54 protein-coding genes and 2 pseudogenes (1 of these 56 running past the window's edge) are annotated in these 56,246 nt (G+C 67.4%); 31 read left to right on the forward strand and 25 right to left on the reverse strand.

The window, feature by feature from the left end; genetic code table 11:
- Positions 1-19: 19 nt before the first annotated feature.
- Positions 20-367, forward strand: coding sequence for a type II toxin-antitoxin system VapC family toxin (locus B1A74_RS01725; RefSeq protein WP_244269151.1), 348 nt, complete (start codon positions 20-22; stop codon positions 365-367).
- 6 nt (positions 368-373) lie between these two features.
- Here B1A74_RS01725 and bioF read toward each other — a convergent pair whose 3' ends face one another.
- The 3 genes from bioF to B1A74_RS01740 all read right to left on the reverse strand — a co-directional run bounded on the left by bioF (position 374) and on the right by B1A74_RS01740 (position 3,076).
- Positions 374-1,558 carry an 8-amino-7-oxononanoate synthase gene (bioF, locus tag B1A74_RS01730; RefSeq protein ID WP_077243590.1) on the reverse strand — a complete coding sequence of 395 codons (1,185 nt, stop codon included), beginning with the start codon at positions 1,556-1,558 and terminating at the stop codon, positions 374-376.
- A gap of 64 nt (positions 1,559-1,622) precedes the next feature.
- Entirely contained in the window at positions 1,623-2,621 is a 999-nt protein-coding gene (gene bioB, locus B1A74_RS01735; RefSeq protein WP_077243591.1) for a biotin synthase BioB, read from the reverse strand.
- Positions 2,618-3,076, reverse strand: coding sequence for a hypothetical protein (locus tag B1A74_RS01740; protein ID WP_018946665.1), 459 nt, complete (start codon positions 3,074-3,076; stop codon positions 2,618-2,620). Before B1A74_RS01740 ends, bioB begins: the two co-directional genes overlap by 4 nt.
- A 76-nt stretch (positions 3,077-3,152) precedes the next feature.
- On the opposite strand from B1A74_RS01740, the gene B1A74_RS01745 reads away from it, so the two are divergent.
- Positions 3,153-3,863, forward strand: a complete 711-nt coding sequence (locus tag B1A74_RS01745) for a ComF family protein (RefSeq protein WP_077243592.1) — start codon at positions 3,153-3,155, stop codon at positions 3,861-3,863.
- A gap of 31 nt (positions 3,864-3,894) precedes the next feature.
- On the opposite strand, the gene ubiA is transcribed toward B1A74_RS01745, so the two are convergent.
- The 9 genes and pseudogenes from ubiA to B1A74_RS01790 form a co-directional block, all read right to left on the reverse strand.
- Positions 3,895-4,770 (reverse strand): 4-hydroxybenzoate octaprenyltransferase, encoded by an 876-nt coding sequence (gene ubiA, locus B1A74_RS01750; RefSeq protein WP_077243593.1) that lies wholly within the window; start codon positions 4,768-4,770, stop codon positions 3,895-3,897.
- Positions 4,771-4,782: 12 nt separating this feature from the next.
- Positions 4,783-5,625 carry a shikimate dehydrogenase gene (gene aroE, locus B1A74_RS01755; protein ID WP_077243594.1) on the reverse strand — a complete coding sequence of 281 codons (843 nt, stop codon included), beginning with the start codon at positions 5,623-5,625 and terminating at the stop codon, positions 4,783-4,785.
- Positions 5,622-6,638: a porphobilinogen synthase gene (gene hemB, locus B1A74_RS01760; protein ID WP_077243595.1), complete on the reverse strand. Its 1,017-nt coding sequence runs from the start codon at positions 6,636-6,638 to the stop codon at positions 5,622-5,624. Before hemB ends, aroE begins: the two co-directional genes overlap by 4 nt.
- A 26-nt stretch (positions 6,639-6,664) precedes the next feature.
- On the reverse strand, positions 6,665-7,594 hold the full coding sequence (gene hemF / locus B1A74_RS01765) for an oxygen-dependent coproporphyrinogen oxidase (RefSeq protein WP_077243596.1): 930 nt from the start codon (positions 7,592-7,594) through the stop codon (positions 6,665-6,667).
- 11 nt (positions 7,595-7,605) lie between these two features.
- Positions 7,606-8,175, reverse strand: a complete 570-nt coding sequence (gene tsaC / locus B1A74_RS01770; RefSeq protein WP_077243640.1) for an L-threonylcarbamoyladenylate synthase type 1 TsaC — start codon at positions 8,173-8,175, stop codon at positions 7,606-7,608.
- Positions 8,176-8,206: 31 nt separating this feature from the next.
- Positions 8,207-10,870, reverse strand: a complete 2,664-nt coding sequence (locus B1A74_RS01775; RefSeq protein WP_077243597.1) for a DNA topoisomerase I — start codon at positions 10,868-10,870, stop codon at positions 8,207-8,209.
- A gap of 57 nt (positions 10,871-10,927) precedes the next feature.
- Positions 10,928-11,413: a Smg family protein gene (locus B1A74_RS01780; RefSeq protein WP_077243598.1), complete on the reverse strand. Its 486-nt coding sequence runs from the start codon at positions 11,411-11,413 to the stop codon at positions 10,928-10,930.
- A complete protein-coding gene (gene dprA, locus B1A74_RS01785; RefSeq protein ID WP_077243599.1) occupies positions 11,410-12,558 on the reverse strand; it encodes a DNA-processing protein DprA in 1,149 nt (382 codons plus the stop codon). Before dprA ends, B1A74_RS01780 begins: the two co-directional genes overlap by 4 nt.
- A gap of 27 nt (positions 12,559-12,585) precedes the next feature.
- Positions 12,586-13,557, reverse strand: a pseudogene (locus tag B1A74_RS01790) (LysM peptidoglycan-binding domain-containing protein); the annotation flags it as partial.
- A gap of 333 nt (positions 13,558-13,890) precedes the next feature.
- Between B1A74_RS01790 and def the strand changes: the two are divergent.
- From def to msrA, 12 genes and pseudogenes are all read left to right on the forward strand, one after another.
- Positions 13,891-14,424, forward strand: coding sequence for a peptide deformylase (gene def / locus B1A74_RS01795; protein ID WP_077243600.1), 534 nt, complete (start codon positions 13,891-13,893; stop codon positions 14,422-14,424).
- A pseudogene (gene fmt / locus B1A74_RS01800) lies at positions 14,424-15,448 on the forward strand (methionyl-tRNA formyltransferase). Before def ends, fmt begins: the two are co-directional and overlap by 1 nt.
- On the forward strand, positions 15,448-16,773 hold the full coding sequence (rsmB, locus tag B1A74_RS01805) for a 16S rRNA (cytosine(967)-C(5))-methyltransferase RsmB (protein WP_077243601.1): 1,326 nt from the start codon (positions 15,448-15,450) through the stop codon (positions 16,771-16,773). The pseudogene fmt and the gene rsmB overlap by 1 nt, the downstream one beginning before the upstream one ends.
- The gene (locus B1A74_RS01810; RefSeq protein WP_018946678.1) at positions 16,773-17,318 is read left to right on the forward strand and encodes a DUF4390 domain-containing protein; all 546 of its coding nucleotides are present in this window, start codon (positions 16,773-16,775) and stop codon (positions 17,316-17,318) included. Before rsmB ends, B1A74_RS01810 begins: the two co-directional genes overlap by 1 nt.
- Complete coding sequence (locus tag B1A74_RS01815; RefSeq protein ID WP_018946679.1) at positions 17,303-19,531, forward strand: sensor histidine kinase; 2,229 nt, start codon at positions 17,303-17,305, stop codon at positions 19,529-19,531. Before B1A74_RS01810 ends, B1A74_RS01815 begins: the two co-directional genes overlap by 16 nt.
- Complete coding sequence (locus B1A74_RS01820) at positions 19,528-20,910, forward strand: sigma-54-dependent transcriptional regulator (protein ID WP_077243602.1); 1,383 nt, start codon at positions 19,528-19,530, stop codon at positions 20,908-20,910. Before B1A74_RS01815 ends, B1A74_RS01820 begins: the two co-directional genes overlap by 4 nt.
- A 3-nt stretch (positions 20,911-20,913) precedes the next feature.
- Positions 20,914-22,293, forward strand: coding sequence for a Trk system potassium transporter TrkA (trkA, locus tag B1A74_RS01825; protein WP_077243603.1), 1,380 nt, complete (start codon positions 20,914-20,916; stop codon positions 22,291-22,293).
- A 10-nt stretch (positions 22,294-22,303) separates the two neighbouring features.
- The gene (locus B1A74_RS01830; RefSeq protein WP_018946682.1) at positions 22,304-23,758 is read left to right on the forward strand and encodes a TrkH family potassium uptake protein; all 1,455 of its coding nucleotides are present in this window, start codon (positions 22,304-22,306) and stop codon (positions 23,756-23,758) included.
- A 34-nt stretch (positions 23,759-23,792) separates the two neighbouring features.
- Positions 23,793-24,137, forward strand: a complete 345-nt coding sequence (locus B1A74_RS01835; RefSeq protein WP_018869187.1) for a tetratricopeptide repeat protein — start codon at positions 23,793-23,795, stop codon at positions 24,135-24,137.
- Positions 24,134-25,093, forward strand: coding sequence for an LpxL/LpxP family acyltransferase (locus B1A74_RS01840; protein WP_077243604.1), 960 nt, complete (start codon positions 24,134-24,136; stop codon positions 25,091-25,093). The genes B1A74_RS01835 and B1A74_RS01840 overlap by 4 nt, the downstream gene beginning before the upstream one ends.
- Positions 25,094-25,284: 191 nt before the next feature.
- Positions 25,285-26,457 (forward strand): PQQ-dependent sugar dehydrogenase, encoded by a 1,173-nt coding sequence (locus B1A74_RS01845; protein WP_026288938.1) that lies wholly within the window; start codon positions 25,285-25,287, stop codon positions 26,455-26,457.
- A 13-nt stretch (positions 26,458-26,470) separates the two neighbouring features.
- Complete coding sequence (gene msrA, locus B1A74_RS01850) at positions 26,471-27,112, forward strand: peptide-methionine (S)-S-oxide reductase MsrA (protein WP_018946686.1); 642 nt, start codon at positions 26,471-26,473, stop codon at positions 27,110-27,112.
- Here the strand turns inward: msrA and B1A74_RS01855 are convergent.
- The 4 genes from B1A74_RS01855 to B1A74_RS01870 form a co-directional block, all read right to left on the reverse strand.
- A complete protein-coding gene (locus tag B1A74_RS01855; protein WP_077243605.1) occupies positions 27,094-29,970 on the reverse strand; it encodes a chemotaxis protein CheB in 2,877 nt (958 codons plus the stop codon). The two genes, msrA and B1A74_RS01855, sit on opposite strands and share 19 nt — an antisense overlap.
- A complete protein-coding gene (locus B1A74_RS01860) occupies positions 29,967-32,231 on the reverse strand; it encodes a GGDEF and EAL domain-containing protein (protein ID WP_077243606.1) in 2,265 nt (754 codons plus the stop codon). The genes B1A74_RS01855 and B1A74_RS01860 overlap by 4 nt, the downstream gene beginning before the upstream one ends.
- A gap of 196 nt (positions 32,232-32,427) precedes the next feature.
- Positions 32,428-33,207 (reverse strand): gamma-glutamyl-gamma-aminobutyrate hydrolase family protein, encoded by a 780-nt coding sequence (locus tag B1A74_RS01865; protein ID WP_244269154.1) that lies wholly within the window; start codon positions 33,205-33,207, stop codon positions 32,428-32,430.
- Between the two features lie 16 nt (positions 33,208-33,223).
- Entirely contained in the window at positions 33,224-34,219 is a 996-nt protein-coding gene (locus B1A74_RS01870) for an amidoligase family protein (protein ID WP_077243608.1), read from the reverse strand.
- Positions 34,220-34,363: 144 nt separating this feature from the next.
- On the opposite strand from B1A74_RS01870, the gene folB reads away from it, so the two are divergent.
- The 6 genes from folB (at position 34,364) to B1A74_RS01900 (ending at position 40,081) form a co-directional block, all read left to right on the forward strand.
- Positions 34,364-34,726: a dihydroneopterin aldolase gene (folB, locus tag B1A74_RS01875; protein WP_018869194.1), complete on the forward strand. Its 363-nt coding sequence runs from the start codon at positions 34,364-34,366 to the stop codon at positions 34,724-34,726.
- A gap of 310 nt (positions 34,727-35,036) precedes the next feature.
- On the forward strand, positions 35,037-35,750 hold the full coding sequence (locus B1A74_RS01880; RefSeq protein WP_077243609.1) for a TorF family putative porin: 714 nt from the start codon (positions 35,037-35,039) through the stop codon (positions 35,748-35,750).
- 65 nt (positions 35,751-35,815) lie between these two features.
- Positions 35,816-36,154, forward strand: coding sequence for a P-II family nitrogen regulator (gene glnK, locus B1A74_RS01885; protein ID WP_018869196.1), 339 nt, complete (start codon positions 35,816-35,818; stop codon positions 36,152-36,154).
- Between the two features lie 39 nt (positions 36,155-36,193).
- Positions 36,194-37,444 (forward strand): ammonium transporter, encoded by a 1,251-nt coding sequence (locus B1A74_RS01890; RefSeq protein ID WP_077243610.1) that lies wholly within the window; start codon positions 36,194-36,196, stop codon positions 37,442-37,444.
- A gap of 323 nt (positions 37,445-37,767) precedes the next feature.
- A complete protein-coding gene (locus B1A74_RS01895) occupies positions 37,768-39,432 on the forward strand; it encodes a histidine kinase (RefSeq protein ID WP_077243611.1) in 1,665 nt (554 codons plus the stop codon).
- A complete protein-coding gene (locus tag B1A74_RS01900; protein ID WP_077243612.1) occupies positions 39,404-40,081 on the forward strand; it encodes a response regulator in 678 nt (225 codons plus the stop codon). Before B1A74_RS01895 ends, B1A74_RS01900 begins: the two co-directional genes overlap by 29 nt.
- Before the next feature lie 12 nt (positions 40,082-40,093).
- On the opposite strand, the gene B1A74_RS01905 is transcribed toward B1A74_RS01900, so the two are convergent.
- From B1A74_RS01905 to B1A74_RS01920, 4 genes are read right to left on the reverse strand one after another with little or no spacing between them, the layout of a single operon-like run.
- Positions 40,094-40,450 (reverse strand): S24 family peptidase, encoded by a 357-nt coding sequence (locus B1A74_RS01905; RefSeq protein ID WP_028491525.1) that lies wholly within the window; start codon positions 40,448-40,450, stop codon positions 40,094-40,096.
- Positions 40,451-40,491: 41 nt separating this feature from the next.
- The gene (gene cysG / locus B1A74_RS01910) at positions 40,492-41,964 is read right to left on the reverse strand and encodes a siroheme synthase CysG (RefSeq protein WP_077243613.1); all 1,473 of its coding nucleotides are present in this window, start codon (positions 41,962-41,964) and stop codon (positions 40,492-40,494) included.
- A gap of 20 nt (positions 41,965-41,984) precedes the next feature.
- The gene (locus B1A74_RS01915) at positions 41,985-42,260 is read right to left on the reverse strand and encodes a glutaredoxin domain-containing protein (protein ID WP_244269152.1); all 276 of its coding nucleotides are present in this window, start codon (positions 42,258-42,260) and stop codon (positions 41,985-41,987) included.
- Between the two features lie 43 nt (positions 42,261-42,303).
- Entirely contained in the window at positions 42,304-42,768 is a 465-nt protein-coding gene (locus B1A74_RS01920) for a tetratricopeptide repeat protein (protein ID WP_077243614.1), read from the reverse strand.
- Between the two features lie 206 nt (positions 42,769-42,974).
- On the opposite strand from B1A74_RS01920, the gene B1A74_RS01925 reads away from it, so the two are divergent.
- Together B1A74_RS01925 and B1A74_RS01930 are read left to right on the forward strand one after the other, a co-directional pair.
- Positions 42,975-44,096 (forward strand): anthranilate phosphoribosyltransferase, encoded by a 1,122-nt coding sequence (locus B1A74_RS01925; protein WP_077243615.1) that lies wholly within the window; start codon positions 42,975-42,977, stop codon positions 44,094-44,096.
- A gap of 63 nt (positions 44,097-44,159) precedes the next feature.
- Positions 44,160-44,360 (forward strand): Alvin_2107 family globule sulfur oxidation protein, encoded by a 201-nt coding sequence (locus B1A74_RS01930; RefSeq protein WP_028491520.1) that lies wholly within the window; start codon positions 44,160-44,162, stop codon positions 44,358-44,360.
- Positions 44,361-44,420: 60 nt separating this feature from the next.
- Here B1A74_RS01930 and B1A74_RS01935 read toward each other — a convergent pair whose 3' ends face one another.
- The 5 genes from B1A74_RS01935 to B1A74_RS01955 all read right to left on the reverse strand — a co-directional run bounded on the left by B1A74_RS01935 (position 44,421) and on the right by B1A74_RS01955 (position 47,843).
- Positions 44,421-45,026: a hypothetical protein gene (locus tag B1A74_RS01935; protein WP_077243616.1), complete on the reverse strand. Its 606-nt coding sequence runs from the start codon at positions 45,024-45,026 to the stop codon at positions 44,421-44,423.
- Positions 45,023-45,829 carry a DUF3050 domain-containing protein gene (locus tag B1A74_RS01940; RefSeq protein ID WP_051246022.1) on the reverse strand — a complete coding sequence of 269 codons (807 nt, stop codon included), beginning with the start codon at positions 45,827-45,829 and terminating at the stop codon, positions 45,023-45,025. Before B1A74_RS01940 ends, B1A74_RS01935 begins: the two co-directional genes overlap by 4 nt.
- Positions 45,830-45,896: 67 nt before the next feature.
- A complete protein-coding gene (locus B1A74_RS01945; protein ID WP_028491517.1) occupies positions 45,897-46,100 on the reverse strand; it encodes a hypothetical protein in 204 nt (67 codons plus the stop codon).
- Positions 46,101-46,221: 121 nt separating this feature from the next.
- Entirely contained in the window at positions 46,222-46,899 is a 678-nt protein-coding gene (gene cas6 / locus B1A74_RS01950; protein ID WP_077243617.1) for a type I-MYXAN CRISPR-associated protein Cas6/Cmx6, read from the reverse strand.
- Between the two features lie 26 nt (positions 46,900-46,925).
- Positions 46,926-47,843 (reverse strand): TauD/TfdA family dioxygenase, encoded by a 918-nt coding sequence (locus tag B1A74_RS01955; RefSeq protein ID WP_077243618.1) that lies wholly within the window; start codon positions 47,841-47,843, stop codon positions 46,926-46,928.
- Between the two features lie 441 nt (positions 47,844-48,284).
- Between B1A74_RS01955 and dsrA the strand changes: the two genes are divergently transcribed.
- From dsrA to B1A74_RS02000, 9 genes are all read left to right on the forward strand, one after another.
- A complete protein-coding gene (gene dsrA, locus B1A74_RS01960) occupies positions 48,285-49,556 on the forward strand; it encodes a dissimilatory-type sulfite reductase subunit alpha (protein ID WP_077243619.1) in 1,272 nt (423 codons plus the stop codon).
- Between the two features lie 54 nt (positions 49,557-49,610).
- Positions 49,611-50,690, forward strand: coding sequence for a dissimilatory-type sulfite reductase subunit beta (gene dsrB / locus B1A74_RS01965; protein WP_077243620.1), 1,080 nt, complete (start codon positions 49,611-49,613; stop codon positions 50,688-50,690).
- Between the two features lie 45 nt (positions 50,691-50,735).
- Positions 50,736-51,128, forward strand: coding sequence for a sulfurtransferase complex subunit TusD (tusD, locus tag B1A74_RS01970; protein ID WP_028491512.1), 393 nt, complete (start codon positions 50,736-50,738; stop codon positions 51,126-51,128).
- A 68-nt stretch (positions 51,129-51,196) separates the two neighbouring features.
- Complete coding sequence (gene tusC / locus B1A74_RS01975; protein WP_077243621.1) at positions 51,197-51,589, forward strand: sulfurtransferase complex subunit TusC; 393 nt, start codon at positions 51,197-51,199, stop codon at positions 51,587-51,589.
- A 13-nt stretch (positions 51,590-51,602) separates the two neighbouring features.
- A complete protein-coding gene (tusB, locus tag B1A74_RS01980; RefSeq protein ID WP_042805686.1) occupies positions 51,603-51,905 on the forward strand; it encodes a sulfurtransferase complex subunit TusB in 303 nt (100 codons plus the stop codon).
- A gap of 49 nt (positions 51,906-51,954) precedes the next feature.
- Positions 51,955-52,287 (forward strand): TusE/DsrC/DsvC family sulfur relay protein, encoded by a 333-nt coding sequence (locus B1A74_RS01985; RefSeq protein WP_077243622.1) that lies wholly within the window; start codon positions 51,955-51,957, stop codon positions 52,285-52,287.
- 209 nt (positions 52,288-52,496) lie between these two features.
- Positions 52,497-53,282, forward strand: a complete 786-nt coding sequence (locus tag B1A74_RS01990) for a respiratory nitrate reductase subunit gamma (protein ID WP_077243623.1) — start codon at positions 52,497-52,499, stop codon at positions 53,280-53,282.
- Between the two features lie 4 nt (positions 53,283-53,286).
- The gene (gene dsrK / locus B1A74_RS01995; protein ID WP_077243624.1) at positions 53,287-54,777 is read left to right on the forward strand and encodes a sulfate reduction electron transfer complex DsrMKJOP subunit DsrK; all 1,491 of its coding nucleotides are present in this window, start codon (positions 53,287-53,289) and stop codon (positions 54,775-54,777) included.
- A 49-nt stretch (positions 54,778-54,826) separates the two neighbouring features.
- Positions 54,827-56,246: the 5' portion of an NAD(P)-binding protein gene (locus B1A74_RS02000; RefSeq protein WP_077243625.1), read on the forward strand. The gene runs 527 nt beyond the window's last position; 1,420 of the gene's 1,947 nt are visible here — the first part of the coding sequence; its start codon is at positions 54,827-54,829; the stop codon falls past the right edge of the window.

Raw genomic sequence — 56,246 nt, forward strand, 5'->3', positions numbered from 1 at the left:
ACATTGATCAGTGTTTCCCTTGGTATGGATCGATCATCTGCGCGAGGGGGAGCCGGAACTGGAGGTTCTGCTCCATGAATCGCGGGTGCTGGTGCATGTCTTCGTGATCGGCGAGCTCGCATGCGGAAATCTGCGCAACCGGGGCGAGATCCTGCGGCTGCTGGGCGACCTTCCGCACGCGACCCGGGCAACGGACGAGGAGGTGCTCGCGTGCATCGAGGCCCGCGAATTGATGGGTCGCGGTATCGGGTATGCCGATGCCCATCTGCTTGCTTCCGGCTTGCTGACGCCGGGCACGCGTCTGTGGACCCGGGATCGACGGCTGCATTGCGCGGCCGCCGACCTGGGGGTTGCCCGCGGCGCCTGACGAGGCTCAACCTCCGGGGCTGGCGTGGAGGGCGCGCTCGAGTGCGTTCAGCAGGGCGTTGACCTGAGCTTCGCTGTGGACGGCGGACAGGGTGATGCGCAGACGGGCCTGGCCCTCGGGGACCGTGGGCGGGCGGATGGCGGGAACCAGGAAGCCGGCCTGCCGCAGGCGCTCGGCGATGGCCGTGGCGCGCGCCGCATCGCCCAGGATCACCGGCTGGATGGGCGTGTCCGGTGGCGGGTGAGGCAGGCCCAGGGCATCCAGCCCGGCGCCCAGACGCCGGATCAGGGCGCGCAGGTGATCACGGCGGTCGCCGGCCGCCTCGGCGATGCGAACGGACGCCAGGGTGGCGGCGGCCAGCGCGGCGGGCATCGCCGTGGTGTAGATATACGGGCGGGCGGTCTGGATCAGGGTCTCGATCAGCGCTTCACTGCCGGCGACGAAGGCCCCGGCGGTGCCGAAGCCCTTGCCCAGGGTGCCCATCAGGATCGGTACGTCGCCGGCATCCAGGCCGAAATGCTGGCAGCTGCCGCCCCCGGTCTCGCCCAGCACCGTGAAACCGTGGGCGTCGTCCACCATCAGCCAGGCGTCGAACTCGCGGGCCAGCGCGGCCAGCTGTGGCAGCGGCGCGATGTCGCCGTCCATGGAGAAGACCCCGTCGGTGACGATCAGCCGGTGGCCGTTGGCGGGCGCGCGCTCCAGACGCTGGCGCAGATGTTCGGGGTCGGCGTGGCGGTAGCGCTGGCTGCGCGCGCCGGACAGGCGCACGGCGTCGATCAGCGAGGCGTGGTTCCAGCGGTCCTCGAACACCGTGTCGTGGCGCCCGACCAGCGTCTGCACCAGCGCCAGGTTGGCCATGTAGCCGGTGGAGAAGACCAGTGCCCGCTCGCGCCCGGTGAAACGCGCCAGCGCCTGTTCCAGCTCGGCATGGGCCCGGGTGTGGCCGTTGATCAGGTGGGCGGCCCCGGCGCCGGTGGCGTATGCGTCCAGGGCCTCGCGGGCGGCCGCGCTGACCGCCGGATCGGCGGCCAGGCCGAGATAGTCGTTGGAGCAGAAGGCGACGACGCGCTGTCCGTCGATGATCTGCTCCGGCTTTTGTGGCCCGTCCAGCGTGCGCAGGCGGCGCCACAGTCCGGCCTCGCGGACGGTCTCGAGGCGCTTATGGAGGAAGCGTTGCAGGGAGTCGCTCATGCCCGGCCGGGGATGGTGGCAGGCGGGAGGCGTCCGCCCCGGGGTGCCGGGCGGACGCCTGGCCTCACGCGCTGCGCGCGGCGGGTTCGGCGGCGTCCTCGCCGGTGTGCCCGTCGGCGGTTTCCGGCTGCAGGCCCAGGCGCTCGAACAGCGCGAGGTCGTGGTTCTCGCCGGGGTTCGGCGTGGTCAGCAGGGTGTCGCCATAGAACAGCGAGTTGGCTCCGGCGAGAAAGCACAGGGCCTGCATCTCGTCGGACATCTCGGTGCGCCCGGCGGACAGGCGCACGTAGGAGGCGGGCATCACGATGCGCGCGACCGCGATGCTGCGCACGAACTCCAGCGGATCGATGTTCTCCACGTCCTGCAGCGGGGTGCCCTCGACCTGGATCAGCTGGTTGATCGGCACCGACTCCGGGTGCTTCGGCAGGTTGCCCATCTGCTGCAGCATGCGCGCGCGGTCACGGCGCGACTCGCCCATGCCGAGGATGCCGCCGCAGCAGACGTTCATGCCGGCCTCGCGCACGTGCTCCAGGGTCTCCAGCCGGTCCTGGTAGGTGCGGGTGGAGATGATGTGGCCGTAGAACTCCGGCGAGGTGTCGAGATTGTGGTTGTAGTAGTCCAGCCCCGCTTCGGACAGGCGCCGGGCCTGCTCCGCCTTCAGCATGCCGAGGGTCATGCAGGTCTCCAGTCCCTCGTCCTTGACCGCGCGCACCATCTCGATCACGCGCTCGAGATTCTTGTCGGTGGGGTTGCGCCAGGCCGCGCCCATGCAGAAGCGGGTGGCGCCCTGGGCACGGGCGTTGCGCGCCGCCGCGACGACTTCGTCGACCGGAAGCAGGCGTTCGCGCTCGAGTTCGACTTCGTGGTGGGCGCTCTGCGGGCAGTAGGCGCAATCCTCGGGGCAGGCCCCGGTCTTGATCGACAGCAGCGTGCTGACCTGCACCGCGTTGGGGTCGAAATGTTCCCGATGGGCGGTCTGCGCGCGGAAGATCAGGTCGTTCAGCGGCAGATCCAGCAGGGTTTCGACTTCCTCGGTGGTCCAGTCGTGGCGCAGCTCGCTCATAGGTGGTGCTCCTGGTCGGCCTCGGCCGGGACATCGATGTCCGACCACGGCTCGCGATAGATGGTGTAGAGGGCATACAGCGACCACGGCAGCAGGATCACCGCGGCCACGGCCCAGTAGGCGCGATAGTAGTCGATGTCGGGCGGGAAGAAGGTTGCCACCACGATCAGCGCGCCCATCAGGCCGTAAAGCCGGTAGGCGGCCCACTGGGTGTGGTGCCCCACCCGCGGGTCGGGGTGATGCTTGTTCAGGGCATAGACGACCATGGAGCCCCCGAACCAGAGGATCAGCGGGACGATCCCCACGATCGCCGCGATGATGAAGCCTACGCCGACCCCGTCGCCGCCGACGAGGAACAGGGGGATACCGGCCACGCTGATGACGATGACGTTCCCGATGTCGAACAGCGATGCCGCCCGCCGCGATCGGCGTCCGGAGATGGTCTTCGTTTCCATGAGCTATCCTGCCGGTAAAAGGTCGGAGTTTAGCATCATGGCACGCGGCCCTTCATGGATGACGGGGAGAGCGGGAATGCGGGTACGGCGCTGGCTGGAGGGGCCGTTTCCGTCGGCCTGCGGGCTTTGCGGGACCGGCGTCGGCCCGGGTGAAGCCCTGTGCGCGGGCTGTCTGGCGGAACTGGAACGGGTGGTGGCCCCCTGTCCGCGCTGTGGCGAGCCGGACACCGTGGCGGGTCCGTGTCCGCGGTGCCGGGATCGCGAGCCGCGGCTGGCGGCACTGCATGCCCCGTGGCGCTATACCTGGCCGCTGGATCGCCTGATCCTCGCGCGCAAGCATGCCGATGACGCCACCGCGGCACGCGTGCTCCGGGAGCTGGCCCGGCGCGCGGCGGTCGAGCTGGCGGATGCGCGGCGCGCCGTGGAGCAGGGGCCGGATTGCGTGGTCCCGGTGCCGCTGCATCCCGAGCGTTACCGCGAGCGTGGCTTCAATCAGGCGCTGGAACTGGCGCGCGAAGCGGCGCGGGTGCTGGAGGCGCCGCTGGCGGCGCGGCTGGTGGTCCGGGTGCGCGCGACCGAGTCGCAGCAGGGGCTGGGGCGGCGCGAACGCCGTCGCAACGTCGCACGTGCCTTTGCCCTGAGACCCGGTGCGGAATTCCCGGAGGCTGCCCGGGTGCTGCTGGTGGATGACGTGGCGACCACCGGGGCCACGCTGGATGCGCTGGCGGAGGTCCTGTATGCGGCGGGGGCGGCGCGGGTGGAGGCGCTGACGCTCGCGCGGGCCTGAGGTGCGTCGTTCGCAGGGCGCGGTTTGCGGCTCAGGCGGCCGCTCGCCACAGGTGGTCGCCGATCATCGCCAGCATCACCACCGCGCCGAGATAATGATTGTTCCTGAACGCCCGCAGGCAGTCGGCCGGCTCGCGTTCGGCGATCAGGAACTGCTGGTAGAACATCAGCGCGGCGACCACCGCCAGCCCGGCCATGTAGACCCCGCCGAACTCCAGATTGCGTCCCAGCAGGAACAGGCCGATCCAGACCATCACCTGGAGCGCCCCGGTGATGGCGCGGTCCAGCTCGCCGAAGGCGATGGCGGTGGATTTCACCCCGATCTTCAGGTCGTCCTCGCGGTCGACCATGCCGTAGAAGGTGTCGTAGACCGTGGTCCATGCGAGGGTGATCACGAACAGCAGCCAGGCCTCCGGCGGCGGCAGTTCGTTGTTGACCGCGGTAAAGGCCATGGGCACCGCCCAGGCGAACGCCGCGCCCAGATGCACCTGCGGGAAATGGTGGAAACGCTTGGAGAACGGATAGGTGCCCGCGAGCAGCACCGCCACCACCGAGAACGCGATGGTCAGCGGGTTGGTGAACAGCACCTGCACGAAGGCCGCCAGGCACAGCGCCGCGAACACCGCCAGGGCCTCGCGCGGGGTGATGCTGCCGATCGCCAGCGGGCGGTCGCGGGTGCGCGTGACATGGGCGTCGAAATGGCGGTCGGCATAGTCGTTGATCGCGCAGCCGGCCGAGCGCATCAGGGTGACCCCGGCGACGAAGATGAACAGCAGATGCCAGGGCGGCAGGCCGTCGGCGGCGATCCACAACGCCCACAGCGTCGGCCACAGCAGCAGGTAGATGCCCACCGGGCGGTCCAGCCGGGTCAGGCGGGCGTACTCGTACAGGCGCTCGCGCGGGGTCATGGCCGGGGCGGGTCAGTCGGCGGCTTCGTGGCGCAGGGTCGCCAGTACCGGTCCGGTTTCGGGGTGTACCCCGCGCCAGATGGCGAAGGCCTCGGCGGCCTGTTCCACCAGCATGCCCAGACCGTCGCTGCTGAGCGCGCAGCCGGCCGCCTCGGCCCAGTCGAGAAAGCGCAGGGCGGCCGGGCCGTAGACCAGGTCGTAGGCCGTGGTCCGCGGACCGACCAGACCGGCGGGCAGCTCCAGGGCATCCTCGGACAGCCCGGCGGCGGTGGCGTTGAGGATCAGATCGAACGGGCCATCCGGCAGGGCGTCCAGGGCGCAGGCCTGCAGACGGGTGTCGCCGGCGAGATCGGCGAAGTCGCGGGCGAGGCCCTCGGCCCGGGCCGGGGTGCGGTTGGCGACGATCAGCTCGGCGGGCGTGCGTTCCAGCAGCGGCAGCAGGATGCCGCGGGTGGCGCCGCCGGCCCCCAGGATCAGGATGCGGCGGCCGTTCAGGTCGCAGCCGAGGCGGTCTTCCAGATCGCGCAGCAGGCCGACGCCGTCGGTGTTGTCGCCATGGATGCGGCCGTCGTCGCCGGTCCACAGGGTGTTGGCGGCCCCGGCGCGGCGGGCCCGGTCGGAGAGCACGGCCGCGAGCTGGCAGGCATCCTCCTTGAACGGCACGGTCACGTTCACGCCACGCAGCTCCCCGGCCAGCCAGCCGCCGACCTCTTCGGCGAACTGCCCCGGGGTGCCGCGGCGTGCCTCGTAGGTCATCGCCTGCCCGGTCTGCTCGGCGAACAGGGTGTGGATGCGCGGCGACAGGGAATGGTGGATCGGGTTGCCCACCACCGCGTAGCGATCGGGACGGCTCATGATGTGGCGTCCTCCGCCAGCCATTCGGCCGCCGCCCGGGCGTAATAGGTGAGGATGCCGTCCGCCCCGGCGCGCTTCATGCCGGTCAGGGCCTCCAGCACGCAGGCGCGCTCGTCCAGCCAGCCGCGTTCGGCGGCGGCCTTGAGCATCGCGTATTCGCCGGACACGTGGTAGACGAAGGTCGGGCGCTGAAAGCGCTCGCGGAGGCGGTGGACCACGTCGAGATACGGCATGCCCGGCTTGACCATTACCATGTCGGCGCCCTCCGCCAGGTCGGCGGCCACCTCGTGGATCGCCTCCTCGCCGTTGGCCGGATCCATCTGGTAGGTCTCCTTGCTGCCGCGGCCGAGGTTGCCGGCCGAGCCCACCGCGTCGCGGAACGGGCCGTAGAACGCCGAGGCGTACTTCGCCGAGTAGGCGAGGATGCGCGTGTGGACCCGGCCGTCGTCTTCCAGCGCGCTACGGATGGCGCCGATGCGGCCGTCCATCATGTCCGAGGGCGCGACCACGTCGGCGCCGGCCGCGGCATGCGAACGTGCCTGACGCACCAGGGCCTCCACGGTGATGTCGTTCACCACATAGCCGTCGTCATCGATGATGCCGTCCTGGCCGTGGGTGGTGAACGGGTCCAGCGCGACGTCGGTGATCACGCCCAGATCCGGAAGCTCGGCCTTCAGCGCGCGCACCGCGCGCTGGGCGAGGCCCTCCGGGTTCCATGCCTCGGCGGCGTCCAGGCTCTTCTTTTGCACCGGGACCACCGGGAACAGGGCCAGGGCCGGGATGCCCAGGCGGTGGCCGGCGGCCGCGTCGACCAGCAGCTGGTCAATGGAGACCCGCTCCACGCCGGGCATCGAGGGCACCGGTTCGCGCACCCCTTCGCCTTCGGTCACGAACACCGGCAGGATCAGGTCGTCGGCGCTCAGGCGATGCTCGCGCATCAGCCGCCGGGAGAAGGCATCCCGGCGCATGCGGCGTGGACGGCTGGCAGGATAGGGGGCGATGGGGGCGGTCATATGTGCGCGTCCTCGATCGGGTTTTCTCAGTCAGCCTCGGCCAGCCAGTCGCGGGGCACCAGGTAGCGCTCGTAGAGTTCGGCCTCGGGGGTGCCGGCTTCCGGCCGGTAGTTGTATTCCCAGCGCACCAGCGGGGGCAGCGACATCAGGATCGATTCGGTGCGCCCGCCGGACTGCAGGCCGAACAGGGTACCCCGGTCGTAGACCAGATTGAACTCCACGTAGCGCCCGCGGCGGTAGAGCTGGAACTGGCGTTCACGCTCGCCCCATTCGAGATCGCGGCGGCGGCGCACGATGGGGGCATAGGCCTCGAGGTAGGCGTCCCCCACGCTCTTCATGTAGCCGAAGGCGTGTTCGAAGCCGCCCTCGTTGAAGTCGTCGAAGAACAGCCCGCCGATGCCGCGCGGTTCCCCGCGGTGCTTGAGGAAGAAGTAGTCGTCGCACCACTTCTTGTGCTCGGGGTAGAGGTGCTCGCCGAACGGCCGGCAGGCGGCCTCGGCGGTGCGGTGCCAGTGGATGCAGTCCTCGTCGAAGCCGTAGTAGGGCGTCAGGTCGAAGCCGCCGCCGAACCACCACACCGGATCCTCGCCCGGTTTCTCCGCGACGAAGATCCGCACGTTGGCGTGCGAGGTGGGCACATAGGGGTTGTGCGGGTGGATCACCAGCGAGACCCCGGCGGCCTGGAACGAGCGCCCGGCGAGTTCCGGGCGGTGGGCGGTGGCCGAGGCCGGCAGGGTGTCGCCCATCACGTGCGAGAAGTTGACCCCGGCCTGCTCGAAGGTCGCGCCGCCGGACAGCACCCGGGTGCGCCCGCCGCCGCCGGCCGGGCGGTCCCAGGCGTCCTCGTGGAAACCGGCCTCGCCGTCGAGTTCCTCGATGCCGGCACAGATGCGGTCCTGCAGCCCCTGCAGGTATTCGGTTACGCGATCGATGGAGACGTCGTCTTCGCGGGCCATGTCGGCTCCTCTCAATGGTCCGGTTCGGGTTCGGGGTCGGCGCCGCCGCGCAGCCAGGCGCCGGTACGCGCGTCGCGGATGGCGGTGGGGCCGGGGAGGTCGCCGCAGGCGGCCTGCAGGATGGCATCCACCCCGTCGGCGAAGCGATGTTCCACGCAGGACCAGTCGGTACAGGGCGCCTCTCCGGCGGGATTGGCGCTGGTGGAGACCAGAGCGCTCTCGGCGGCTGCACACAGTGCGCGGGCCGGAGGATGCGCGGTCACACGTACCGCCAGGGTCTCGTGCTCGCCGCGCAGCAGGGCCGGACACTCGGGGGCGGCCGGCCACAGCCAGGTGACTGGCCCCGGCCAGCTGGCCTCCACCCGGGCGCGCGCCTCGGCATCCAGGGGTGCCAGCCACCCGACAAGACGCTCCAGGCGGTCGCTGATCAGGATCAGGCCCTTGGTGCCGGGGCGGCCCTTCAGGGTGAGGATGCGTTCCACCGCGGCGGGCTCGTCCGGCCGGCAGCCCAGGCCGAACACCCCCTCGGTGGGGTAGGCCACCACACCACCGGCGCGCAGGATGCGCGCCACGGACTCGATGGATGTCGTGCCCCGCCCGGGGGTGGACGCGTCAGTCGGAACCACGGCCGCTGGCGGTAACGGTCTCGTCGCTGGGGGATTTTTCCGTGGAGTCGCCGTCGCTTCCGGCCTTGCCACCCGATTTCTTGCTGGTGGCCTTGCCGGTGGATTTCCCGCTGCCCGATGCACTCGATTTCGTGCCGGTGGACTTCGAACCCGAGGCCTTCGAACCCGAGGCCTTCGAACCCGAGGCCTTTGAGCCCGTGGATTTCGTTCCCGAGCTCTTCGTGCCTTTTTGGGTTGATGCTTTCGACCCCGTGGACTTTGACTTCGACGCGGTGGATTTCGAAGTGGTCGACCTGGTCGTGGAGGCCTTCTTCGTGCCGCCCGACTTGCTGGCCGCGGCCTTGCCGCCCTTGCGCCCGCGCCCCTTGCGTTCGGGGGCATTGGCGATCAGTTCCTGGCACTGCTCCAGGGTCAGCGACTTGGGATCGGTCTCCTTGGGCACCTTGGCGTTCTTGTTGCCGTCGGTGACATAGGGGCCGTAGCGACCGTTCAGCACCTGGATGCCTTCTTCGTCGAAGCTCTTGATGAAGCGTTCGGCGTCCTTTTTCTTCTTCTCCGCCACCAGTTCCAGGGCGCGCGGCAGCTCGATGGTCCAGACGTCGTCGTCCGGGCCCAGGGAGACGTACTTGGCACCGTACTTCACGTACGGACCGAAGCGCCCGATGTTCACCATCACCGGTTCGCCCTCGGGGGTCTCGCCCAGCTCGCGCGGCAGCTTGAACAGCTCCAGTGCCTCCTCGAGGGTGATCTTGTCCATCTTCTGCCCGGGCAGCAGCCCGGCGAAGCGCGGCTTCTCCTCGTCGTCCTTGGTGCCGATCTGCACGATCGGCCCGAAACGGCCCAGGCGCACACTGACGGGCCGCCCGCTCTTCGGGTCGGTGCCCAGCTCGCGCGACTGCACCGCCTCGGCGCGGGTGACGTTCTCTTCCTTTTCCTTGACCCGGTCGCGGAAATCGCCCCAGAAGTCCTCCAGCACCGGGACCCAGTCCTTTTCCCCGCGCGAGATCGCGTCCAGCTCGTCTTCCAGGTTCGCGGTGAAGTCGTAGTCGACGTAGCGATCGAAATGCTGGGTCAGGAAGCTGTTCACGATCCGGCCGGTGTCGGTCGGGATGAAGCGCTTGCCGTCCATCTCCACGTATTCGCGCGACTGCAGGGTCGAGATGATGCTGGCATAGGTCGACGGGCGGCCGATGCCGTATTCCTCGAGGGTCTTCACCAGGCTGGCCTCGGTGTAGCGCGGCGGCGGCTCGGTGAAGTGCTGGTCGGCGGTGACCTCGTGCAGCGCGACGGTGTCGCCCTCGGCCATCTCCGGCAGGCGCTTGTCCTCGTCGTCGTCCGCGCTGTCGTCGCGGCCCTCCTGATAGACCGCGATGAACCCGGCGTGGCGCAGGGTGGAGCCGGTGGCGCGGAAGCGGTGGTCGCTGTCGCCCGGGACCAGATCGGCGGCCACGGTGTCGAAGGTCGCGTGGATCATCTGGCAGGCCACGGTGCGCTTCCAGATCAGGTCGTACAGCCGGGCCTGGTCGCTGGTCAGGCGGTTGCGGACCTCGTCGGGGATGCGCCGCACCGACGTCGGACGGATCGCCTCGTGGGCCTCCTGCGCGTTCTTCGACTTGGTCTTGTACTGGCGCGGGCTGTCCGGGAGGTTGTCGGTCCCGTAGCGCTCTTCGATCAGGCCGCGGGCCTCGCCGATCGCCTCGCCGGCCAGCGCGACCGAGTCGGTTCGCATGTAGGTGATCAGGCCTTCCGCGCCGGAGCCCAGGTCGATGCCCTCGTACAGCTGCTGGGCGGTGCGCATGGTGCGGCTGGCATTGAAGCCCAGCTTGCGCGAGGCCTCCTGCTGCAGGGTCGAGGTGGTGAACGGCGCGGCCGGGTTGCGGCGGCGCTGTTTCTTTTCGACCTTCGCCACGCGCAGTTCACCGTTCGCGGCCTCGTTCAGGCGGCCCTGCGCATCGTGGGCGAGCTCGGCGCTGTTGAGGTCGAACTGGTTGAGTTTGTTGCCGTCCAGGTGGGTCAGCCGCGCGGTGAACGGCTGGCCCTCGCGTTCGGCCTTCGCGTCCAGGGTCCAGTATTCCTGCGGGACGAAGGCCTCGATCTCGTTCTCGCGCTCGCAGATCATGCGCAGCGCCGGGCTCTGCACGCGTCCGGCGGACAGGCCGCGCTTGATCTTGCGCCACAGCAGCGGCGAGAGGTTGAAGCCGACCAGGTAGTCCAGCGCGCGGCGCGCCTGCTGGGCGTCGATCAGCGGCTGGGCGAGTTCGCGCGGCTGTTCGATCGCCTCCTGGATGGCCTTCTTCGTGATCTCGTGGAACACCACGCGGTAGACGTTGCGGCTCTCGAGCAGGCCGCGTTCGCGCAGGACCTCGTAGAGGTGCCAGGAGATCGCCTCGCCTTCGCGGTCGGGGTCAGTCGCAAGGATCAGGTCGTCGGATTTCTTCAGGGCCTTCGCGATCGCCTCGATCTGCTTTTCGCTGCGCTCGATCACGTCGTAGCGCATGCGGAACCCGTCCTCCGGATCCACCGCTCCTTCCTTGGGCACGAGATCGCGCACATGGCCATAGGAGGCCATGACCTGATACTCGGGGCCGAGGTATTTCTCGATGGTCTTCCCCTTGGCGGGGGACTCAACAATAACGAGGTGCTTGCTCATGGGGACTCGGGACCGTCTCGGTGGCGGCGGGTTCCGTGGGAGGCGGTGACGCCGGGATCAGTGCAGATAATCCATCTCGGTGGGGCCGAGGTGGTCGCGCATGACCTCATCGAGCCGGGAGTAGGCCACGGCGTCGTCCGGCTGGTTGAACAGGACCATCAACACCACCCAGCGAAGCTGGTCGAGGTCGATCTCCTCGGCGTCCAGTTCCATCACGCGGTCCATCACCAGTTCGCGGGTGCCGGCGGTGAGCAGACCGTTCTGTTCCAGATTGAGGAGGAAGCCGCGGCTTTCCATGTTCAGGCGCTGGCGTTCCTCGGGGGCGAACACGCGGCAGGCTGCGCTGTCACCACCGCGGCTGGCCAGCGGGCTTTCGCTCATCAGTCGGTCCAGCCAGCCCAGGGCGCGCTCGATCTCCCCGGACGCAAAACCGGCTTCGACCAGCTGCCGCTGCAGCTCGCCGCGATCGGGTTCGGCCTCGGATTCTTCGTCGAGGGTGTGCTCGAACAGATACATGAGCACGTCCAGCACGCTTTCGTTCATGATTCGGGGGATCCTGCGTCGAGGCGCTGATAGCGCCCGTGATCGAGGGCGGCCACGCGGCCATTGAGTTCCAGTAAAACGAGAATGGATGAAAGCGTGTCGATGGTCAATTGAGTCCGGCTGCGCAGGGTTTCCATGTCCACCGGGTCGAAACCCATCGCCTGCAGGACCTTTTCGTGCTCCGGATCCACCGGCTCGGCGGGCGCCGGCCCCGGGGGTTGCGGGGCGGGCGGGACGCCCAGCCAGTCGGCCAGGTCGTCGAGGATCTCGCCGGCGGTCTCGACCAGTTGCGCCCCTTCGCGGATCAACCGGTGGCAGCCCCGGCTGACCGGGCTGAACACCGAGCCCGGGACGGCGTAGACCTGCCGGCCCTGTTCTCCGGCGAGCCGCGCGGTAATCAGCGAGCCGCTGTTGTCGCCCGCTTCCACCACCAGGGTCGCGAGGGCGAGCCCGCTGATCACGCGGTTGCGCTGCGGGAAGTGCCCGGCCTGGGCCTGGGTGCCCGTGGGCCAGAGCGACACGATCAGGCCGTGATCGGCGATGCGGTGCCCCAGCCGCCGGTGCGCGGCCGGATAGATGCGGTCGGGCCCCGTCGCGACCACGGCAGTGGTGCGCCCCTGCGGGGCATCCAGTGCGCCCTGATGGGCGGCGCCGTCGATCCCGCGCGCCAGACCCGAGGTGATGGTGACCCCGGCGCTCGCCAGCTCGCGAGCGAACTCGCGGGCCAGCTTGAGTCCCTGCGGAGTCGCGTCGCGGCTGCCGATGATGGCCACCTGCGGTGCGGTCAGCAGGGCCGGGTCGCCGTTGAGGAACAGCACCGGCGGGGGGTCGGGCAGTTGCGTCAGCAGCGGCGGATAGTCGGGGTCGTCGCGACACAGGATGCGGTGACGCGCGTCCGCGCGCTCCCAGGCCAGGTCGGCCGCCACGCCGGGGTGGTCATCGTCGGGGTTTTCTGGCGGGGCCACGCCGACGTCGGCGTCCCTCCACTGCCGGGCGGGCGCGGCCAGCGCGGCCTGTGGCGAGCCGAAGGCCTCCAGCAGGCGCTGGATGCGCCGTGGCCCCAGTCCGGGGGTATGCAAAAGACGCAGCCACGGCCCGGGGTCGACCCCGGCCGTGGCTGCGTCGTTGCGGGACTCGCGTTCCATCGCGGAATCCGCCCTGGTGGTCATGGCTTACGGATGGCGGACGGTGTACCCCTCGCGCAGCGTGCGCTCGGATTCGGTCACCAGCACGTAGGAGACCTTCTCGAAGGTCTTGAAGACCATCACCTCGCCGACCCGTTCTTCGGGCAGGTCCACGGACTCGTTGGTCCCGGCGATCGGATCGCGGACCGTCCGGCCGGCGGTGTAGGCGGCGAACACGTGGCCGTTCTCGATGCCGTCGCGCTCGCCGCGGTTGATCACCGCGGCCTGGTAGCGGCCGATCTGGCTGATCGCATCGAACAGCTTGATGACCTGGCCGTCGATGTCTTCCGGCGGGCGGCCGATCTCGAACAGCAAGTCCTGTTCTTCCGCGAACGGAACCAGGCGGTCGCCGCGGATGGTCTCGCGTTCGCCACGGCGGATGTTGGCACGCGCCACGTGCCCGGGTTCGACGATCTCGGCTTCACCCACCGGGATGGTGGCGACGCCCAGTTCCTCGCCGGTGTCCGGATCCAGCAGCATCTCGTCGCGCCGGACGATGTGGTAGATCTCGTATTCTTCCGTGTCCTCGGCATTGCGGACATAAACCCGGTCGCCCGGGCCGTAGATCACGCGATCGTCGTCCGCGGCCACGATGTAGGGCGCCTGTTCCAGGGTCTCCTCGTCGAGGACCTGCGGCTGGAACATGAACGACTGCAGCGTGGAGATCGGCGGGGTGTCGTCGTCGAGCTCCTCCACGCGGACCTCCGGCGAGAGGCGCTTGGTCGGCCGCACGCGCGGGCCGCCGTCGACCGTGATGCGCGGTTCGCCGTCCACGTAGTGGATGCTCAGGACATCGCCCGGATAGATCAGGTGCGGGTTCTCGATCTCCGGATTCACCGCCCAGATCTCCGGCCAGTACCAGGGTTCGTCGAGGTACATTGCGGAGATGTCCCAGAGGGTGTCGCCCTTCTTGACGACGTAGCGCTCCGGCGCCGAGTCCCGGATCTCCGGGGTTTCCTCGGTGGCGGAGCCGCTGGCCTCCTGGCGTTCCCCGTTGTCCGGGGTGGCGGTTTCGGCAGTCCGGTTCTCGGGATCTTCCGTGCCGCTGCCGGTGTCGGTGTCTCCGGTGGCCGCGCAGCCCCCCAGAAACAGCGTTACACTGAACAGTACGCCCGGCAGCACGAAAGAGGTCGTGGTCGCTCTGGTTTTCAACATCATGATTTCCCCTGTCAGGTCCGCACTCCCCGGGGCCATCCTGTGGCCCGGTCCGAATTCGGTGACGCTTCGGCGGATGATGCGGTCCAACGTTAGCAGAATTGACGGGACTGTACAGCACAAAGATTGAGGTTTTTCATGGCGAAGCGAGAAATTCTCCACTTTCCCGATCCCCGGTTGCGGCAGAAGGCCGAACCGGTCGCCGAGGTGGATGACTCCATCCGCACACTGGTGGACGACATGTTCGAGACCATGTATGCGGCACCGGGCATCGGCCTGGCGGCGGTGCAGGTGAACGTCCACAAGCGTGTCCTGGTGGCCGACGTCTCCGAGGACCAGAGCCAGCCCCGGGCCCTGATCAATCCGGAGATCCTCGAGACCCGGGGCGAGGAAGAGATGGACGAGGGCTGCCTGTCGGTGCCCGGTTATTACGAGAAGGTGCGGCGCGCGGACTGGATCCGCTTCCGCGCGCTGAGCCGCGACGGCCAGCCGTTCGAGGCCGAGGCCGAAGGGCTGCTGGCGGTGTGCATCCAGCACGAGATCGATCATCTCGACGGCAAGCTGTTCGTGGACTACCTGTCCAGTCTCAAGCGTGGCCGTATCCGCAAGAAGCTGGAGAAGCAGGGCGCGCGCGCCGGCGGGTCCGGCAAGGCCGCGGTGCCCGCGGTCTGATGGCGGCTGCCGACAGGGACGCCCCGGCGCCGCGCATCGTGTACGCGGGAACCCCCGACTTCGCGGTTCCCGCGTACACGATGCNNCCGACTTCGCGGTTCCCGCGCTGGAGGCCCTGATCGCGGCGGGTCATCCGCCGGTCGCGGTCTATACCCAGCCGGACCGTCCCGCCGGCCGCGGCCGCAAGCTGCGTCCGGGGCCGGTGAAGCAGGCCGCGATGGCCGCCGGGATCCCGGTGGAGCAGCCGGAATCGCTGCGGGATCCGCAGGCGCGGGCGTGGATGGCCGAATGGCAGCCGGACCTGCTGGTGGTCGCGGCCTACGGGCTGATCCTGCCGCGCGCGGTGCTGGAGATCCCGCCTCTGGGCGGGGTGAACATCCACGCCTCGCTGTTGCCGCGCTGGCGCGGGGCGGCACCCATCCATCGCGCGATCCTCGCCGGCGACGACGAGACCGGCGTGTGCCTGATGCAGATGGCCCCGGGGCTGGATACCGGCCCGGTGCACGCCTGCTGGCGCCTGCCGCTGGGGCCGCGTGTGACCACCGGCGAGGTCCACGACGCCCTCGCGCGGATGGGGGCGGAACTGCTGGTGGAGCGCCTGCCGGCGATCGCGCGTGGCGAGTCGGTGCCCGAGCCGCAGGACGACGCCCGGGCGACCTATGCCGACAAGCTCGAGAAGGACGAGGCGCGACTGGACTGGGATCAGCCGACCCGCGAGCTGGACCGCCGCGTGCGCGCCTTCGACCCCTGGCCGGTCGCCTGGACCCGCATGCCGGACGGCGAGGCGGTCCTGCGCATCCATGCCGCCCGGCCCGTTGAGGCGGCGCAAGCGACGACCGTGACGCCCGCCGATGCCGCGCCGGGCACCATCGTCGCCGCGGGCGGCGAGGGCGTGGACGTCATGACCGGCGACGGCCTGCTGCGGCTGGAGCGCGTGCAGCTGCCCGGCCGGCGACCGGTGAGTGCCGCCGACTGGGCCAATACCGGTGATCTGACCGGTCAGCGACTCGGAGGTGATACCTGATGGCCCGCCAGCCTGCCCCCCGCCAGTGCGCCGTCGAAGCCACCGAACAGGTGGTGCTGCACGGGGCTTCGCTCAACAGCGTGCTGGAACCCGCGGTGGCGGATCTCCCGGTGCGCGAGGCGGCCTGGACCCGCGCCCTGGTGTACACCACCCTGCGCTGGTATCCGCAGCTGGAGGTGCTGGTGCGTGAAAGCCTGGACCGGCCACTGCGGCGCAAGGACGGCGTGATCGGCGTGCTGCTGGCCCAGGGGCTGGCGGAGATCCTGCATTTCTCCACCCGCGATCACGCGGCGGTGCGCGAGACCGCCGAGACCGCGCGCCGCATCCACCGACCCGGAGCCGTGGGGCTGATCAACGCGATCCTGCGTCGCGCGTTGCGCGAGACCGACGCGCTGGAGGCCCGCATCGCCGAGGACCCGGTGTTGCGGCATGCCTGCCCGGCGTGGCTGATCGAGGCGATCGAGGCCGCGTGGCCCGAGCGCGCGGAGGCCGTGCTGGGCGAGTTGCTGCGCGAGGCCCCGCTGACCCTGCGGGTCAATACCCGTCGCTGGAGCCCGGCCGATGCGCTGGCGGCGCTGCGCGAGGCGGGCTTCGGGGCGCGGCTGCACGACGTGCCCGAGGGTGCTCTGACGCTCGAGGCGGCCACCGACGTAACCGCGTTGCCGGGATTCAGTGACGGCCGGCTGTCGGTTCAGGATGTTTCCGCGCAGTGGGCCGCGCATCTGCTGGCGCCGCGCCCGGGCGAGCGGGTGCTGGATGCCTGCGCCGCTCCGGGCGGCAAGACCGGGCATCTGCTGGAGCGTGCCGGCGGCGAGCTGGATCTGGTGGCCCTGGACAACGACGCCACGCGCCTGGAACAGGTGCGCGAGAACCTGGACCGGCTGCAGCTGGACGCCACGCTGACCGTGGCGGATCTGGGTGACACCGACGCCTGGTGGGACGGACGGCCGTTCGATGCGATCCTGCTGGATGTGCCCTGTTCCGCCACCGGCGTGATCCGCCGGCATCCGGACATCAAGACCCTGCGCCGCGCGGACGACATCCCGCGTCTGGCCGCCGAACAGGTCCGTCTGCTGCGCGCGGCCTGGGACCTGCTGCGTCCGGGCGGGCGGCTGCTGTATGCGACCTGTTCCCTGCTGGACGCGGAAAACCAGGAAGTCGTGACCCCGTTCGTCGAGGCGACCGGTGACGCGTGTGCCGTGGAGACGGGCGCGGAAGGCCCGATTCCCGGGGCGTTGTCCCGTTCCTCCGGGGTTTCCATCCCGCCGGGGCTGGCCGGAGGCGACGGCTTCTACTATGCCCTGCTGGAGAAGGTCGGCGACTGATGCCGCGGATCCCGTGGCTGCTGGTGCTGCTGCTGGTGCCGGGGGTGGCCCCGGCACTCGAGATCCGCGACGCCAGCCACCTGTGGCTGGATGACACCACGCTGCTGGCGCGCCTGGATCTGCACATGAACCTGCCCGAAGTCCTGGTGGACGCGCTGGAGAACGGCGTGATCCTGGGGTTTCGGCTGGAGGCGCAGGCGGAGCCCGACCGCATGCTGCCGGGGAGACCGCTGGTACGCGCGGAGAACCGCGTGCAGCTGCGCTACTACCCCCTCAACCGGCATTATCTGGTGACCTCGCGGGATGGCGAGCGCATGGAGCTGCGCCCCACCCTGGGGGATGCTCTGGAGCAGAGCGCCCGCCGTCTGGGGCGGATCCGGCTGGAGGACGTCCCCGAGGCGCTGCGCGAGGCCCCGGATGACTACCGCCTGAACGCCCGGCTGTCGCTGGACTACACCGCACTGCCGCTGCCGTTGCAGCTGGACGCCGGCCTGCGCGGCGAACTCACGGCCCGTCAGGAGTGGTACGGATGGTCGCTCGACTGAAGAGCCTGCCCTGGGGGCTGCTGGGGATGATCCTGCTGTTCGTCCTCCTGCTGGCCTCGCTGCTGGTGATGGGGGACGCGGCCCAGCACCAGGCGCGTTTCGAACAGCTGTTCATCTGGCTGCTGGTGTTCCACGCCGGGGTGCTGATCGTGCTGGCCGGCCTGATCATCTATCAGGTGGTGCGCATGTTCTGGCAGTACCGCCACGGGGTGCCGGGCAGCCGCCTGACCCTGCGCCTGGTCGGCGGGTTCATGCTGGTCGCGGTGCTGCCGGTCTCGGTGGTGTACTACTTCTCCTACGAATTCCTCAGCGAAGGCGTGGACTCGTGGTTCGACGTGCGCGTGGATTCGGCGCTGGAAGACGCGCTGGAGCTGTCGCGCTCCTCGCTGGACCTGCGCGTGCGGCAGCTGGCCGAGGAGACCCAGGAGATCATGGAAGACCTGGAAGGTGTCTCCGAGGGCCTGATGGGGCTGACCCTCAACGATTACCGGCGCAGTCTGGGGGCCCAGGAGCTGACCCTGGTGGGCGCCAACAACCGCATCATCGCGTCGAGCACCGACAGCCCCATCCGCCAGCTGCCGTCACCGCCAAGCTCCGACATCCTGATGCGCGTGCGGCCGGGCCAGCCCTACTCGCGTCTGGAGCCGCGCCCCGATGACCAGCTGGTGATCCGTGTGGTGGCGACCACGGCCTCGCGCCGACCCGGCACCGACAACCGCATCCTGCAGGCCGTGTACCCCGTGGATCCGCGCATGAGCGCCCTGTCCCTGCGGGTGCAGGACGCGTTCGCCGATTACCGCGAGTTCGCCTATCTGCGCGGGCCGATCACCCAGGGCTTCATCTTCACCATGTCGCTGGCGCTGGCGATTTCGCTGATGGCCGCGCTGTGGGCCGGGCTGGTGGTCGCGCGGCGGCTGGTGCAGCCGGTGTCCGATCTGGTGCAGGGCACGCGCATGGTCGCCGCCGGGGACTACAACACCCGGCTGGAGGTGCGGCGGGCGGACGAACTGGGTTTCCTGGTGCAGTCGTTCAACGCGATGACCCGCACCCTCAGTGAGGCGCGCAACGAGGCCGAGCGCAACCGCCGGCTGCTGGATGCCGAGCGGGCCTATCTCGAGAGCGTGCTCAAGCACCTGCGTTCGGGCGTGCTGGCGTTGGACGGCAGCCTGCGCCTGCGCACCGCCAACGACGCCGCCGGCCAGATCCTCGAATGCGACCTGCCGGGCGCGCGCACCCGCGATATCGCCGAGGTTGGCCGCGAGTGCCCGCTGGTGCACCAGTTCTTCGAGGCCATCCGCGATCCGCTGGCCGGGCACGAGGCGGAATGGTCGCGCCAGGTGGTGGTGTTCACCCGCAGCGGGCGCAAGGTGCTGATGACGCGCGCGGTCTGGCTGCCGACCCCGGGATCCGGGCGCGGGCTGCACGCGATCGTGTTCGATGACATGACGGAGTTCCTGAAGGCCCAGCGCGATGCGGCCTGGGGCGAGGTGGCGCGGCGCCTGGCCCACGAGATCAAGAACCCGTTGACGCCCATCCAGCTGTCCGCCGAACGTCTCTCGCGCCGGCTGGGCCGGGTGCTGGAGGGGGCCGACCACGAGGTACTGGAACGCGCCACTGGCACCATCATCCAGCAGGTGGAGGCGATGAAGACCCTGGTCAACGCCTTCCGCGACTACGCCCAGGCGCCCAAACTGGAACTCGGCCACACCGACGTGAACCAGCTGGTGCGCGACGTCTCCGAGCTGTATCTGGGCGCGGACGGCAGCTCGCGGGTGCATCTGGATCTGGGCGAGGGAATGCCGCTGATCCGTGCCGACGGCGGTCGCCTGCGTCAGTTGCTGCACAACCTGGTTCGTAACGCCATGGAGGCGGCCGAGGAGCAGGAGCGCGGCGACGACCTGGAGGTGTACGTCTCCACCGACCATGTCGAAAGCGCCTCCGGAAACTGGATCGAACTGCGTGTCCGGGATAACGGTCCCGGGATCCGGCCGGAGCTGCTGGAGCGCATCTTCGAGCCCTACACGACGCACAAGCCGCGTGGAACCGGGCTTGGACTGGCGGTGGCGCAGAAGATCGTCGAGGAGCACGGGGGTATCATCGAGTGCCATAATGATGATTCCGGGGCGGGCGGCGCGGTCTTCGTGATCCGCATCCCGGTGGACGAGGGCGGCCCGTCCGGGGCGTCCGCTGCCGAGGAGGAACAGCCGCAATGAGCGACGCCTACATTCTCGTGGTCGACGACGAGCCCGACATCCGCATGCTGCTGCGCGACGTGCTGGAGGACGAGGGCTACCAGGTGGCGCTCGCGGGCTCGGTGGCCGAGGCCAAGGCACAGCGGCGCAGTCGGCGGCCGGACGCCATCCTGCTGGACGTATGGATGCCCGACGGCGACGGGGTCTCCCTGCTCAAGGAATGGCAGGAGGACGAGGGAGCGATGTGCCCGGTGGTGATGATCTCCGGCCACGGCAATGTCGAAAGCGCGGTGGATGCGACCCGCCTGGGCGCCTACGACTTCATCGAAAAGCCGCTGACCATCGACAAGCTGCTGATCACCCTGAACAACGCGCTGGAGGCCGCGCGCCTGCAGCGGGAAAACACCGGCCTGCGGCGCCAGGTGGCCCCGGTGGCGGACCCGGTGGGCAGCAGCGCGGTGATGGTGAACCTGCGCGACCAGGTGCAGCGCATGGCACAGCACGATACCTGGGTGCTGATCACCGGCGAGCCCGGAGCCGGCAAGCAGACCTTCGCGCGCATGCTGCATGCGCGCAGCGCGCGGCGCGAAAGCCCGTTCATCGTGGTATCGGTGGGCTCGATGTCGGGCGACGAGGCCGTCGCCGAGCTGTTCGGCAGCGAGCAGGGCGAGCGGGTGCGCTATGGCCTGCTGGAGCAGGCCTCCGGCGGGGTGCTGTACCTCGACGAGGTTGCGGAGATGGACCTGCAGACCCAGGCACGCCTGCTGCATGCCCTGGACACCGGTCGCATCACGCGCATCGGCGGGGACCAGCCGATCAGCGTGAACGTGCGCGTGGTGGCGGCCACCCAGCACGATCTGGGCGAGGCGGTGGAGCAGGGGCTGTTCCGCGAGGATCTCTATTACCGCCTCAACGTCCTGCCGCTGAACGTGCCGCCGCTGCGCGAGCACGCCGTGGACATCCCCGAACTGCTGGACTACCATATGCGCCAGCTGCATCAGCAGGAGGGCCTGCCGCAGCGCACGTTCCAGCGCCCGGCCCTGGAGTGCCTGCAGCAGTACCCGTGGCCGGGGAACGTGCGCGAACTGCGCAACCTGGTCCAGCGCCTGATGATCCTGGGCTCCGGCGACGAGATCACCCGTGATGAGGTGGACCGCACCCTGTCGGGGCAGCCGCGGCGGGCGGAAGAGGAGAGCGCCGAGGGGGTGGTGACCATCCCCGACCTGCCCCTGCGCGAGGCGCGCGAACAGTTCGAACGGGAATACCTGATGCAGCAGCTGGAACGCTCCGAGGGCAACATGACGCGTCTGGCCGAGCGGGTCGGGCTGGAGCGTACGCATCTCTACCGCAAGTTCAAGGCGCTGGGCATCGATCCGCGCCGCGTGAAATCCGACGGCTGACGCATGAAACAGATCATCATCCTGGGGGCCGGTCAGGTCGGTCATTCCCTGGCCGAGGCCCTGAGTGCCGACGGGATCGACATCACCGTCGTCGACACCCGCGCCGAGCGCCTGGCCGAGCTGGAAGACCAGTTCGATATCAAGACGGTCCACGGATTCGGCGCCCATCCGTCGGTGCTGGATGCGGCCGGGGCGCGGGATGCCTCCATGCTGGTGGCGGTGACCGACTCCGACGAGGTCAACATGCTGGCCTGTCAGGTCGGCTCCACGCTGTTCAACATCGAGACCAAGATCGCCCGGGTGCGGGCCCGCGATTATCACGAGACCCCGGAGCTGTTCGCCCAGGACGCGATGCCGGTGGACATGCTGATCTCGCCGGAGGCGATCGTCACCAGTCATATCCAGCGCCTGATCGAGCACCCCGGCTCGCTGCAGGTGCTGGAGTTCGCCGAGGGGCGGGTCTCGCTGGTGGGGGTGCGCGCCTACTACGGCGGGCCGCTGGTGGGCCACGAGCTGAAGAACCTGCGCTACGACATGCCGGGGGTCCATACCCGGGTCGCAGCGATCTTCCGTCAGGACCGTTCCATCCAGCCGGACGGCAACACGGTGGTGGAAGCCGACGACGAGGTGTTCTTCGTCGCGGCGAAGAAGAACATCCGTGCCGTCACCTCCGAGCTGCGCAAGCTGGAGAAGCCCTACAAGCGGATCATGATCGCCGGCGGCGGCAACATCGGCCGGCGGCTGGCCGAAGCGCTGAGCAAGCGCTATCGGGTCAAGGTGATCGAGCGCGATGCGGAGCGGGCGGATCAGCTCGCCCGGGAACTGCCCGGCAACGTGCTGGTGCTGCAGGGCGACAGCGCCGACGACCGCTTCCTCGAGGCGATCAACGTCGAGCACAGCGACGTCTTCTGCGCGGTGACCAACGACGATCAGGCCAACATCTTCGCCGGGATGCTGGCCAAGCGCTCCGGCGTGCGCAAGGTGATGTCGCTGATCAACCGCCCGAGTTACGTGGATCTGCTGCAGAGCGGGACCATCGATGTCGCGCTGTCGCCGCAGCAGGCCACGGTGAGCGCCCTGCTGGCCCGGGTACGCGAGGGCGGGACCGCCACCGTGCATACCCTGCGCCGCGGCGCGGCCGAGGCGATTGAAACCGTAGTCAGCGGCGATTCGCGCACCTCGCAGGTGGTGGACCGCCGGATCGACGAGATCAACCTGCCGGAGGGGGCCAGTGTCGGTGCCGTGGTGCGCGACGACGAGGTCATCATTCCGCACCACGACACGGTGATCCATTCGGGGGATCACGTCATCCTGTTCCTCACCGACCGTGGCAAGGTGAAGCAGGTCCAGCGCCTGTTCCAGCCCAGCCCGCTGTTCTTCTGAGCCGTCCGCCGTGCTCCATCTCGCCTCCACCGCGCGCCTGCTGGGGATCCTGCTCACGCTGTTCAGCCTGAGCATGCTGCCGCCCGCACTCGTCGGGTACATCTACGACGAGTCCACCGCGTACGTGTTCATGCAGGCGTTCATGGTGCTGCTGCTGGTCGGCGGGATGCTCTGGGGGCCGCTGTATCGCGCGCATCGCGAACTGCAGCCGCGCGACGGGTTCATCCTGGTGGTGATGTTCTGGCTGGGTCTGGGCCTGGCCGGGGCGACGCCGATGGTGCTCGACCCGCATCTGAACGTCAGTTTCACCGATGCGGCCTTCGAGTCGATGTCGGGGCTGACCACCACTGGCGCCACCGTGCTGACCGGGCTGGACGACATGCCGAAGGCGTTGCTGTGGTATCGCCAGCAGCTTCAATGGATGGGCGGCATGGGCATCATCGTGCTGGCGGTGGCCATCCTGCCGCTGCTGGGCGTGGGCGGCATGCAGCTGTTCAAGGCCGAGACCCCGGGGCCGATCCGCGACAACAAGCTGACCCCGCGCATCGCCGAGACCGCGCGCAACCTGTGGTACATCTACCTCGGCCTGACGGTGGCCTGTGCGGTGGCCTACTGGGTCGCCGGGATGGAGGTCTTCGACGCGATCGCGCATTCCTTCACCACCGTGGCGATCGGCGGGTTCTCCACCTACGACGCCAGCCTTGGCCACTTCGATTCCGCCGCCATCGAGGGCGTGGCGATCGTCTTCATGCTGATCGCCGGGATGAACTTCGCGGTGCATTTCCTCGCCCTGCATCGTGCGTCGGTCGCGCCCTATCGGCGTGACGAGGAGCTGCGCACCTACCTGATCCTGATGGCCTCGGCGGTGGCCGTGGTGGTGGCCTACATGCTGGTGACCGGCTTTGCCGCGGACGGCGCGGACGCCTTCCGCCGGGCCGCGTTCCACGTGGTGTCCATCGGCACCACCACCGGTTACGCCACCGACGACTTCTACCTCTGGCCGGGGTTTCTGCCGGTGCTGCTGATCTTCCTGTCGTTCGTCGGTGGCTGCACCGGATCCACCGGTGGCGGCATCAAGGTGGTGCGCGTGCTGCTGCTGATGAAGCAGGGCATGCGAGAGGTGAAGCGCCTGATCCATCCGCATGCGCGCATCGCCGTGAAGGTCAACGGCAAGGAGGCCCCGGACCGCGTGGTGCAGGCGGTGTGGGGTTTTCTCGCGGCCTATGTGATGGTGTTCGTGGTGATGATGCTGGCGGTGATGGCCTCGGGCCTGGATCAGGTCACGGCGTTCTCGGCGGTGGCGGCCACCCTCAACAACCTCGGCCCCGGCCTGGGCGAGGTGGGGCCGAACTTCCAGTCCATCAACGACTTCAGCAAATGGGTGCTGATCCTCGCCATGCTGATGGGGCGGCTGGAAATCTTCACCGTGCTGGTGCTTCTGTCCCCGGCGTTCTGGCAGCGCTAGTCTGGGCGGGTATTCACGAGACAGGAGGTCGTCCATGTCGCAGATGGTCGAACGTTTCCAGAACATGCTGGACGGAGGCGAGGACTCCGCGATGCTGCGCTTCTCGCTGGGCAACGCCCTGGTGACCGATGGCCAGCAGGAGGCGGCGGTTGAGCACCTGGAGCGCGCGCTGGAGCTGGACGAGGGCTACTCCGCGGCGTGGAAACTGCTGGCAAAGACCCTGGTGGCGCTGGAGCGCCCGCAGCGTGCGCTGGAGGTCTGCGAGCGGGGCATGGCCATCGCCGAGGAGAAGGGCGACCTGCAGGCGGTCAAGGAAATGGAGGTCTCCGCGAAGCGCGCCCGCCGCCTGCTGGAGGCCGGAGGTGATGCGGACACATGAGCCGTGACGATGCCCCGGGGGAGGATGCGGACGTCGGTGCCTACCGGGCGCCGCTGACCGCGCGGCATTTCGCCCCCCGCTACTGGCTCACCTGGGTTGGCGTTGCGCTGGCCTGGGTGCTGCAGCAGATCCCGCGTTCGGCGGTGCAGGCGCTGGCCCGGGGCATCGGCCGCCTGCTGTACCGCCGCTCGGGGCGCAGCCGCCGGATCGCCGAACGCAACCTCGAGCTGTGCTTCCCGCAGCTGGATGCGGCCGAACGCGAGGCGCGGCTCGCCGCCTTCTACCGCTACCAGGCGCAGACCGTGCTGGACTATGGCCTGCTGTGGTTCGGCAAGCCCGGCGAGCATGCCTCGCGCATCCGGGTGGACGGGCTGGAGCACTACGAGCGCGCACGCTCCGACGGGACGCCGGTGATCATCCTCGCCCCGCACTCGCTGGGGCTGGATTACGGCGGGGTGCGCATGAGCCAGATGTACGACGGGGTCTCCTTCGCCAAGCCGATGAAGAACCCCGTGCTGGAGTGGATCAACCACCGCAGCCGCACCCGCTACTCCGGGGACATCTTCGCCCGCGAGCAGGGGCTGCGTCCGGCGATCCGCCAGCTGCGCCGCGGGCGGTTCTTCTATTACCTGCCGGACGAGGACCTGGGCGCCGACGGTGCGGTGTTCGTGGATTTCTTCGGCGTACCCAAGGCCACGCTGACCGCTCTGGGACGGCTGACGCGCATGTCGCGGGCGGTGGTGCTGCCGAGTTTCGCCTGGTACGACCTCGCCCGTGACGAATACGTGATGCGCCTGTGGCCTCCAATGGAGGGCTTCCCCTCGGGCGACGACGCGGCCGACGCACGGGCCATGAATGCCGCTATCGAACGGGGCGTGGAACAGGCCCCGGCGCAGTATCTGTGGACCCTGCGCCTGTTCCGCACCCGCCCCGAGGGCGAGCCCCCGCTCTACTGATCCATGCCCGAGGGCGACACCAATTATCGACCCGAGCCTGACGATACGCCGTGGCTGCTGCGCACCCACCTCGGGATGTGGGGCACCTGGTACGAATACGCGCGCGGAGCCGTGAACGGGGTACGGGCACACGCCGGAACCCGGAAGGCACGGTTCCGGACCAAAGAAGAAGGATTGACGGGAGGAGCATCATGATGAAACCGGTTCACGTTGTGCGTCGCAGTCTGGCCGCGCTGGCCGCCGGGAGTTTTCTCGTCGCGGGATGTTCCGGAGCCTCGGCGCCGTCGCCCGAGGCGGTGGAGGCGTCGGCCGACGGGCTGTCGGTGGAGATTCTGCACGAGGGGCTCAATCACCCATGGGCCATTGCCTTTCTGCCCGATGGCTCGGCGCTGATCAGCGAGCGCCCGGGCGCGCTGCGGCATTTCCCGGCCGGCGACCACGGCCCGGATTTTTCCGGCCGGGGTGAACTGGTGCCGGGGCTGCCGGATGACCTGCGGGCGCGCAACCAGGGCGGGTTGCTGGATCTGGCCCTGCATCCGGAATTCGCCGACAACCGCTGGCTGTACTTCACCTATGCGGCCAGCGTGGACGGCGGGCTGACCACGCGTCTGGCGCGCGGGCGTCTCGAGGACGGGGCCCTGAGCGACGTCGAGACCCTGTTCACCGCCGAGCCGGGCGTGCGGGGCGGGCGCCATTTCGGCAGCCGCATCGTGTTCGACGACGACACTCACGTGTTCATCAGCGTCGGCGACCGCGGGGACCGCCACCAGGCGCAGGATCCGTCCAACCACATCGGTACCATCATCCGCCTGCACGACGACGGCTCGGTCCCCGCGGACAACCCGTTCGTGGATGACGCCGACCGGCGTGACGAAATCTGGGCGTATGGCGTGCGCAACTCGCAGGGCATGGTGATGGACCCCGAGACCGACACCCTGTGGGAGAACCAGCACGGGCCGCAAGGGGGTGACGAGGTCAATATCATCGAGCCCGGCAACAACTACGGCTGGCCGGTCATCACCTACGGCGAGGAATACGGCGGCGGTCAGATCGGCGAGGGGATCACCGAGAAGGAGGGGATGGTGTCCCCGCTGCATCACTGGACGCCGTCGATCGCGCCTTCGGGCATGGCGATCATCCGCGATCCGGCCTTCGCCGACCGGGACGGCGACTTGCTGGCCGGTGGCCTCGCCCACCGGACCCTGCGGCGCCTGACCTTCGAGGACCGGGAACTGGTCGACGAGGTCGAGGTCCTGCCGGATCTGGACCGCCGAGTGCGCGACGTGCGGGTGCACGACGGGGCCATCTGGGTGCTGACCGACCACAATCCGGGCGAGCTGCTGAGGCTGACCCCGGCTGACTGAGCAGGAGAACATGATGTTTCGAGACTGGATGCAGCCGCAGATGGTCGATCCTGAACGCGCCCTGCCGGGGCGGGCGGAGGCCAGGCCGGTCCCGGAGCGTCATGCGGTGCTGGGAACGCCCCTGGCCCCGCCGTACCCCGACGGGATGGAGGTCATCCATTTCGGTATGGGGTGTTTCTGGGGCGCCGAGCGACTGTTCTGGCAGCTCGACGGGGTGTATTCCTCCAGCGTGGGCTACGGGGCCGGCTACACGCCCAATCCAGCCTATCGCGAGGTCTGCAGCGAGCAGACCGGGCACGCGGAGCTGGTGCGGGTGGTGTTCGACCCGCGCCGGGTCTCGCTGGAGGGGCTTTTTCGGACCTTCTGGGAAGGCCACGATCCGACCCAGGGGATGCGTCAGGGCAATGACGTCGGGACCCAGTATCGTTCCGGTATCTACACCGTGGACCCGGCGCATTACGAGGCCGCGCTGGCCAGCCGCGAGCGTTTCAACGCCGCGCTGCAGGCGGCGGGGCTGGGTCCGGTCACCACCGAGATCCGCGAGCTGGAGGCGTATTACTTCGCCGAGGACTATCACCAGCAGTATCTGGCGAAGGTTCCGGACGGCTATTGCGGCCTGGGTGGCCTGCGCGTCGCCTATCCGTCCCCGGTCTGAGCGCGCTCGCGCATGTCGCGCAGCACGATGCGCGCACCGGTGACGCGACCTTCGACCATCTCGGGTACCCCGCTGGCCTCGGCGGGGATTTCCGTGCCGTCCGGGATCCGCAGCCGGATGCGGCCTTCACTGAGGGGGGCCCCCTTCAGGAGTGACTCCAGGGCCTGGTGGCCGCCTTCATCGTCGGGCGGGGCCGGGATCAGTTCGCGAAGGTCCGGTGATTCCAGGTCCTCAAGGGCGGATCCCAGCCGCTCGTGGGCTGTCCGGTTGAGTTCGCGGATTCGGCCCTGTGGGTCCAGCAGCAGGATGATGTGCGGGGCCTCGTCGAACAGCCGGCGGAAATGCAGCTGGGATGCCTCCAGCGCCCGTTGCGTGTCCTTCAGGTGGGTGACGTCCACCAGGCTCATCACCACCGAGGAGGTGTACTCGGATCCGACCTGATAGGGGTGCATGGTCAGCAGATACCAGCGGCCCCGTCCCAGGTGTACTTCACGTTCCGCCGGCTGCCGCTCCCGCTGCACCTGGCATGCGAGTTCCGGCAGGTCCTGCGCTCCCAGCCGCCGACAGACCTCCGCCAGATGGCCCCCGATGTCGCCGTCGGTGATCTGGCAGACCTCCGTCAGGGCCGGGGTGTAGCGCCGGATTCGCAGCTGGCTGTCGAGGAACAGGGAGGCAATGCCATTGGCCGAAAGGAGGTTGTCGAGATCGTTGTTGAGCTCGTAGAGCTCGCTGATCTTGCTCTGGTATTCGGCGTTGACGGTGTGCAGTTCCTCGTTGACCGACTGCAGCTCCTCGTTGGTGCTCTGCAGCTCTTCGTTCGACGCCTGCAGTTCTTCATTGGACGCCTGGAGTTCTTCGTTGGCGGTTTCCAGCTCCTCCACCGTGGCCTGCAGGTTCTCCCGCGTGAACTGCAGCTCCGCTTCCAGGTCGGCGATGCGCTGCTGGGTCTCCTGGTCAAGGTCGTAGACGACGGCTTCGTCGCTGGAAGAGGCCTGCTGGTGCTGCGGCCGGATGACCACCGCAGCCAGCGGTGTCTGGCCCTTGTGTGTCGGCAGCGGGAGCATGCGCAGCTCCACGACCTGTTTCTCTTCGCGCAGGCGCAGATGAACGTTGCTGTAGCTGGTGCGTTCACCGGTTTTGAACACTTTCTGCAGCCCGGTGGCCAGCGGGGTGGCCAGGTCCGCGGTTGCCAGGCGGGTAATGTCGTGGTGCACGCGGCCCGTGGGCATGTGGAGATAACCCTCGGGGTTGCCGACCACATGGCGCAGTTCCAGATCCTGGCTGACGACCAGAATCAGGGGCAGGATCTCTTCGCCCAGGGTTTCTACCAGGCGTCCGAGCAGTCGTTCTTCCTCGTGTTCCTGGCGGGCGGCGCGACCGGACGGCCCGGAGGGGCTCGGCCCCGTGCGCATGCTGTGTTCGCGGGATTCCTGGTTGGCGGGCAGACGGCGCTTGCCCCGGGTCCGGAAGATCCGCAGTTTCTGGTCGACGGGTTCGTAGGTATCGGGCGCGTCACCCACGGTCTCGCTGTTGCCGAGGACGAGGACACCGTCCGCGCTCAGGGAGAAGTTGAACAGGTCCAGGACCTTTTTCTGCAGCACGGGCTGCAGATAGATCAGCAGATTGCGGCATGACACCAGCTGGATGTTGGTGAACGGGGGGTCCCGCAACAGGTCGTGCGGGGCGAACACCACCATCTCGCGGATCCGGCGGGCAATCTGGAACTGCTCGTCCTGGCGCTGGAAGTACTTGGCCAGCAGATCCGGGGGCAGATCGGCGACGATGCTCTCCGGATAGATCCCGCTGCCGGCGTTCTGCACGGCATTGCGGTCCACGTCGGTCGCGAAGATCTTGACGTCCACGGTGAGGCCGAGGCGGTCCATGACCTCGCGGGTGATGATGGCCAGGCTGTACGCCTCCTCGCCGGTGGAACAGCCGGCCACCCAGAAGCGCAGGCCGTTTTTGCCACTGTTCTCGATCAGCCCCGGCAGCACCGATTGCTCCAGATACTCCCAGACCTCGCGGTCGCGGAAAAAGCTGGTGACACCGATCAGGAGTTCACGCCGCAGGGTGTTGACCTCATCGCGATGGCGCTCGAGATAGCGGGCATAGTCCCGCAGTTCGCCGATTTCGTTGACGGTCATCCGGCGCTCGATGCGGCGCACAACGGTGCTGGATTTGTAGAAGGTGAAGTCGATGCTGGAATCCTCGCGCAGCAGCGCGAAGATCCGGGTGAGGGCATCCTCGTCGGTGACGATGACACCGGGGCCCTCGGCCTTGGCGGAATGCGGATGCTGCACGAAAGACTGCAGCAGGCGTGGCATCTCCTCCGGTGGCAGCACGAAGTCCGGGAGGCCAGTGGCCGCGGCGCTGCGCGGCATGCCATCGAACTTGGCCGAATCGGCGGACTGCGCCATGATCATCCCGCCCTGTTCCTTGATGGCGCGGATGCCGCGGGTGCCGTCGGACCCGGTGCCGGACAGGATGACGGCGATCGCGCGTTCGCCCTGATCTTCCGCGAGGGAACGGAGGAAGACATCGATGGGAAGATTCACGCCACGGCTTGCATCCTGCTCGCTGAGGATCAGCTTGCCGTGGAACAGCGTCAGGTTCTTGCGCGGCGGGATCAGATACACCTGGTTGGCGGCCACGGTTTCGCCGTCTTCGGCACGCTGTACCGGCATCTCCGTGTGCCGCGACAGCAGTTCGGCCATCAGGCTCTTGTAGTCGGGCGACAGGTGCTGAACCACGACGAAGCTCAGGCCGCTGTCGGGCGGCATCTGCTGGAAAAACGCATCCAGGGCTTCCAGCCCGCCTGCGGAGGCGCCGATCCCGACGATGTAATCGGGTGTGCTCACGTGGGATCTCCGCATTGCGAGGGTGAGGATGGCCCGTCCCGGTGGAATTCTTCGCACCAGCGGGCACAGTCGCTGGCAGGGAGCGGGGGAATGTAGACGTACCCCTGAATCAGGTCGCAGCCCTGATCCCGCAGAAGTCCCAGTTGTTCGCAGGTTTCCACGCCCTCGGCGAGGAAGTGCATGTCCAGATGCCGGGCCATGGTCATCACCGTGTTGACGATCGCCAGGTCACAGGTGTCCTCCGGCAGGCCGCGGACAAAGCTGCGGTCCAGCTTGATGATATCGATCGGCATGTGGCGCAGCCTCCCCAGCGACGAATGGCCGGTCCCGAAGTCGTCCAGGGCGACCCGCACCCCCAGGCTGCGCAGATCGTGGAGGGTGGAGATGACGGAGCTCGCATCGTCCCGGAAATGGTCCTCGGTCGCTTCCACGACTACCCGACTCGGTTCTACCCCGGTCTTCGCGAAGGTGTCGTGGAGATCCCCCGCGGTCAGGCCGTGGAGCTGTCGGGGAGAGAAATTCACGGCCAGCCACAGCTCTTCGGCACCGGGGAATGTCCAGTCGCGCAGGGCATTGCAGGCCTGCTCCAGGGTCCAGCGGGCCACTTCCGCACCGAGGCCGAGGTTCTCGAGGATCGGGATGAACTCCAGGGGCGAGATCGAGCCGTCGAAGCCGTCCCAGCGCATCAGGGCCTCCACACCCGCCACGCGTCCCTGCCGGGCATCCACCACCGGCTGGAAGGCGAGGCTCAGTTCGTTGCGCCCCAGGGCGTGTCGGAGCTGGTTCTCGAGCGATACCCGCCGTTCGAGCTGATGATTCATCTCGGGGGCGAAAAAGGCGTACTTCTGTCCGCCGTCCTCCTTGGCTTGATACATCGCGATATCGGCGTGCTTGGCGAGTTCGCTGCAGGTCGAGCCGTCGCGCGGGAACAGGGCGATGCCGATACTCCCGCCGGAGATGATCTCGTGACCGTGAATATGGAACGGACGCCGCAGGGCCCCGAGGATGTCGCCGGCCACCCGCCGCGCGGTCTGCATCGCCGTCTCCTCGTCCTCCAGTTCGCACAGCACCACGGTAAATTCGTCGCCGCCCAGCCGCGCGACCGTATCGGAGGGGCGGACGACCTGCTTCAGCCGTTCGGCTGCCTGCTGCAGCAGCAAATCCCCGGCCTGATGGCCCTTGGTGTCGTTGAGGGTCTTGAAGCCGTCCAGGTCCAGGTAGAAGACGCCCACCATCTTGCCGTCCCGTTTCGAACGCATCAGACCGTGCTTGAGGCGTTCGTGCAGCAGGGTCCGGTTGGGCAGGCCGGTAAGGGCATCGTAGAACGCAAAGCGCTCGACGTCCTGTCCCGTCTGGCCGTGGTCGCCGATGTCGGAAAAGATCCCGAGGTAGTGCCGGACATTTCCGTCCCGGTCGGTGACCGCGTTGATCTTCAGCCACTCCGGGTAGATCTCGCCGTTCTTGCGTCGGTTCCAGACTTCACCCATCCAGTGGCCTTCCTCCTGGAGGCGGTTCCACATGTGCTCGTAGAAGCTGCGGTCATGACGCCCCGAGGAGAGCAGCCCCGGAGTGCGGCCGACGACTTCGTCTTCCTGATATCCGGTCACGATGGTGAACGCACGGTTGACTCGCTGGATGCGGGCACGGGCATCGGTCACGATGATGCCTTCGTTGCTTTCCTCGAACACCGTGGCGGCCAGGCGCTGATGCTGTTCGGCACGCTTGCGGGCCGTGACATCCACCATGGCCAGACGGAAGCGAAGCCCTTCCGGATCGTGGTCCGGCGACAGGCTGGCATGAACATGGAGCTCCGCTTGTTCGGGGGTGTTGAGCACCAGTTCGAAATCATCCGGCGGCGCGCCGTGTCCGGCGGCGGCCAGCAGTTGATGAAAGGGCTCCCGGCTGCCGGTGTCGAGGAATCGCCGCAGAGGCTGCTGAAGCAGATGGCTGCGCGGAAGACCCAGCATGCGGGTGGCCGTGCGATTGACTTCCAGCGTTTCTCCGCTGGCATCGAGAACAAAGAACGCCACGGGGGCGAAGTCAAACAGGTCCTGATAGCGCTGGCTGGCCTGGGCCAGGGCCTGCTGGGTCTGCCGCAGTTCCTCGTTCTGGGTGCGCAGCTCCTCCTGATGCAGTTGAAGTTCTTCCAGCGTTTGCCGGGCATCTTCGCGGGATGCCTCGAGTTCCCGGATGCGCTCCCGGGCCTGCTCCAGGGCTTCCCGAAGCGCCGGTTCCTCTTGCGGTTGTTGCTCTTGGGTCATCGGAGCGTACCCGGATCGCGGACCGTCCGCAGGACGCCAGGATCGTTCCCTGATCGCCACGGGTGGTCCGGGTGGTTGTGCGACGATCGTCGGTCGGATGGATGTTTCACCCGCGCCGGAAAGCCTCCTGAACAGTGCGGTCAAGCTAGATGTTTTCCCCAGAGTTCGCAAGTGATTGTCGGGAGCGGTGTCCCGGTCACTGCACCTCGTGGTGGTCGACGGCGGCGCGGACCACCGCCCGGAACAGGCGCTGGTGGCGGGTCTTCTGCGGCAGGTATTCGGGGTGCCACTGCACGCCGATGCAGAAATCGGGCCCGTCGGCCTCGATGGCCTGGACCACGCGTGAGGGCTCGCGCCCGGCGATGGTCAGGCCCCGTCCGAGGCGGTCGACGGCCTGGCTGTGCAGGGCATTCACGTGCAGTGCGGCATCTCCGAGGATGATGGACAGCCGCGAGTGCGGATCCAGCCGTACCCGCTTCACGGGCAGCAGGCTGCGGGCGTTGGGGGTCTCCACGTAGAAGGCGGCGAGGTCGCGGTGCAGGCTGCCGCCGCGCACCACGTTGATCAGCTGCATCCCGCGGCAGATGCCGAGGATTGGCAGGTGTTCGTCCAGGGCGTGGTGAATCAGGGATTTCTCCAGCCGATCGCGCTCCGGATCCAGCGATGGTCTTTTCGACTGGAACAGCCGGCGCAGCAACCACAGCGCGGGATAGAAGGCGTAGCCGATCAGGCGCTGCGACAGGCGTTGCTCCGCCCGGCGGATGGCAGTGGTGTCAGGGCCCTCGGGCAGGGTTTCGCCATAAAGTTCGGGATCCACGTCGGCCCCGCCACCGACGATCAGGGCGTCGATGCGCCGGTTGCGGCGGGGGCGTCCGGGACGGATGCGCAGGGGGCGGCCGCCGGCCCGCCACACCGCGAGGGCGGTGAACAGCCACGCGGGCGTGCCGCCACGGTCCGGGCCGGTGACGGCGATCACCGGGCGGTGCGGGCGTTCAGAACCAGGCACGCAGCCGCTGCATCCATTCGTCGGCCCAGCGGCCCACCGCCTGGCCCGGGCGTTCCAGGTACTCCTGCGCGAGCCGTTCCAGACGTTCGGGATGAGCGGCCAGCTGTTCCACTTCCACCCAGCCGTTCAGCGGGTGCGCCAGGCTCCAGTTCGGGTCGTCGATGCGGCAGTCCGGCAGGCGGTAGTGCAGGGCGGGACGCGCCTTGATCAGTTCGTGTTCCACCGGTGCCGCCGCAACGCGTTCGGGGTCCAGTTCCGCCAGCACCGGGAGCAGGTCCAGCGGACGGTTGCGCGTGGGGTTGTGCGCCAGATAGGTGTCGATCAGCGATGCACGGTCCGGGGTGAAATCGGGATCGAGGATGTAGCGCACGAAGGCGCCGGGGAACGGCCGGATGTAGGGCGACAGGCGGCGCGACAGGTCGATGGCCCCCGCCTGCGCCAGGATCTCGTACATGAGCACGAAGGCTCGCAGGATGGCCAGCAGCCATTCGGGCTCGCGGCTGTGGATCTCGATGTTCAGCTGCAGCCCGAACGCGTACAGGAACGAGCGTTCGGTGCCCAGCGCGCCTTCCTGTTGCAGCGCGGCACGCACCCGGTCCAGCCGGGGCAGCTGCGCAGGTTCCAGGGGTGGCGCGACGATCTCGTGCGGGACCAGGCGCCCGGCGGCATCGGCCAGCCAGGCCTCCAGTGCTTCCTGGTCGCGGTCTTCCAGGTCGACCCCCAGGCGGGCTAGGTGCTCGCGATAGCCGCGGTCCTTGAGTACGCGGGCGTCCAGCTCCAGCTGGAAATCCCCCGCGTCACTGTCGCGGACATGCAGCACGAAGGCATGCTCGGCCTCGATGTGCCCGCCGAATTCGTCGATGATGGCGCGGGCCATCGTCTCCAGCGAGACCCCTGCCATCTCGATCTCCACGCCGACCCGGCGCCGGGCCCCCTCGGGGGTCCGGGTCCACGGCAGTGGCAGAAACGAAGTGGCGGACATGCGGCGGCTCTCCTGGCGGCGCTGATCGGCCGGGCTGTCCGGGCATGGTAGCGCGTTGCGCCACGAGCGCACGCCCCGGTGTACGCGGGCGGGGGCAGGCAGTACGATAAGCCCCTTCGCAACCCTGTGTCCCCGGTGTCCCGCATGGACCGTATCTATTTGCGCGATCTCGAAATCCCCGCCGTGGTCGGCGTGTACGACTGGGAACAGCGCATGCAGCGCCCGCTGCGCTTCGATATCGAGCTGGCGGCGGATACTCGCGTGGCCGCCCACTCCGGCGAGATCGAAGACACGGTCGACTACGAGGCCGTGGCCAACGCGGTGCGGGCCATCGTGACCCGCGAACCCCACATCCTGCTCGAATCCCTCGCCGAGGAGATCGCCGAGACCCTGATGGCGCAGTTCGGTTCGCCGTGGCTGCGCATCACCCTGGGCAAACCGGGCGCGGTCGCCGGGGTGCGCGAGGTTGGCATCACCATCGAACGCGGGTCGCTCGCTACTGACTGACCCCGGCGAGCGGCGCCGGCCCGGTCGGCGGAACGTCTCCCCGCGTCCGGCTTCTCTGTCCCCGTACTCCTTTTTGTAACGCCTTTCCCTCGGGGCGCCCGTTCTGGTGGCATCCCCGGCTCTTCCTGCCCTCTTCTGGTGCGCCTGCACCTTGTGATTGCACCCGTTCGTGGCAATCACCCGTGGTTTGCCCGCAACAGCGTTGCATAAAACCGGATTTTGCCCCGTTTCACGTTTCTGGCACGCCCCCTGCAAGGAACGGGTGTCGACAAGCAGCGACATCCAGAAAACACGCAGAGGGAGTCAATCAATGAAGAAATTCGCTTATTCCGCCGTCGCCACCGCGATCCTGGCCGTCGGGTCCACCGGGGGTGTCGTCTTTACTTCCAGCGCGGCCGCCGAGGTGTCAGTCAATATCGGCGTGGTTTCCAATTACTTTTTCCGCGGCTTCTCCGAGACCGATGATGGCGCTGCCATTCAGGGCGGCGTTGATTACGAGCACGCCTCCGGTTTTTACGCCGGAACCTGGACCTCCAATGTCGACTTCGGAGATTCGACCAGCTACGAGCTGGATCTGTACGCCGGGTACGCCGATGAGTTCGATAACGGTTTTGGCTATGACGTCGGTTATATCTATTACGCCTACCCCGATGCCCGTGATGAGGACGGATCGCTGAGTGCCGATTTCGGTGAAGTGTACGGCGAGGTGAGCTTCGATACCGGACCGGTCGGTCTGTACGGCGGTCTGGCCTGGGTCGTCAACGACAGCGACGACTCGGCCCTGGAAGACGATGATCGTTATTACTACGCCGGGCTCGAGGTGCCCTTCGCCGAGGTCTACGCGATGGATTTTCTCGTCGGGCGTACTGACTTTGATGATTCCGATGCTGACAACTACACCCATTACACCGCCAGTCTGACGCGGGATGCCGCCGAATTCGGCGAGTTCAGCTTCAATCTCGAGTACGAGGACGAGTTCGACAAGGACGTGAAGGCGTGGGTGGGCTGGTCCACCAGCTTCTGAATCGTTCATTCCTCCATTGCTGAAACACGCGGTCCCTCGTTTGTGGGGCGCTCAAGGAGTCTGACATGAAAATGATTACTGCCGTGATCAAGCCGTTCAAGCTTGATGATGTGCGCGAAGCGATGTCCGAGATCGGTGTGCAGGGCATCACCATGACCGAAGTCAAGGGTTTCGGTCGTCAGCGCGGTCACACCGAACTTTACCGTGGTGCCGAATACGTCGTGGACTTTCTGCCCAAGGTCAAGCTGGAGGTCGCGGTGGATGACAGCCTGGTCGACCAGGTGATCGAAGCCGTTTCGAAGGCGGCGAGCACGGGCAAGATCGGTGACGGAAAGATCTTTGTCTCGCCGGTCGAGCAGGTCCTGCGAATCCGCACGGGTGAAACCGGAACCGAAGCGCTCTGAGCGCCCATCTCGGTCATTATTAGATGAGGTAATCCGAAAATGGATATCGAACAGCAAGTCGTCGAGGTGGCCTACGCCCTTGACACCTTTTATTTCCTGATGGCCGGCGCGCTGGTCATGTGGATGGCCGCGGGCTTTACCATGCTCGAGGCCGGCATGGTGCGCACCAAGAGCGTGGCCGAGATCCTCACCAAGAACATCTCCCTTTATTCCATCGCCTCGGTCATGTACATGCTGATTGGCTACAACATCATGTACAGCGACGGGCTCACCTCGTTGATCCCGGGCCTGGGCTTCTTTATCACCGGTGACAACGCCGTGTCCGAGGTGCTGGGCAGCGGTGGCGATATCTACTACTCCGACCGCGCGGACTTCTTCTTCCAGGTGGTGTTCGTGGCGACCGCGATGTCGATTGTGTCCGGTGCGGTGGCCGAACGCATGAAGCTGTGGGCCTTCCTCGCCTTCGCCGTAGTCCTGACCGGCGTGATCTACCCGATCCAGGGCTTCTGGAGCTGGGGTGGCGGTATGCTGGACCAGATCGGCTATCTCGACTACGCCGGCTCGGGCATCGTCCACTTCACCGGTGCCGTCGCTGCGCTGGCCGGCGTCCTGCTGCTGGGGGCGCGCAAGGGCAAGTACGGCAAGGACGGCCGGATCAACGCGATCCCGGGCTCCAGCATGCCGCTGGCGACCCTGGGTGTGCTGATCCTGTGGCTGGGCTGGTTCGGTTTCAACGGCGGCTCCGAGCTCAAGGTGTCCGACGTTGAATCTGCGAACGCCGTGGCGGCCGTGTTCACCAACACCAACCTGGCCGCAGCCGGGGGCGTGATTGCCGCGCTGATCACCACTCGCCTGATGTTCGGCAAGGCCGATCTGACCATGGCCCTGAACGGTGCGATCGCCGGTCTGGTGTCGATCACGGCCGAGCCGATGATGCCCAGCCCGCTGCTGGCGACCTTCATCGGTGCCGTGGGTGGTGTGATCGTGGTGTTCTCCATCGTCGCGCTGGACAAGGTCAAGATCGATGACCCGGTGGGTGCCATCTCGGCCCACGGCACGGCCGGCATCTGGGGTGTCCTCGCGGTGCTGCTGTCCAACCCGGATGCGACCTTCGTGGCGCAGATCGCGGGTCTGGCGGCGATCTTCGTCTTCGTCTTCCTCGCCAGCCTGCTGGTGTGGTTCATCCTCAAGATGGCCATGGGCATCCGCCTGGGCGAAGAGGAAGAAGAGCTGGGCGCCGACGTGACCGAATGCGGCCTCGAGGCCTACCCCGAGTTCACGAACAAGTAACGCGAAACCCATAGCCTGTACGCAGGCTGGACGGGGCCGGAAGGCCGGCCCCGCAACTTGTCTCCTCCGACGCCGACAGCACGGTCTCTCCCGGGACCCGGAAGTTGGCCTTCAGGGCGCCCTCGCGGCGCCCTCTTTTTTGTGACCGGCAGCACCCGCCATCTGTCATGTCCTCCCGGTATTGCGGGTAAGTTGACATTTGTGAGTGCTATCTTTTCAGAAGTTGCCCTGTGGCAAAAAGGCGTCCATATTAAGGGGGTTTGGCGGGCAGGAAGCTCTCCCTCGATTCCCGAGGATTGCAGCCGCGGGAGGCGCAAAATGCCATGAAACTCCAGCTTTCCACTTCGGGGCGCGCGGCTCCGGGCGCGTGGCTGATCCGGCCGGATCGGGACTGGCGTCACAAGACTGGCTGGCGGATCGCGCTTGTGATGCTTGTTCTGACCGCGGCTCTCGCGCTGCCGGTCGTGCTGGCTCTGGCCCTCAATCCATGGATCGTTCGGGACTCCCCTCCGGACGGGGGGACAGCCGTGGTGCAGCTCGCGGCCCTGATCCTCGCGTTGCTGGTGATCCTGACCCTGCCGCTGCTTGCCTATCGTTACCTTGTCAGGCCGCTGTTCCACCTGCGGCACTGGGCGCAGCGGGTTCGAGGCGGCAACCTGGCTGCCCGTATCCCGACTCCGCAGCGTGGGGAGTTCGATGAGCTGGCGCGTGACGTGAATGGCCTGACAGAACGGCTCGAACGACTCACGCGCGACATGCGCGAGGAGGTTCGGACCCAGACCGAACGGCTGGAACAGAAGTCGCGCAGCCTCCAGATCCTTTACGAGGTCGCCAGCAGCATCAACACGTCCCGCGATCTGGACGAGCTGCTTGCCCGTTTTCTTGCCCGTACCCAGGAGACCCTGGGCGCGGCCGCAGCCACCGCGCGGCTGGTCACGCCGGACGGGCAGATGCGCCTGGTCGCGAACATCGGATTCCGCCGCGACGAGCGGCAGTGCCGGCACCTGCTGCCGCTGGGCCGGTGCCTGTGCGGCCAGGTCGCCAGCGATGGAGGCATGGAGGTGCAGGAGGGCGTGCGCGACTGCGGCCGGATCGAAGGCGGTGAATATGACGATTCGCTGTCGATGATGGCCGTGTCCCTGCAGCACCAGGGACGCACCCTCGGGGTCTACAGCCTGTTTTTCGAGCAGCCCCCCGGAGAGCTTTCGGAGGACATGCGTGGCCTGTTGACCAGCATCGGGCAGCACCTGGGCATGGCGATCGAGAAGTCCCGTCTGGACGAGCAGGCACGGCGCGGCGAGGTCATGGAGGAACGCGCCCGCATGTCGCACGAACTGCATGATTCGCTGGCGCAGACCCTGGCCAGCCTGCGTTTCCGGGTCGGAGCGCTGAATGAATCGCTGCCCGCGGACAGTCCGGACCAGGTGCGGCGGGAAGCGGATTCGCTCTGGCGCAGCCTTGATCAGGCCAATCAGGAATTGCGCGAGTTGATCCGTCATTTCCGGGCCCCGCCTGTCAGCCATCACGGACTGGATGTGGACATCGATCCGCTTATCGCACGTTTTCGCGAGGAAACGGGTGTGAACACCTTCGTGCAGAAGGACTGGGACGGTCGGCGGATGCCCGAGTCGATGGAAACCGAGGTTCTGCGGATCGTGCAGGAGGCACTGTGCAATGCCGGCAAGCATGCCGAGCCCCGGAACGTGCGGGTGCTCCTGCGCAGCGACTCCGCCCATCGCGTCGTGGTGATGATCGAGGACGACGGGCGGGGTGCCGACCTGGGTTCGTGCACCGCCGGAGAAGGCGAGCACATCGGCTTCAATGTGATGCAAAGGCGCGCGGAACGGATCGGCGCGGATCTGCGCATCGAAAGCGAGCCGGGCGAGGGGACGCGGGTGAGTCTGAGCGTTCCCTATCCCGAGGATCGGGCCGTCTCATTCATTCCCCGGGGACAGGGCGATGACGAAACACGTATTGCTGATCGATGACCATGCGCTGTTCCGCGAGGGACTGCAGGAACTGCTGACCCGTCGGGGGGTCGATACCGTGACCACCGCAGCCGATGGTGAGACTGGCATCGAACTGGCGGCACGCGAGCGGCCCGATATCGTTCTGCTGGACATCCGCATGTCGGGAATGCAGGGGCCGGATGTCCTGCGGCAGCTCCGGCGCGCGGGTCTGGCCATGCCGGTGGTGATGCTGACGACCAGTCACGAGGAAGGCGACCTGGTGGAATGCCTGCGCAACGGCGCTCAGGGTTACCTGCTGAAGGACATGGATCCGGACGATCTGACAGGGGCGCTGGAGGACATCCTCGGGGGGCAGACCGTGGTGGCTCCCCGCCTCGCGCAGCTGCTGGCCAGGGTGGTGCAGGGGCAGCCCGATCAGGAAGAAGACCTCGATCCCTTTGCGCGCCTGACTCCGCGCGAATTCGAGATCCTGGGCCTGCTGGCGGAAGGGCGCAGCAACAAGGTGATCGCGCAGAAACTGGGGATCTCCGACGGTACCGTGAAACTGCACGTCAAGGCGATCCTGCGCAAGCTGGGGCTGAACTCGCGGGTGGAGGCCGCGGTGCTGGCGGTTCAGCATGGTCTGCCCCGCAGGGAGCCAGCGGGCGAGGTCTCGCGGGGAGATTGAGCGAAGGGTGGATCAGGCGTAGTGCTTGTTCCCAGAACGCCGACGTCCGGCGCGCTGGACCACCACCCCGATCACCGCCTGACGATCCGCCAGTTCCAGTCGGCGCTGATCCTCCTGCAGCGCCTGCAGGTACCAGGCGTCGTCCTCCATGATCAGCTGGCGCAGCAGATATTCGTCGTCGTGCCGGGCAACCACGAAACTGCCGTTCTCGATTGCGCCCGACGGATCCACGATCACGATCACCCCGTGCTCGAATTCCGGTGCCATGCTGTTGCCCAGCACGCGCAGGGCGAAGGGCTCCGCACTGGAGCAGCCGCTTCCCATGCCCGCCGGGTCCATCGCCGGGTTCGGCCTCGACTGTTGCGGCATACGGGGTCTCCTCTGGTGGTGGCGGGGAGAGTGGGCGGGGTTCAGCCGGCCTGCTCGGCCGTTCCGGTCGCGCCGCGGGTCTCCGGGGTGGTGCACGAGGCGAACAGGCTCCCCCGGGTGGGCGGCGCATCCGGCCGGAACCACTGCAGCCGCTGCTGCAGGGCCACCACGCTGCCCACGATGATGAGAGTGGGCGGCTGGACCTCTTCCCCTTTAACGATGTCCGGGAGGGTCTCCAGGGTACCCACCAGCACGCGCTGATTCTGGGTGGTGCCCTGTTCCACCAGCGCGGCGGGGGTGGAGGCAGGCAGGCCGTGGGCGGCCATTTCCCGGCAGATGATGGGCAGCCCCGATAGCCCCATGTAGAACACCACGGTCTGGTGCGGCTGGGCCAGCATGTCCCAGTTGAGGTCGATGGTCCCGTCCTGCAGATGTCCGGTCGCAAAGACCAGCGCCTGGGCGTGATCGCGGTGGGTGAGGGGGATCCCGGCGAACGAGGCGCAGCCGGCCGCGGCGGTGATCCCGGGCACCAGCTGGAACGGGATCCCGTGCTGCATCAGGCGGTCCACTTCTTCGCCCCCGCGGCCGAAGATGAACGGGTCGCCGCCCTTGAGTCGCAATACCCGCTTGCCTTCCTGTGCCAGCCGGATCAGCAGGTCGTTGATGTCCCCCTGTGGCAGCGTGTGGTGGTTGCGTTTCTTGCCGGCGTAGATCCGTTCGGCGTCACGGCGCACCAGTTCCAGGATCGCCGGGGAGACCAGGTTGTCGTATACCACCACGTCGGCCCGCTGCATCAGACGCAGCGCGCGGAAGGTCAGCAGGTCCGGGTCGCCGGGGCCGGCGCCGACCAGGAAGACCTCGCCACCGGTGTCGCGGGCGTCCACGCCCGCGTCCAGGGCTTTGTCCAGGGTCTCGCCGGCGGCCCGCTCACGCCCGGAAAGAAAGAGTTCCATCACCGGGCCCTCCAGAACCCGTTCCCAGAAGCGCCGGCGCAGCTCGGTATTCGGGATGCAGCGCTTTGCGCGTTCGCGAAACCCCTCGACCAGGGTCGCCAGGCGGCCGTAGGAGGCCGGAACCAGGCTTTCGATGCGCGCGCGCAACAGCCGCGCGAGTACCGGTGAGGTCCCGCCGGTGGAGATGGCGATCTGCAGGGGCGAGCGGTCGACCATGGCGGGCGTGATGAAGCTGCACAGGTCCGGCTGGTCGACCACGTTCACCGCGATGCCGTGCTGCTGGCCGCATTGCGAGACCCGACGGTTGACTTCCTGGTCATCGGTGGCGGCCACCACCAGCACCCGCCCATGAATATCGTCTTCGCGGAAGCCGCGCTCGACATGCTCGATCTCTCCGCGGGACTGCAGTGCGGTCAGTTCCAGACACAGCTCCGGCGAGACCACCGTGACCCGGCCGCCGGCCTTGCGCAGCAGATCGATTTTGCGGGCCGCCACTACCCCGCCCCCGACCACCAGACAGGAGCGGTCACGGATGCGCATGAAAATCGGAAAAAAGTCCATTGGTGCGGTCCCCGCTCGTGTCAGCCGTTGCCGGCCTGCGGCAGCCGGTCCTCGAGTTCGCCATCCATGTCCAGTTCCACCAGTTCTTCGAAGCCCCCGACGTGGTCTTCGCCGAAATAGATCTGCGGAACCTCGGTCTGCCCGGTGATCCGTTCCAGTTTCGCGAGCGATTCGGGCGTGTCCGCGATCTCGATCTTTTCCAGTTGCTCCGTCAGTCCGCGCCGTTCCAGCAGGCGTTCGGCACGCTCGCAATAGGGGCAGTCGCTGCGGTAATACATCCGTATGGCGGTCATCATCGAACCTCGTGCGCGTGGGAGGGCTGGACGGCGCCATCGGGCCTCAGCCGTCGAGCAGCTCCAGTTCGTCGGGGTCGAAGCCGGCCTGCGCGTACCAGTAGCGGGCTGCTTCCGGGTCGGGGTCCACGCCTTCCCCCCGGGCATACAGCATCGCGAGGGTGGTCCGGGAGCCGGCCAGGCCCTGGCGGGCGGCCCGTTCGAGCCAGAGCACGGCCTGCTGTGGGTCCTGTTTCACGCATTCCCCGGAAAGAAACATGAAGCCCAGGCCGTGCTGGGCGAGCGGATCGCCCTGTTCGGCGGCTGCCCGCATCCAGTGGAAGGCCGCGTCCGGTCGGGCCACGCCGGCCAGGCCGGTCTGGTGCATGATTGCGACGCGATACTGGGCTTCCGGGTGGCCGGACTCCGCCAGCGGCAGGAGCAGGCCCATCGCGCGCGAGAACTCTCGGGCTTCAAACGCCGCGATACCGCTGCGCAGCGCCATCGCGGTGTCGTCATCGCTGTGGGTCATGGGTGCGCGCACTCGCCTGGACGGGTGGGTGGCCGGGCCCTCGACACGGGCAGGCCCGTTCAAGTGTTCGCCTCGAATGATCGCGCAAAGCCGCGGGGCCGTAACCCTCTCAATAGGGGTATATGCTGCCTGCCCGGGCATGGATATTCTCGCGTTTGCGGGGTGCGCCCCGACAACCCGATCTCAGGCTCCACGACAGGTTGCCCATGCGCGAAGCCGCGAACGTCTCCCCCGATCCCGCAGCCGTGATGCGCGGCTGCATCCAGAAAGTTGCCACCGGTCCCGAACTGAGCAAGGACCTCTCGCGTGACGAAGCCCGGGCCGCCATGCAGGCGATCCTGGAGGGTCACGTGGACCCGGTGCAGGCGGCGGTCTTCCTGATCGGCCTGCGGATGAAGCGTGAGACCCTGGAGGAGAGCGAAGGGGTGCTGCAGGCGTTGCGCGACCACGCCACCACGGCCGTGGCCGACGTGGACCACCTGATCGATATCGCCGACCCATACGACGGCCATGTCCGCGGCCTGCCCGCGACGGCCTTTCTGCCCGCGGTGCTGGCGGCCTGTGGTCAGCCGGCTGTGTGTCACGGTATCGAATCCATTGGCCCCAAGTTCGGTGCTACTCCGCGGATGGTCCTGCGCGCGGCCGGTGTCGACACCGATCTTTCGCCGCAGGCGGCCGCCGCGCGCATTGCCCGGGAGGACATCGGCTGGGCCTACGTCGACATGCATGCGTTCTGCCCCGGACTGCATGCGCTCACCGATCTGCGCAACCTGATCATCAAGCGCAACACCCTGACCACGGTCGAGAATCTGGTCGGCCCCGTACGTGCCCGCGGGCGCACCCACATCATGGTCGGCTACGTGCACAAGGCCTATCCCCCTGTCTATGCGCATCTTGCGCGTTACTCCGGCTTCGCTTCGGGGCTGGTGGTGCGCGGGGGCGAAGGGGGGGTGATTCCATCGTTGCAGCAGCCGGGGCGTGCATTTCTGTATCGCGACGGTGGTCCGGAGCGGGAGCTGGCGCTGGACCCGGCCGCGCTCGGCATCCGGGCCGAAAGTCGGGCCGTGCCCCTCCCGTCCGGGATCGTCTCCACCGAGGCGGGCAACGGCGCCCAGCCACAGGCCGACGGCCGGGAGGTCGCGCCGGAGGCAGCCCGGGCGGGGCTGGCGGCGTTGCGCGGCGAATCCGGGCCGATGCGTGACAGTCTCATCTACGCCGGCGCGCTTGCGCTGCACCACCTCGGGGCCGAGGACGACATGAATTCGGCCGCGGAGCGCGTGCGGCAGGTGCTGGACGACGGATCGGCCCTGGTCCGATTCGCGGGGTGAGCCGCACATCCGGGGTTGCCCCGGCATGCGGACCCAGTATTCAACGGGAGAAAAGGAGAGATCATGGACAAGCAGACCTATCACGAGGCGAGCAAGCGCATGGAGAGTCTTGGTGTGGACCCGGACTACATCATCGGCTGGCAGACCGGCTTCCTGCGCAGCCCCAGGCTGGAAGAGCAGCGGGTAACGCCGCCCTACGACGCGGGATACCAGGATGGCCTGGAGGGCAAGACCGACGGCCACGGGAGCTGGGTCAAGCAGTAATGCCCGTGCCCGGGGCGGCGTGATGCCGCCGCCCCGGAGGGGCACGGTGAAGGGGCCACCCTACGGATCGGCGCCGGCCCCGGCTGCCGAGGGCAGCAGGGACTCCAGCGCCGGTACGAAGGCCTCAACCGCTTCCGGGCCTTCGGTGGCCATGACCTGGTCGATGGCCCATTGTCGATTGTGCGGGCCCAGGGCCTCGCTGACATGCACGGCAAAGGCCCGCCACAGGCTGAAGCCCGGGCCTTCGTCGATATCGTAGCGGCACTCGGCATATTCATCGCTGCGCCGGTTGATCCGGTTAACAAAGGCCTCGCGCACACCGTCCACCGGGCCCGGAATGCGGTCCGGCCCGGCCCGTAGCTCCGCCACGTTTTCCTCGAGGATTGCCGCCAGGCGCAGCGCCATCGCGGTGATCAGCCGGCCGCGTTCTTCCTGCGACAGGCGTTCTCCGAGACGACGGTCGGTCAGGTGCAGCAGAAAGATGGCGAACTCCTGGATCAGCTGCAGGCGCTGCTCCTGGGTGCGGGTCTCGAAGTCCGCGTTTTCCAGGTTGAGCACGCCGTTGCAGGCGGTCCTCCACGCGTTGGATGCGGCTGCGCTGGCGATGTCTTCCGTGGTTCGCGGCCGTTCGTCCTGTTTCCAGCGCTTGCGCAGGCGCAGGCTCATGCCGGCAGCCCCAGCCGTTGGCGCACTCCCTCCCACAGATCCAGCCGGTCCTGAATGGCGGCTCGGGCGGCATCGCGCGCCTGTGCCAGTCGCTCGAGCGAGTCACCGCACAGCGCCTCGACCAGGCGCAGCGACAGCGGGCCGTGGAAATCCTCGTCCAGGTGGATGTGGCGCTGCAGGTAGAGGTGAAACATGGGTGCGTTTTGTTCGTCGATCTGCATGCGGGCGAGAAACTGCCGGAACATGCCGGGGATGACGTGTTCGCGGCCCAGTGCCAGCGCCGCGGCAACCTCGTGCGATCGGCCTCTTTCGATGCGCGCGAAGGTGCGGCGGACGAACTCGGCGGAGGGGGCGGGTGCGATCCCGGCATTCAGTGCCGCATCAATGCCCTGTTCGGCTGCCAGGGCCACGAACCGGCGGGCGGGGTCGGGGTCGGCCCCGACCTCTTCCATGGCGGCGCAATACAGCTCGAAGTGGCTCAGATGGAGGTCCTGCCCGTCGGGGGCGGGGATCCGGTCGGACTCTTCTTCCAGGACCAGTTCGTTGATGAAGCGGCATACCGAGGCATCCGCCCCGGGGGTCCAGGGATAGCGAATCGGCGCGACCTGCTGCTGGAGGAATTTGATCAGGGACATGAAGTCCCAGACCGGGTAGACGTGGCATTCCATGAATCCGCGCAGATCACGCAGATCACGCAGGGCGTAGACCGGGTGTTCTTCCAGCTCGCGTTGCAGCGGGGCCAGGCTGTCCAGGCCCAGCTCCGGGGGCGATGCGGGGTTGAAAGATTGCGCGTTGGCCGTCATGGGTGTCTCGCCGCCCCGGGGCATGCACGGGTGCATGACCCGGGCTGCCATCCGTGCGGGTGACGGGTCAGCGGTGCGAGCCCTTTTCTTCGTGGGCCATCTCGACCAGATCCATGGCGACGTCGCGGAACCGCTGGCGGTAGTTGTGCAGCGGGTGGCCTTCCTCGGCGAGATAATACTCCTCCGGGGTGACGCCATGGGCGTGCTCGTATTCGATGAACTTTTTCTGCATGTCCAGCAGTTTCTGGATCTGTTCCTGCTTTTTGCTCATGGGGTGGTCTCCATCCGGGGGGTGGGTGAGGATCCGCCGGCAATATAGCACCGCCATTCGGTCGCTCTTACCCCTCTTTGGGGGTAGTCCGGCAGGGTCGGCCGGCGGTTCCGAAAACACCTCAGTGCATGGCCGGCGACGAATGCACCGGGGCCACGTCCTTGTGGCCGTCGAACAGGCCGCAGCCCATCAGCCGCTCGGGACCCAGGCCCTCGCGCTGCAGGCGCAGGGAGGCGAGCGGGTCGAGATCGGCCACCAGGAGCCGCCGCGTGAACAGCGCCCCATACGGGGTCTGCAGCTGATGACTGCGACCGCACAGCAGCTTGGAGATCGGCACGCCCATGGCGCTCAGCGATGCCGCGACCTCCGCGAGGAAGGCATCTTCGTCCTGATCCGGGCGGGCGATGACATGCCGGGCCATCAGGGCCGGTTGTGCCCGTAACGGCACGATCGTGAACTCCCCGATCTTCAGGGGCGCCGATCCCAGATCCAGTCGGGTCCCCCGGATCTCCCGGGCTTGCTCCACCCGGGTGCGCGGCAGGCGCAGGCGCAGGCGGGTGCGTCGCGACAGCGGAATGGTCGCCTCCGGTCGTTGCCAGCCGTTGCCGGATTCGGCCCCGTGGATCAAATGAATGCCGGCCCGGGGTTCGTCCTGCAGCCAGGGCAGGAGTGCGCAGATCTGCTGCGACAGCGCATGCGCGTGGTCCAGCGGCAGTGCCGGGCAGTGCACGCGGAACGCGAGATCCACCGTGTCTTCGGCCTGCTCCGGTGTGGTGGCGGGGGTGTCGTCCCAGAACATGTTCGGTGTGCCTCCGGGGAACGGGTTCAGGTGCCGGGCACGCGGCGGGCAAACCGCGCCCGCAGGAGCAGGCGCTGCCGGCTCCCGGCGAACGAGTCGTAGGTGAAACCGGTGCGTGCATGCAGCACGTTATTGCAGACCACACCCTCGCCGGGAGCCAGTCGGTGACGCAGCACCCCGGGCCCCTCGGCCTCCAGGATCTCGCGGATGCGTCCGGCCGCGGCGCGGGTCGTCGGGTCGTCACGCCACTCGATGCTGCGGGTACGGGCGGTGTAGCGCATGTGCAGCCGGCCGGATGCGGGATCCACGCTGAAGACGGGACCGGTGGCGGCCGGTCGCAGGGTCCGCCCGTCCTGCACGTTGGCGGGGATGGTCAGGGCCCGGGGATGGCAGAGGGCGGTGATCCATTCCGGATTCTCGTCGCGCAGGCGGATGTACAGCAGCTCCGGATCCAGAAACAGGTTCTCGCCACCGCTGGGGGCATCGGACACGCAATGCAGGAGCATCGCCCGAATGCGCCGATCCGGCGGATTGTAATAGCCATCGCAATGCCAGCTGAGGGGCCGGTTGCTGTACGGGATATATCCGGCCCGACGCCCATCGTCGCAGACCTGAAGGGCACTGATCCCGTCCCCGTCCGCGCATTCGTGGGGATCCGGCCGGGTGAATCCCAGGGCGCCGCAGAGGGCGGCGAATCTTTCGCGGTCCAGTGCCGCCGCCCCGGAGGGGCAGCGATAGAACGCCAGGTTGTGTTGCCGAATCCGCTCGCACAGGGCCTCCAGCTCCGCGGCCGTGGGGCGCGCCGGATCGTTCAGTTCCACGGTCAGGTCGGCGGGACCGGGGGTCCCGCAGGCAAGGCGCCGCGCGCGCCATGCCCGCCAGGATTCGTCGGCCTGCAGGTCGAATGGCGAGGCGCAGGTGGATGCACGGACAGGGGCGTTCATGGATGGACGGCCTCCGGGGTTCCGGGCCCGCCGTGCCGGTCAATGCGGGGCGGGCCATACGGCTTCCAGTGTAGGGGTGCCCGGTATACCCACAACCATTCTTTGGGGGTATCCCGGGAGCCTGTGGCCACACCGCGACGGAATGCGGTTTCCGCGACCCGAGCATCAATTTCGCGCGGATGGGGCCGGGCTTCTGACCCTGCCACAGGGGATAGTCGCGGGCTTGCGCGTACCCCCCAACAGCAGGATGTCCAGCGCCGCGGTGCCGGCCTAGAGTTTGCGGCGAAGGACGGGGTCGCCGCCCGCCAGAGGGCGCCGGCCCATCGCAAAAACAACCTCGGGCAGGGGAGCGGCGCCGGCTCCGTCAGGGATCACGTGATCGTGGCGGCGTTACCGGCGCACGAGCCCCGCGCAAGCGGCACCCCGGCAAGGAGTATTGTCATGGCCAAGAATCACCATCCCACTCCCATGCTCGATGAGCTCGAGAACGGTCCGTGGCCGAGCTTCATCTCCGGCATCAAGAACCTGCGCGACCGGCATCCCGACGACCGCATCCAGGGCATGAGCAATGACCTGCTGGGGCAGCTCGAGCATTCCTACGAGACCCGGAAGGGTTACTGGAAGGGCGGCACGGTCTCGGTGTTCGGGTATGGCTCCGGGATCATCCCGCGGTTCTCCGAAGTCGGTCATGCGTTTCCGAGCTCGAAGGAGTTCCACACCGTGCGCGTGCAGCCGCCGGCGGGCAACTTCTACACCACCGATATCCTGCGCCAGCTCGCGGACTCCTGGGAAAAGTACGGTTCCGGCCTGGTGACCTTCCATGGCCAGACCGGCAACGCGATGTTCATCGGCGTGGACACCGACAACACCCAGGCCTTCTTCGACGAGATCAACGAATACGGGTTTGACCTCGGCGGTGCCGGGCCTTGCGTGCGCACCGGCATGTCCTGCGTGGGGGCCGCGCGCTGCGAGCAGTCCTGCGCCAACGAACAGCGCATCCACCGCACCCTGCTGAACCGGTTTACCGACGACGTGCACCGTCCGTCGCTGCCGTACAAGTTCAAGTTCAAGGTCTCCGGCTGCCCGAACGACTGTGTCAACGCCATCGAACGTTCCGATTTCGCGGTCATCGGCACCTGGCGTGACGAGATGAAGATCGACCAGGACAAGGTCCGCGAATTCATCCAGGAGAAGGGACGTGCCGAGGTCATCGACAACGTCACCACCCGTTGCCCGACTGGCTGCATGACCCTGCATGACGACGACACCCTGGAGGTCGAGGACAAGGACTGCGTGCGCTGCATGCACTGCCTGAACGTGATGCACACCGCCCTTTCGCCGGGTGACGAGCGCGGGGTCACCATCCTCCTGGGGGGCAAGCGCACGCTCAAGATCGGCGACCTGATGGGCACGGTGATCGTGCCCTTCATGAAGCTCGATACCGACGAGGACTACGCGCAGCTCACCGAACTGGCCGAAAACATCATCGATTTCTGGGCCGAGAACGGTCTGGAGCACGAGCGTTGCGGCGAGATGATCGAGCGCATTGGCCTGATGAACTTCCTCAAGGAGCTCGGCATTCCCGCCGACCCGAACATGGTCAATCACCCGCGCCAGAGTTCCTACGTGCGCCTCGACGGCTTTGACGAGGCGGCCGAGGAGCAGCTGCGTCGCAGGATGGAACAGCGGGAACAGGCGGCGGCCGGCCAGTAGGTCGACGGTCTCCCGAGACTCCCCCCGAAATCGCTAGCAAGGCTGGAGCAGAACATGGCACAGGCACAGGAAATGCGTTCCCCCATCGAGTCCGGGTGCCCGGACGGATTCCAGTACATGCATCCGGTGATGCGCCGGAACTTCGGCATGTGGGATCACCACGACCATCCCGCGCCGGGCGTGCTGTATCACGAGTCCGAGACCGGCGAGGGTATCTGGACCGTCCGCGCCGGTACCCAGCGCATCCTCGACGTGTTCACCCTGCGCACGCTCTGTGACATCGGTGACCAGTACGGCGACGGCTACGTGCGTTTCACCACGCGTTCCAACATCGAATACATGGTGGATTCCGAGGCCAAGGTCGAGCCGCTGGTGAAGGCCCTGGAGGACGCCGGTTTCGTGGTCGGCGGCACCCAGAACTCGGTCACGATGATCTCGCATACTCAGGGATGGCTGCACTGCGACATCCCGGGGACCGACGCCTCCGGCGTGGTCAAGGCGATGATGGACGAACTGATCGACGAGTTCCGCAACACGAATATGCCCAATCGGGTGCACATGACCACCTCCTGCTGCCAGATCAACTGCGGCGGCCAGGGCGACATCGCGATCAACGTGCAGCACACCAAGCCGCCGAAGATCAACCACGACCTGGTCGCCAATGTCTGCGAACGCCCCTCGGTAGTCGCGCGCTGCCCGGTGGCGGCGATCCGCCCGGCGGTCGTCAACGGCAAGCCGTCGCTGGAAGTCGACGAGCAGAAATGCATGTGCTGCGGCGCCTGCTTCCCGCCGTGCCCGCCGATGCAGATCAACGACGCCGAACACACCAAGCTGTCGATCTGGGTGGGCGGCAATCACTCGAATGCGCGCGGCAAGCCGACCTTCCAGAAGCTGGTGGCCTCCGGCATCCCGAACAACCCGCCGCGCTGGCCCGAGGCCACCGCGATCGTCAAGCGCATCCTCCGGACCTATCAGGAAGACGGCCGCGACTGGGAGCGCATCAACGACTGGATCGAGCGTATCGGCTGGCCGGAGTTCTTCAACAAGACGGGGCTGCCGTTCACCCGCTATCACGTGGACAACTGGCGCGGTTCGCGCAACAGCCTCAACGCGTCCGCCCATATCCGCCAGTAGCCCGCACGGGCTCCACCTTCGGCCTGACAACATAAAGGGCAGAGCATGAAATACGCGATCCTGGTCAACGAAGGCCCGTATCAGCATCAGGCGTCCGATACGGCCTATCAGTTCTGCAAGGCCGCGATTGAACGCGGGCACGAGGTCTTTCGCGCCTTCTTCTATCACGACGGCGTGCACAACGGCTCCCGTTTCCCGGTGCCGCCGCAGGACGATCGCAACATCCCGGTGCAGTGGTCCGAGCTCGCCGCGGCCCACGACATCGACCTGGTGGTCTGCATCGCCGCTGCGCAGCGCCGCGGCATCCTCGACGAGGGCGAGGCGCAGCGTCAGGGCAAGGATGGCGACAACATCGCGCCCGGATTCCGCATCTCCGGTCTCGGCCAGTTGATCGAGGCCGGGATCCAGTGCGACCGGCTCCTGGTGTTCGGGGACTGAGAGTCGTCCGCAGCGCGTGCGGCCGGCAGGGCCGCGCCCAACCAATCGTCTGACAAAGGTGGGAAACGATGTCCGAACCCTGGGAAGAAGAAGGCCCCGGTGAAATCAGGAAGTTCATGTACGTCAATCGCAAGGCGCCGTACGGAACCATCTATGCGCTGGAATCCCTGGAGGTGGTGCTGATCGCCGCCGCGTTCGAGCAGGACGTCAGCATGGTGTTCATGGATGACGGCGTCTTTCAGATCAAGAAGGGGCAGGACACCGGGCAGATCGGCATGAAGAACTTTTCGCCGACCTACCGCGCGCTGGAGGGCTATGACGTGGAAAAGCTCTATGTCGAAGCCGAGTCGCTCTCCGAGCGAGGCCTGTCCGAAGACGATCTGCTGGTGCCGGTCGAGGTGATGTCGCGGGACGCGATCGCCCGATTGATGGACGAGCAGGACGTGATCCTGAGCTTCTAGGAGACCCCTGAAGATGCTGCATACCGTGAACAAGTCGCCCTTCGAACGGAACACGCTCAACGCCTGCCTGGGTCACGCGCTGCCGGATTCGGCGGTCCTGCTGATCGAGGACGGGGTGCTGGCGGCCGTACAGGGAACCGCCCACGAGACCGAGATGCGCAAGGCACTCGAACAACATTCGGTGTCCGTGCTCGGCCCCGACCTGAGCGCCCGGGGGCTGTCCCCGGAGCAGGTCATTCCCGGCATCAATGTGGTTGATTACGCCGGGTTCGTCGAGCTGACCGAAAACCACGACAAGGTTCAGGCCTGGCTCTGATAACGCCCGGCCGTACGGGCCTGTCACCGCGCAACGACTGGAGGAATCCATGCCCATTGAAGTCAACGGCAAGACGTACGAAACCGACGAGGAAGGCTACCTGGCCAACCTGAGTGACTGGAGTGAAGAAGTGGCCAGCGCCATGGCCGAGGTTGACGGCACCTCGCTGGACGAGAATCACTGGGAAGTCATCAACTTCCTGCGTGAATACTACGAGGAATACCAGATCGCTCCGGCAGTGCGTGTGCTGACCAAGGCGATCGGCAAGAAGCTCGGACCCGACAAGGGCAACAGCAAGTACCTCTATGAGCTGTTCCCCTACGGCCCGGCCAAGCAGGCCTGCAAGTACGCCGGTCTGCCCAAGCCGACCGGCTGCGTCTGAATCCCGCCTCGCGGCGGGTAGCTCCACTCCGCGGGGGCGGCGGCCTGCCTCCGACGCGCCCTCGCGGAGTCCTGATTCGCTTCGTCCCGTTCACCGGACGGGACCATGTGCCATGCCGGCTCCCGGTCGCCGTATGGGTGACCCGGGGAGGACGCGCCGGCCGGACCACGGGACGATCGGGCCCCGGTGGCTGACAGGAGGACAGGTCATTGACCCTCGCATCCATCGTCTTTGCCGTGCTGTTCTACGCAGCAACCGCGATCCTGCTGATCGGGGTCGGGCTGCGGATCGCCCGCTATGCGCGCGCGCCGGCACCGCTGAAGATTCCGACCACGCCCGCTCCCACCACGCGCACCGGCGTGGTGGGCCGAATGCTGTCCGAAGTGGTGTTCTTCTACAGCCTGTTCAAGTCCAACAAGTGGATCTGGATCCTCGCCTGGGTCTTCCACCTGGCGTTGCTGCTGGTGCTGTTGCGCCACCTGCGATATTTCATCGAGCCGGTCTGGGGCTGGGTCGTGCTGGTCCAGCCATTCGGGGTGTATGCCGGTTTTGCCCTGCTGGCCGGCCTGGTCGCCCTGTGGATACGGCGCCTGTTCGTGGAGCGCATCCGCTACATCTCGGCGCCCTCCGATCATCTGATGCTGGGACTGCTGGTTGCGATCACGGCCAGCGGGCTGGCGATGAAGTTCCTGTGGCACACGGACGTGACCGCGGTGAAGGTGTTCTTCCTCGGGCTGCTGCGTTTCGAGGTGCATCCGCTCCCGACCGATCCGCTGCTGTTGCTGCACCTGCTGCTGGTCGTGGCGCTGATGGTCGTGTTCCCGTTCAGCAAGCTGCTGCATGCCCCGGGGATCTTCTTCAGCCCCACCCGCAACCAGGCGGACAACCCGCGCGAACGGCGCCACACCAGCTGGGTCGCGCGCGTCGAGCCCACCGGCGCGGCGGCTTCCTCCGAAGCGGCCGGAGCCGCGCCCAACGCCCGTAGCGAGGATTGACGCGATGGCCGATTTCGAGACCCCGGAGGTCAAGGAGTACCTCGACATGCCCGGGCTGAAGCCCGATGCCATGTCGCACAGCCAGCCCTTTGTCTCGCGTGACGAATTCCAGGAACCGCTGGGCTTCCCCGGCGAGCTGGTGGACGACTGGCAGAATGTCGCGATCGCGAAGCTGGGCGAGTTGCTCGACAAGAACCGCGGCCTGCAGGTGTTCATGGATGCCTGCGTTAAGTGCGGGGCGTGTACCGACAAGTGCCACTATTTCCACGGCACCTCGGACCCGCGCAACATGCCGGTGGCGCGTCAGGATCTCCTGCGCAGCGTCTATCGTCGCTATTTTACCTGGCCCGGCCGGCTGTTCCCGAAACTTGTCGGTGCGCAGGATCTCACCGAGGAGGTCCTTGATCAGTGGTACAGCTATTTTCACCAGTGCTCGGAGTGCCGCCGCTGTTCGGTGTACTGCCCGTACGGGATCGATACCGCCGAGGTCACCATGGCCACCCGCGAGATCATGAACGCGGTGGGCAAGGGCCAGAAATACAGCAACGAGATCATCGGCAAGGTCTTCAAGATCGGCAACAACCTGGGGCTGCCGCAGCCCGCTCTGCAGGACACCCTTGAAGGCCTGGAGGAGGAGGTCAAGGAAGACACCGGCGTGGACGTGCGTTATCCGCTGGACGAGAAGGGGGCGGAGGTCCTGCTGGTGACCCCCTCGGCGGATTTCTTCGCCGAACCCCACGTGGACGGCCTGATTGGCTACGGCAAGGTTTTCCATCAGGCCGGGATCTCCTGGACGCTGTCCTCGCACGCCTCCGAAGCCGCCAACTTCGGCCTGTTCATCGGTTCGCCGGAGAACATGCGCAAGATCGCCCTGCGGGTACGCGAGGCCGCCGAGGAACTGGGGGTCAAGCGGATCGTGTTCGGCGAATGCGGCCATGCCTGGCGGGTGGCCTACAGCTTTCTGAACACGCTTGCCGGGCCGTTCGATTTCCTCGATCCGCGTTATCCCGTGCCGCAGCACATCTGCGAAGTGACCCACGACCTGATCCAGCGCGGCGCGCTCACCCTGGACAAGAGCGCCAACGACCATCGGCGGGTCACCTTCCACGATTCCTGCAATGTGGCACGGGCATCGCGCATGGGGGATACCCCCGGCGGGCAGTTCACCATCCCCCGCGAGATCCTCCGTGCGGTTTGCAACCACTATTACGACATGCCGCCGGACACCATCGGAGAGGCGACCTTTTGTTGTGGTGGCGGCGGCGGGCTGCTCACGGACGACCTGATGGAGCTGCGCGTGAAGGGTGCGCTGCCCCGCATGCAGGCATTGCGGCAGGTCGCCGACGAGGAGGGCGTGACCCATCTGGCCGCGATCTGCGCGATCTGCAAGAGCCAGTTCGCCAAGGTCCTGCCCTACTACGGCTTCGAAATGGACCAGATCGTGAGCGTGCATCAGCTGGTGAGTGACGCGATCGTGCTGGATCCGGCCAGATAAACCACCCAGGGCGCCCGGCCCCGGGCCCGCGCAGACCAGGAGAACAGTAATGTCCACCACCGATGAAGACATGAACCTGACCTTCCGCAAGTTCAAGGATGGCGAAAGCCGGCGGCGGGACTGGAAGAATGCGATCTTCAAGGCCGACACGTCCCACAAGTGCCCGGTCTATGTGCACCGGACTCCGCCGTGCCAGGGTTCCTGCCCGGCGGGCGAGGACATCCGCGGCTGGTTGCAGATCGTGCGCGGGGTCGAGAAGCCGCCGCAGGACATGAGCTGGCAGGAATACGCGTTCCGCCGCTCCACCGATGCCAACCCGTTCCCCTCGGTAATGGGCCGGGTGTGCCCTGCGCCGTGCGAATCCGGGTGCAACCGCAACGAGGTCGAGGAGTTCGTCGGTATCAATTCGGTGGAGCAGTACATCGGGGATACCGCCTTCCACGAGCAGTTCACCTTCGACGCCCCGCCGCCGCTGTCGGGCAAGCACGTTGCGATCGTGGGAGGCGGGCCCGGGGGCATGTCGGCCGCCTATCACCTGCGCCGCCTCGGGCACGCCGCGACGATCTTCGACGATCACGAGGAGCTCGGCGGGATGATGATGTACGGGATCCCCGAGTATCGCGTTCCGCGCGAGATCCTGCGCCACGAGATGGACCGGATCCTGGGGCTGGGTGATATCCACCTGCGGCTGAAGACGCGGGTTGGACGCGACGTCAGCATGGAGGAGGTCGAAAACGAGTTCGACGCCGTGGTCTGGGCCGTGGGCTGCCAGACCGGCCGCAAGCTCCCGGTTCCGGGCGGCGATGCGCCCAACTGCATCACCGGGGTCGATTTCCTGGAGGCCTTCAACACTGGTCGCATGGGTGCCCTGACTACCGAGCGCATCATCTGCGTGGGCGGCGGGGACACCTCCATCGACGTGGTTTCGGTGGCGCGGCGGCTCGGCCGGATCGATACCGAAAATGTCACCGATCACCCCGAAGATCGCATCCACGGCTATGTGGCCCATGACAGCGCGATGAGTGCGGTTCGCACCGGCGCGGACGTCACGTTGACCTCCCTGTTCCCGAAGGAAGAGATGACCGCGGCCGAGCATGAGGTGCATGACGCCCTGAACGAGGGCGTGACCATCATGGACGGGGTGATGCCGGTGGAGGTGATTCAGGATGACAGTGGACGCGCCACCGCGCTGAAGATGGCCCGCTGCGAGTTCGTGGACAACGCCCCCACGCCGGTGGAAGGCACCGAGTTCGTGCTCGAGGCCGACCTGATCGTGTCCGCGATCGGACAGGGCGGGGATCTTGAGGGCCTGGAGGCCCTGGACAACGGGCGGGGCTTCATCGACAAGGACCCGTTCTACCATGTGCCGGGCCGCGAAGGTCATTTCGTGGTGGGCGACATCATCCGGCCGCACCTGCTGACCACCGCGATCGGCCACGGGGCCATGGCGGCCGACAGCATCGACCATT

Source organism: Thioalkalivibrio halophilus (genome assembly GCF_001995255.1).
In the GTDB taxonomy this organism is placed as follows: Bacteria; Pseudomonadota; Gammaproteobacteria; order Ectothiorhodospirales; family Ectothiorhodospiraceae; genus Thioalkalivibrio; species Thioalkalivibrio halophilus.

Coding starts and splice junctions, on each gene's coding strand:
- dsrA (WP_077243619.1), top strand. CDS start 48,285: ATGGCCAAGAATCACCATCCCACTCCCATGCTCGATGAGCTCGAGAAC.
- rsmB (WP_077243601.1), top strand. CDS start 15,448: ATGGCCCGCCAGCCTGCCCCCCGCCAGTGCGCCGTCGAAGCCACCGAA.
- hemB (WP_077243595.1), bottom strand. CDS start 6,638: ATGACCGCCCCCATCGCCCCCTATCCTGCCAGCCGTCCACGCCGCATG.
- B1A74_RS01905 (WP_028491525.1), bottom strand. CDS start 40,450: ATGCCGCAACAGTCGAGGCCGAACCCGGCGATGGACCCGGCGGGCATG.
- aroE (WP_077243594.1), bottom strand. CDS start 5,625: ATGAGCCGTCCCGATCGCTACGCGGTGGTGGGCAACCCGATCCACCAT.
- B1A74_RS01915 (WP_244269152.1), bottom strand. CDS start 42,260: ATGATGACCGCCATACGGATGTATTACCGCAGCGACTGCCCCTATTGC.
- dsrK (WP_077243624.1), top strand. CDS start 53,287: ATGGCCGATTTCGAGACCCCGGAGGTCAAGGAGTACCTCGACATGCCC.
- def (WP_077243600.1), top strand. CDS start 13,891: ATGGCGAAGCGAGAAATTCTCCACTTTCCCGATCCCCGGTTGCGGCAG.
- B1A74_RS01920 (WP_077243614.1), bottom strand. CDS start 42,768: ATGACCCACAGCGATGACGACACCGCGATGGCGCTGCGCAGCGGTATC.
- tusB (WP_042805686.1), top strand. CDS start 51,603: ATGCTGCATACCGTGAACAAGTCGCCCTTCGAACGGAACACGCTCAAC.
- trkA (WP_077243603.1), top strand. CDS start 20,914: ATGAAACAGATCATCATCCTGGGGGCCGGTCAGGTCGGTCATTCCCTG.
- B1A74_RS01945 (WP_028491517.1), bottom strand. CDS start 46,100: ATGAGCAAAAAGCAGGAACAGATCCAGAAACTGCTGGACATGCAGAAA.
- B1A74_RS01835 (WP_018869187.1), top strand. CDS start 23,793: ATGTCGCAGATGGTCGAACGTTTCCAGAACATGCTGGACGGAGGCGAG.
- B1A74_RS01840 (WP_077243604.1), top strand. CDS start 24,134: ATGAGCCGTGACGATGCCCCGGGGGAGGATGCGGACGTCGGTGCCTAC.
- cas6 (WP_077243617.1), bottom strand. CDS start 46,899: ATGTTCTGGGACGACACCCCCGCCACCACACCGGAGCAGGCCGAAGAC.
- folB (WP_018869194.1), top strand. CDS start 34,364: ATGGACCGTATCTATTTGCGCGATCTCGAAATCCCCGCCGTGGTCGGC.
- B1A74_RS01815 (WP_018946679.1), top strand. CDS start 17,303: ATGGTCGCTCGACTGAAGAGCCTGCCCTGGGGGCTGCTGGGGATGATC.
- bioF (WP_077243590.1), bottom strand. CDS start 1,558: ATGAGCGACTCCCTGCAACGCTTCCTCCATAAGCGCCTCGAGACCGTC.
- B1A74_RS01820 (WP_077243602.1), top strand. CDS start 19,528: ATGAGCGACGCCTACATTCTCGTGGTCGACGACGAGCCCGACATCCGC.
- glnK (WP_018869196.1), top strand. CDS start 35,816: ATGAAAATGATTACTGCCGTGATCAAGCCGTTCAAGCTTGATGATGTG.
- B1A74_RS01845 (WP_026288938.1), top strand. CDS start 25,285: ATGATGAAACCGGTTCACGTTGTGCGTCGCAGTCTGGCCGCGCTGGCC.
- B1A74_RS01745 (WP_077243592.1), top strand. CDS start 3,153: ATGCGGGTACGGCGCTGGCTGGAGGGGCCGTTTCCGTCGGCCTGCGGG.
- B1A74_RS01955 (WP_077243618.1), bottom strand. CDS start 47,843: ATGAACGCCCCTGTCCGTGCATCCACCTGCGCCTCGCCATTCGACCTG.
- B1A74_RS01810 (WP_018946678.1), top strand. CDS start 16,773: ATGCCGCGGATCCCGTGGCTGCTGGTGCTGCTGCTGGTGCCGGGGGTG.
- B1A74_RS01940 (WP_051246022.1), bottom strand. CDS start 45,829: ATGACGGCCAACGCGCAATCTTTCAACCCCGCATCGCCCCCGGAGCTG.
- tusC (WP_077243621.1), top strand. CDS start 51,197: ATGTCCGAACCCTGGGAAGAAGAAGGCCCCGGTGAAATCAGGAAGTTC.
- tusD (WP_028491512.1), top strand. CDS start 50,736: ATGAAATACGCGATCCTGGTCAACGAAGGCCCGTATCAGCATCAGGCG.
- B1A74_RS01895 (WP_077243611.1), top strand. CDS start 37,768: ATGAAACTCCAGCTTTCCACTTCGGGGCGCGCGGCTCCGGGCGCGTGG.
- cysG (WP_077243613.1), bottom strand. CDS start 41,964: ATGGACTTTTTTCCGATTTTCATGCGCATCCGTGACCGCTCCTGTCTG.
- dsrB (WP_077243620.1), top strand. CDS start 49,611: ATGGCACAGGCACAGGAAATGCGTTCCCCCATCGAGTCCGGGTGCCCG.
- B1A74_RS01870 (WP_077243608.1), bottom strand. CDS start 34,219: ATGTCCGCCACTTCGTTTCTGCCACTGCCGTGGACCCGGACCCCCGAG.
- msrA (WP_018946686.1), top strand. CDS start 26,471: ATGTTTCGAGACTGGATGCAGCCGCAGATGGTCGATCCTGAACGCGCC.
- B1A74_RS01860 (WP_077243606.1), bottom strand. CDS start 32,231: ATGACCCAAGAGCAACAACCGCAAGAGGAACCGGCGCTTCGGGAAGCC.
- B1A74_RS01935 (WP_077243616.1), bottom strand. CDS start 45,026: ATGAGCCTGCGCCTGCGCAAGCGCTGGAAACAGGACGAACGGCCGCGA.
- B1A74_RS01780 (WP_077243598.1), bottom strand. CDS start 11,413: ATGAACGAAAGCGTGCTGGACGTGCTCATGTATCTGTTCGAGCACACC.
- B1A74_RS01775 (WP_077243597.1), bottom strand. CDS start 10,870: ATGAGCAAGCACCTCGTTATTGTTGAGTCCCCCGCCAAGGGGAAGACC.
- B1A74_RS01740 (WP_018946665.1), bottom strand. CDS start 3,076: ATGGAAACGAAGACCATCTCCGGACGCCGATCGCGGCGGGCGGCATCG.
- dprA (WP_077243599.1), bottom strand. CDS start 12,558: ATGGAACGCGAGTCCCGCAACGACGCAGCCACGGCCGGGGTCGACCCC.
- ubiA (WP_077243593.1), bottom strand. CDS start 4,770: ATGACCCCGCGCGAGCGCCTGTACGAGTACGCCCGCCTGACCCGGCTG.
- B1A74_RS01890 (WP_077243610.1), top strand. CDS start 36,194: ATGGATATCGAACAGCAAGTCGTCGAGGTGGCCTACGCCCTTGACACC.
- hemF (WP_077243596.1), bottom strand. CDS start 7,594: ATGGCCCGCGAAGACGACGTCTCCATCGATCGCGTAACCGAATACCTG.
- B1A74_RS01985 (WP_077243622.1), top strand. CDS start 51,955: ATGCCCATTGAAGTCAACGGCAAGACGTACGAAACCGACGAGGAAGGC.
- B1A74_RS01880 (WP_077243609.1), top strand. CDS start 35,037: ATGAAGAAATTCGCTTATTCCGCCGTCGCCACCGCGATCCTGGCCGTC.
- B1A74_RS01930 (WP_028491520.1), top strand. CDS start 44,160: ATGGACAAGCAGACCTATCACGAGGCGAGCAAGCGCATGGAGAGTCTT.
- B1A74_RS01900 (WP_077243612.1), top strand. CDS start 39,404: ATGACGAAACACGTATTGCTGATCGATGACCATGCGCTGTTCCGCGAG.
- B1A74_RS01925 (WP_077243615.1), top strand. CDS start 42,975: ATGCGCGAAGCCGCGAACGTCTCCCCCGATCCCGCAGCCGTGATGCGC.
- bioB (WP_077243591.1), bottom strand. CDS start 2,621: ATGAGCGAGCTGCGCCACGACTGGACCACCGAGGAAGTCGAAACCCTG.